This window comes from Bradyrhizobium sp. UFLA05-153, from assembly GCF_054185185.1.
In genome coordinates, this window is record NZ_JBBIAM010000064.1 from 1 (window position 1) to 53595 (window position 53595).

Here is a 53595-nt window from a genome sequence, read left to right on the forward strand (position 1 = left end):
TAGATCGTCGCTTCGGAGATCCCATGCTTGCGAGCCAGGTCAGCCGTCTTCGCCCCAGCCTCATGCTCCTTCAATACCGCGATAATCTGCTCTTCCGTGAACCTTGCTCGCTTCATCTGTCCGTCCTTCTTCTGGCCGGACTCTAACTCCTTCTGGAGGAAATACTCAGTGGCAGGTCATGACCGTCGTAAGGGTTGTCGGGCAGCGACCTGGCGTGCAGCACGAACAGGCCACCGGGAGCTCGGCGGTTGTTGGTGACGATGGAAGCCTTCACGCCGAACTCATAAGGCGCAGCGGCCTTGCCTTTGCCGATGCACTCCACCTCCGGGGCATGGAAGGAATAGAGCTTCCAGCCGCGCTGGCGCTGCTGCTGCGAGCGGATCTGGCTGGCTCGCCCAAGGGGGAGTGCGAATGCCTCTTCCAGTGCTGGCTGGCCCTCGATCTTGCGACGGATGTCGCGAATGATCCGACCTAGCCGGCTGCGCAGGATACGCAACTGCCGCTGATGCCGCCCGATTTGTTTGGCATGAGCGTAACGACCCGCCATCATCGCGGCTGCCTCGGCCACGCGACAATAGGATTGCCGCAGCCTGACGCCGTGCTGTCTCGCCAGGCGGTTGAGACTCCTGATGGCCGCATGCAAGAGCTTGGCATCAGTCGGAAAGGTGATGGCCTTCGGTTGCACCGTGGTGTCGACCGTGACGCGCTTGAGGTCCTGGCTGCGCAACGCGCCGGCCTCGTGCGCCACCCGCAGGCTCTCGGCCAGCAGCAGCTCCAGCTTGTCGCCGAGCCGCTTGCGCCAATGGCTCAGGTCCGAGCGCTCGCGCGGAAACGCATGCTGGAAGAACTCTTCGCCAGTGAAGAACTGGAAGTACGGATCGTGGACCCAGCGCTCGCACACCCCCTCATCAGACAGCCCATAAATGTGCTTGAGCAGCAGCAGCCCGATCATGAAGCGGGTCTCGATCCCCGGCCGGCCGTTCTCGCTGTAGAGCGGAGCAATCTCGCCGTCGATCCAGTCCCAATCGACCTTGCCGGCAAGCAGCACCAGCTCGTGCTTCATGTTGATCATCTGTTCCAGTCGCGCCCGGAACAGGTCATTCGATCCCGTCGTCTTGTGCTTCTTCGGCCGCATCGTCCCCTCCGATGCACCACACAAGCACAGTTCATAGCGATGGGGCATCCAGAAACGAATTTGCAAGGTTTGGCGTGCTCAAGCTTCAAATCCCTGCAATCTCCAACGCCACAAAATCCCAAAAACGGACTCTAGCTCAATCGCTTAGAGGCTCGTTCACGGGCAACTAGTGAGCTAGCCTCAGTCGCGGGAGCGTTCTGGTGGTTGAGGATTGTTGGCAGGATTGCTGTCGAACTTAGATATTTGATTGATGATCCCGCTACGGGCGACCGGCTGCAATTCCGCTTCTAGCGCGTCAGCAATCTCCCTTTCATAGACCTCTTGATCATCCACATAGAGCGTAAAGGATTTCAAATATTTTTCCTTCTTGGTCGGATCTTCGATCGTTGCCTTCGTCCACCGATAAAGCGGATAACTTTTGACGCCGTTTTCCTCTGCCGCGGCGACATACTCCGCAAAGGCGTCGAACTGACATTTCGGCGCCGCGCCATGCGCCGTGAGTACATCGAATAGAGGCCTCAGTGCCGGATCGCGAAAATTTCGACGTAGTGATTCCGCTACCGCAGTATCGCGGACATCAAACCTAACTTGATATTGCCACTGAGAGGTCACGAGGCCCTACCGGTTCGCCATGCACTGGCTCATTCTACGCCAATTCGCCCTGGTTACAAAACGAGACATTGCCGACTTCTGCCACAAAGCCCACCAGACTTTATGTGGCGAACTTTAGATTCACGTGACTAGTATGTTCATGAACAACTACTTATTGGCGGCGGGCAACATGGTAAGTTCATCCTGTCCTACAGCCACGATCTTATCGACCGAAAATCCGTTGAATCGCGTCATTTTCGTGTAGGCGCCCACATTCTGGAATTCAATCCAATCGCCTTCGCTCAAATCGCGTGGCAGTGAATACGAGAATCCAAGCCTGTCCGTGCCGTCGCAAGTTGGGCCAAAGATGATGAAGTCCTGCCACTCCTCAGTCTGGATTGGCTGTCCCCCACGCCAAGCGCGGGCGGGGAGCAGAAAATATTGTCGGGCAGGTGAGAGCCCGCTGTAGATGCCCGCGCCGCAGTAGAGCGCCCCGCCTTTTCTTAAGATCACGCGGCAAAACAAAGAAATGCTATCATGAACCAGTGCTCGTCCGGGCTCGCACAAGAGTTCAACACGCTTTAGTGCATCCGTTCCGCGCACAAGTTTCGTGATGTCGGAGAGCATGCTCAAGGGAGAGTGATAGGGGACGTTCAGATAATGGCCGGGAAAGCCGCCACCAATATCGAGCGCTGTGGGAGCCGGAGAAACAGCTTCTATAATGTCGACGGCCGCCCGAATGCCATGCAGATAGGGATCGACAACGATCGTTTGGGAACCTGGGTGAAAGGACAAGCCCGTGGTCCAGCGCGATTGCGCGTTGACGAGACCCAGCAGACGGCCCGCTTCGGCGGGCGAGACACCAAACTTGTCGTTTAAGTCTAAGATGGCGCACGTCCCGCTACACTTGAACCGGACGTAGATTCGTATTTCCGGATCATGCGACGGCAGGACCTCGAGGAGCTTCCGCAGCTCGGCTTCGCAATCGATGACATAGTCGCGAACCCCCAGATCCCGGAACGTCCGTTCGATATCGCGACGAGATTTCACGGGATTCATGAACCATGAACGGGCCCGGGGAATAGTCGAATTAACAAGGTGGGCTTCGGCCAGCGACGCCACGTCGAATCCGGCCACTCCGGCGCGAGAGACCGCGTGCAGAATTTTGGGCAACGGATTCGCCTTCACCGCATACAGCACGCGTCCTGAGAAATGCTGCGTGAATTCGCGCGTGACGGATGCAAGACGCCCCTCATTGAGCGTATAGAAGGCATCAACTTCCGCCGTTTCCAGTGACCTTACCAAGCTCATATTGCACCATTCCTCTCGCGCCAGACGGGGAGTAGCCAGCGCCTTTGTTGCCTGCTGCGAGAGCAATGACCATGCCAGCGCTCCTCGCGCATTGAACCGCCCGATTACGCTTTGAAACAGTTCGCCATGCGCCACGGCGCGCGATGTCTTGGATCTTACAACTTTTGTACACGGCCTTGAAAAGCCAGACAAAGATCGAGGGGCGGGCGGAAATGGATTTCTTTAGGATTTCCGGTAAGGCCACCCGGGCCAGAAAAGATATTCCCCCGCAGACTTCAATGGGGTGGCTCGAGCTCAGCGTTCGTGGCGCTGATGCTTTTCCGAACTACATCACTTTCTGTGCCGCGTCACGCGGAGCGCGACCAGTTGGGAACCGGACCTTCCGGATGGGGAATGTTCGTCTATCGCTTCGAAACCGATAGTTCCGCGACTCTGCCGAGCCGCACGCTTGGCCATACGCGCGTTCTTTCCGCCTTGCCGGGATTGGGCCGTCCCTAGCGCCGCGCGCCACGCGGGCCGCCCTGGCCTGGGCAAAGCCTGACCGGCCGACCCTATCCCTGGGCACTTCCAGGCAAGGACGCTGCTTCCGTCGGTAGCCGGAAAACGCTGCCATTGCTGCTTCCGCTGCATCTCCGCAATGGCATGGCTGCGGTTCGACTGGATGTCGTGGCGCGGCGGAGCGATGTACGGGGCAACGAAACGGCGCGGCAATCAACGCCAGGCGCGAACCACGAAAGAGAAATCGGATGCTCGACTCGCCTTACGGCATGCACCTGCCGATTTTTCTGGCTTGCGATATCGACAAGCCGACCGAAGACCGGCTGGGGCGCATCATCGAACGTCTGATGGATCGCGCCGACAAGGCGCTGCGTTCCGGCAAGGTCACGCAGGTCCAATACGACGCTTGGATAAAGGCCCTGAACACCTGGGCCAAGAGCGTGAAGCTCGCGCGATAACCGAAGCCGCAGCCTCCTGGCTGCCCACACGCCCGGCACCCGAAAAGGTCTCTGGGCTCGGGGCAGTACGGGGCGAACATTCCGGTCGCCGCAAAACAGGAGAAGTTGAAATGGCTACCAAGGAGAAAACCGCGAAGAAGACTCCCGCTAAGAAGGCGGTCGCCAAGAAGCCCAGCGCCAACTCCAGATCGCTGAAGGCAAGCTCTACCTCTATGTCGCGATCCACCGCACCAGCCGGCCTCGGCCTTCCTCGAAGCTGGCTGTTCCATACAAGATCCCCACGGTTCTGACCGACAACGGAATCCAGTTCACTTTCCCGCCACGCTACGCGGATGGCCCGACGGCAAGATACGTGACACGGATGTTCGATCTGCGCTGCCAAGAGAATGGCACCGAACATCGGCTGGCCAAGATCAAGCATCCCTGCACCAACGGCCAGGTCGAGCGCATGAACCGCACGATCAAGGAAGCGACAGTCCAATGCTACCATTACGATCGACACGATCAGCTCGAAGCTCACCTTGCCGACTTCATCAACGCCTACAACTACGCTCGGCGGCTGAAGACCCTGAAGGGACTCACGCCTTATGAATACATCTGCAAACGACTTCCCAGCCAGAACGAGTCAAACTCAATCCCCTCCCACAAATGCCGAGACTAAACACCTAGATTGCTAGCCAGCAGCCTCGATTTGATTAATTGATCTGTCTCAAACGCCGCCTCCTGGCCTTTGCTATTGTTTTTGATGCTGCAGGCGAGCAGGAGTTTCACGATGGACGACACATCCAAGCCGCAGATTCGGGCGTTACTCGATCACCACCGTACGATGCGAATTGCGACACTGCGTCCGGATGGCTTGCCGCAAGTGACTACGGTGGGCTACGCCAACGACGACTTGGCGATCTATTTCCTGTGCGGGAAAGACGGCCAAAAAGGCATCCAATCTGGCCCATGACAACCGCGTTTCCCTCGTGATTGACGACGACACGCCGCAAGTGATGGAAATTACAGGTCTGTCAATGGCCGCGAGGGCCGAAGTCGTGAACGATCCGGTCGAGGGCGAGAAAGCGCTGCGCCTGCTGTTTCAAAGGTATCCTGAACAGAACTTTGGTCCGCTACCGACGCCCACAGATGTTCGCATCTTCCGGCTAGCACCCATGTGATTTCACTGCTCGACTATTCCAAGGGATTTGGCCATACGGAACTTTTCACGTGCTGACGCCAGTTCGTGGCGCTTGATGCCCCGTGCTTTGGGGCGAGGAACCAAAGCCCAAAAACCCGGTCCAAAAATACGCTGAAGGGTCCCGCGTACCCGAGCAGGCGCGCCCTATCAGTTGAGCCCCGGTGATAGTTTAAATCAACGACGACACCGCGCAGACCTTGAGGACGCGCACAGAAGGCTCCTGTTGAAACCACGCCCGCCGGAGACTGCACGCGTCACAGCGCGCACCGCACGGAAGCATGACATGCTGCGCAAGGCCCGCCCTGCACATTCAGCGCGCGAGCAGGCCACCGTCGGGCGTTGGCCGCGCCGACTGTCGGTATTGAGACCAATGTCAGCAACTTGCCGCTACACACCGCTACGAAGTGCCTGCAGAGCCTACCGAATTCGCTTCGGCACGCGGTTTGCTTTGTTCACGGCATCATCACCAACCGCAGTGCGATGATCTTCGGGACGGACTCGGCGCGCGCCGCCGTTAGCGTCTGGTCCGACCCGACGGTTTGCTGCGGCGATAACTTAAGGGCGCTCGGTTGTGAACCGAGAAAATGCAGGGAAGTGTTGGATGCGATCTGAAGTTCTTCTTTTGGTAGCCGGTACAATTGCGCTCAGTCCAGCGAATGCAGCAGACTTTGCGCCAGAAGTGAAACTGCCTGCTGCTGTGTGGAGTTGGTCGGGAGGCTATATTGGCGGCCACGTCGGCGGCGGCTACGGCCGAACCTCCTTCAGCAATCCGTACGGTCCGTCAATTTATGGGGGCGTCGTCGATACCCCAGTGTTTCTCGCAGGCGGCCAGATCGGCTATAACTGGCAGAACAACGGCTGGTTGTTTGGCGTCGAATTCGATGCAAGCGGGGCTGTCTCCGAGGGCACAAATACTTGCCTCGCGGCGTCCGGCTTTTTGGTCAGCGCAAACTGCCAGGCAGGTCCCAACGTCTTTGCCACCGGGACTGGTCGCATCGGTTATGCGTTTGGCGCGCTGGGCCACACCCTGGCCTACCTCAAGGGAGGCGTGGCTTGGCAAAACACTCGCGGCCACGTCGTCAACAATTTCGAAGGCGGCGAGCCACAGGAGAAAACCCATTTCGACTATGGCCGGGTCGGTGGCATCATCGGGCTGGGCGTCGAGCAAGCGCTTACCCCTGCATGGTCGGTCAAAGTCGAGTATGACTACCTGCATTTCGGTGGGCCAAGTGTCGCGACTCCTCCGACGGCGCAAAATCCGCCATTCGCAATTCTGCCCGCGAACACAACGGGTCTGTCCAGCAACTATCACATCGGAAAAATCGGACTGAACTACCATTTTGGCGCCGACCCGTGGACGCAGTGGTCCGATGCACCGCTGTACGCGAAAGCACCTGCCGGCGCGCCGCCGATTGCTTACGCCGCCGGTTGGTCGTTCGAAGGCGGATCGCGGCTCTGGCTCAGCCGGGGACGATTCCAATGGAACGCTGGCGCCGTGGCCGTAGACCCCAACATTCTTATATCAAGGCTCACCTACCACGGCCTCGACGGGCTTTCCGGGGAAGCATTTGGCCGTGTTGACAGCCCGTCGGGAGTATTCCTGAAGGGCAATATTGGCCTCGGACGCTTCAACAAAGGAAACATAAACAATGAAGATTGGGGCATTCCGGGGAGGACGGGGCCGCTTTCCTATATCAACAATATATCCGGCCAGGCAAACGGGAGGTTCACCTATTACACGGCCGATGCCGGTTACGATTTCCTGCGCGGCGCCGACTATAAGGTCGGCGGATTTGTCGGCTGGACGTACTACGAACAGAGTTCCGACTCGATCGGATGCATGCAGATTGCCAACCCCAACTACACATGCCCGGCGAAGGCAGACACTATCGTTGGCAGCCAGAATACTCAGTGGAATGCACCTCGTGTCGGCCTAAGCGCCGAAACCATGCTCACCGAGCGTTGGCGTTTGAGCACGGACGTCGCATACCTACCCTGGACCGATTTCAAAGGGCGCGACAATCATCTGTTGCGCCGGGCAACTACCTTCATTGAACAACGCGGAAATGGTGGCGGGGGCGTCCAGATTGAAGGCGTGTTGTCCTACTTCATCACCAAAAACTTCAGCGTCGGCGTCGGCGGGCGCTATTGGGCAATGTGGACCAAAACGGACAGCCAAGCGGCATGCACAGGCTGTAGTGTCCCGGGAATCATTAGTCCGACTCAGTTTTCGAAGTTCAGCATGGAGCGCTGGGGTACGTTCTTTCAGGGGTCATATAGGTTCGATTGATCAGCCAAGCTCCAGGCCAGTTCGACGCCATCCTGAAGCTTGGTAGTGACACCGACCTCGGCGCCCGTTTGGCGCCGATTAAATTGGCATGTGGGGAACCTCATCCGAGCCACAAGCTGATTCCACCCATACGACGCAAACTAGATGAAACCACGGCCTTGATCCGAGAGCGCATGGCCTTCGCATGGACCTGTGCTGCACACAGCGCAGGCTCGTGAGTTGTTGCTCGTCGACCTCGCTGCAAAGAGACGGTTTCGTCCTATTTGTACGGCATAGCTACCCAGCAGCCACACCTGCGCTCTAGATTCCTTTCTTGCTAGTCGGCCGTTAACAAGCCGGATTGAGCTGGGCCTGGCAAGCGAGCGTTCGCCATGGCAACAGGAACAGGCGCAACAATTCCCTGAGCCAGGCGAGGATGCGGCGCAAGTTGTGGCCGACGGCTGAGAGAATGACGTTGGCGGCGTCGCCGGCGCGGCCTTTGAGGTAGCAGCGGCCGAGATGACCTTCTGCTTTCATGTGTCCGATGATGGGATCGATGGCGGAACGGCGGCGCAGCTCGCGCTTGATGATACCGAAGACGCCGCGCTTCTGGCCAGAGATGAAGACGCGACGGGGATTTTGCGCGTCGTGACCGCGGTACCCCTTGTCGACATAGGCCCGCTCGATCGGACAGCCAGTGAGTGTCTCGGTGCGGTCGATGACGTTGCGCAAGGTGTGACCGTCGTAAGGGTTGTCGGGCAGCGACCTGGCGTGCAGCACGAACAGGCCACCGGGAGCTCGGCGGTTGTTGGTGACGATGGAAGCCTTCACGCCGAACTCATAAGGCGCAGCGGCCTTGCCTTTGCCGATGCACTCCACCTCCGGGGCATGGAAGGAATAGAGCTTCCAGCCGCGCTGGCGCTGCTGCTGCGAGCGGATCTGGCTGGCTCGCCCAAGGGGGAGTGCGAATGCCTCTTCCAGTGCTGGCTGGCCCTCGATCTTGCGACGGATGTCGCGGATGATCCGGCCCAGCCGGCTGCGCAGGATACGCAACTGCCGCTGATGCCGCCCGAATTGTTTGGCATGAGCGTAGCGACCCGCCATCATCGCCGCAGTCTTGGCCACGCGACAATAGGATTGCCGCAGCCTGACGCCGTGCTGTCTCGCCAGACGGTTCAGCCCCCTGATGGCTGCATGCAAGAGTTTGGCATCGGTCGGAAAGGTGATGGCCTTTGGTTGCACCGTGGTGTCGACCGTGACGCGCTGGAGGTCCTGGCTGCGCAACGCGCCGGCCTCGTGCGCCACCCGCAGGCTCTCGGCCAGCAGCAGCTCCAGCTTGTCGCCGAGCCGCTTGCGCCTATGGCTCAGGTCCGAGCGCTCGTGCGGAAATGCATGCTGGAAGAACTCTTCGCCAGTGAAGAACTGGAAGTACGGATCGTGGACCCAGCGCTCGCACACCCCCTCATCGGACAGCCCATAAATGTGCTTGAGCAGCAGCAGCCCGATCATGAAGCGGGTCTCGATCCCCGGCCGGCCGTTCTCGCTGTAGAGCGGAGCAATCTCGCCGTCGATCCAGTCCCAATCGACCTTGCCGGCAAGCAGCACCAGCTCGTGCTTCATGTTGATCATCTGGTCCAGTCGCGCCCGGAACAGGTCATTCGATCCCGTCGTCTTGTGCTTCTTCGGCCGCATCGTCCCTCCGATGCACCACACAAGCACAGTTCATAGCGATGGGGAATCCAGAAACGAATTTGCAAGGTTTGGCGTGCTCAAGCTTCAAATCCCTGCAATCTCCAACGCCACAAAATCCCAAAAACAGACTCCAGCTCAATCGCTTAGAGGCTCGTTCACGGGCAACTGACTAGGCCGGGAGCGATTGGCGCATTCACGGCCGTGCCGTAAGTCAGTCTTACTCGAACTGTCCCAGCCGTGACTTCCACTTCGTGAGCATTATTGCATTTCCTAGCGTCGGGAACGCCCCAAGTGACCGGAACAAGTTCGAGCAAACAGGCGGACTTTCTTGTCATCGTCCGTCATACTCGGCCCAAGCATCAGATGTTTCATAGACCCGGACGCACGACATCTGCTGGAATTTGCGATGCAATCTTTCCCAGATCCAAACGGCAATGTTTTCTGCCGTAGGATTCTCCAATCCCTCGACTTCATTCAGGCATCGATGATCGAGTGCATTCATGATTTCGACAAAGGATGCCTCCAGGTCAAAAAAGTCCACGACGAACCCGGTAACGGGATTTACTGGTCCATCGAGCTGCAGCTCGACCCGATAGGAATGCCCGTGCAGGCGGCTGCACTTGTGTGTGGCCGGCACGTTGGGCAGACGATGAGCCGCCTCAAAATTGAACGCTTGTGATATTTTCATCGGGCGCGCAGTTGCTTTCAGGCTAGGGGGCTCAGCCGCGGCATAACAAAGACCTTGAGCAAGTTCCGCGGTCAGCTTCGACTTCAATCGACCTTGGCTGCCTTGGCATAGGTTTCCCACGAAACCATAGGAATCGCGCCTCCACGGGTCGGATCCGCGAAGGTGCCCCCCGCCGAAGCGTAGTCCTTGCCAGTGCGACGCTCGAGTACGATGCCCATCGCCTCGATGTTCGGAATATCCGTCTCCCGCAACTCTGGCATCATGGGCTTGCGGGCCAGCGCCGCCTCTACGTAAGGTGCGAGTTCCTCTTCTTTACGTCGGACGCGCTCGTCTTCTCGTTCTTTCAGTGCGGGCATGACCTCCTTGGCAAACAGCTCGAGCGCCTCGCAGATATGTTCGTGCTTGTTCATTCCGCATTGCTGGATGAAGATCATCTGGTCGATACCGACATCTGCATACCCCATGAGGTGGTCACGAACGCTCTGAGGCCGACCGATGGCTCCCGAACCTGGTGTCTCCTTCACGTCGTCCTTGATGGCTTGGAAGCGCCGCCACAGATTCGTACGTCCAGGACGATGTTCGCCATATATCGCGTAATGTGCGATCGAATATCCGAAAAACTTGAAGCCGTCGATTCCGCGGCGCATTGCTTCTTCGGCACTGTCATGAACCATCATGCCGTTGAGCGTTGCAATATTGGCGTTCACCGAATGACCAATGGGCACGCATTCGTCAGACTTAATGATCTCATAGTATTCGTCGCGCCAAATTTTCGCTTGAGATGCTTCGACAAAGCCAAAGACCAGCGCCCCCACCCCATGACGCGCGGCGCGCAAAATGCTGTCGCGCCTCGAACACGCCATCCAGAGCGGTGGATGCGGTTTCTGAACCGGCTTTGGCACGATGTTGCGGGGCGGCATATTGAAGAATCGCCCCTCGTATCCCGGATATGGCCGCATGGCCATCATATTGGCGGTTTGTTCGACCCCTTCCCGCCACATGGCAGTCTTCTGCTCGGGCTCTATCCCAAACCCCTGCATCTCAATTAGAGACGCTGATTCTCCAGTCCCCCACTCGACACGTCCTCCCGATATCAGATCAAGCGTCGCGAGGCGCTCGGCCACCCGCGCCGGGTGATTGTAGCGCGGCGAGGCAAGACAAATGCCGTGGCCAATACGGATATTCTTTGTGCGTTGTGAAACCGCACCCAGAAACACTTCGGGCGCGGACGAGTGAGAGTATTCCTCCAGGAAGTGATGCTCGACCTGCCACATGTAATCAAATCCGAGCTGATCGGCGAGCTCGATCTGCTCCAGCGCGTTGCCGAACAATTCTTGCTCGCCACCATTGTCCCAGGGTTGCGGCAATTGGTGCTCATAGAACACTCCAAACTTCATCTGCTCTCCTCTGTTTCGCGGACACGGTTCGCATCATCGCACCATCGATCCCCGACCAAGGGCGCGCCCTGCAATCCGCACTTTCGCTTCGTCTCGAGTGGCTGGAGGGGCCCTCACTTACTCGCGGTTCGACCGACCTGCTAGAATGCTCGCGGTCCCAACCAACGAGTCTTCACGAGGCGGGCTATACTGGGGCTACTCCAGAAAACCGAAGTTGGGTAAAGAACGGCGCCCCAAGAACGGAGCCGATAGAGATTCTGCTCTACCAGAGCGTCCGCGACATTGATTCGGACCAACTGGCAGGTTTCATCTGAACTCCTCGCGCGACTACAACATGATCATTGTCGTGATGACACTGTTGCTGTCTGCCGAGCAATCGGCATGCCACAAGTTGGCCTGTAGGCCACGATTGAAGGAGGGGAAAAGCAAGGGATTGCGTCCCGCCGGTGGAAGAGTTCGACCCTATTGTCGTGTTTCAGACATGGGCATTTTTACGCAAGCCACAGCCAAACACGACAAGTCCAAGCACCGCATTCCGACAATTTTGAGCGTTCACCCTTGGGCCGACGCAGAAACGGCACGATCATCATTCACGACTGACATTGCACACACCGCCATCTAGATGTGGGACGGCAGGAAACGCGCCTCAAAAAAAACACGTGAGATGCAGCGGCTCAAAAGCTTTAAGCCAGCATCGCGTCAGGTGAGTTTTAAGCACGACACCGCGTAGGGCTAGCGCGACAAAGAGTGGGACCATAATGAGACTTTTTCTGATTTCCTCTTCCGTTCTGGCCATGTGCTTCCAGCTCTCGGAAGCATATGCTGAACAAGTTTTGGTCTCGCAATCCGGAGACATGGCCTATCGTTCAGTTCAGGAAGCCGTGGACGCGTTGCCCGCGCGAGGCGGTGACATTTTGATCGCGCCGGGGATCTATCGCGAGAAGGTCAAGGTTGGCAAATCCGGCGTTCACATCAGAGGCACTGGCAAGAAGCCAGGGGACACGGTGATTGTTTACGGCGACGGCGCGATCAAGGTGGGCGGAACCGTTCATTCCGCCACTGTGGACGCATCCGGCGATGACTTCCGGCTCGACAATCTGACGATTCAAAACGACTATTCCTTGAGTCCGGCCAATCCTGCTTCGCAGGCGGTGGCACTGTCTATCACAGGAGATAAGGACGTTATCACCCGAGTCTGGCTACTCGGCGCACAGGATACGCTATTTGCCAACAAGGGGCCGAACGGCCGAACAACCCGGCAATACTTTTCGGACTGTTACATCGAGGGACATGTCGACTATATATTTGGCAATGCCAAAGCCTATTTCCATCGTTGTCAACTGCACGGCATCGCCAATCAGGCTGTGGTCTATACCGCGCAAAGCAAGGACTCGCCGGACGAGGACAGCGGCTACGTGTTCGACCATTGCATCCTCACCGCTGATCCCGCCGCACGTGGCATCGCCCTCGGACGTCCTTGGCGCTCTTACGCTACGGTGATCTTCTTATCCACGGAGATGAACGCACCGGTTATCGCAGAAGGCTGGAGCGAGTGGGATCGCGGCAAGACCGATAGACTGAAGACAGCCTACTATGCCGAATACCGATCTACCGGTATCGGTGCCAATCCCAAAGGACGAGAATCTTACTCCCATCAGCTCTCAGACAGCGAAGCCAAGCAATGGTCGCTCAAAGCGTTCTTTGGTGATGATAGGACCTGGCTGCCGAACTTATCGTCGAGATAGGAACTATGGGACGCTTTTGCACACAGTCTACCGCCGCGCCGTTCTGCTGACTTATCAATGTCCAATTCTTGATCTGCCGCGCACACCTGTGCTGCAGACCCATCGTCGTTTACGAGCCGCTTTACCACTTCGTCAGCTTCTCGGACAGCCAATCATGTCCCGCTAGGTGGATGGTACCTACATAAGCCGGCCACATTTAGTGTGCCTGCTATTCTGCTTCGGTCAAGCCCGGATTCTTCAACGCAGCAATGAGTACTATCGAGGCGCAAGGCTGTTCCTGGTTTTGCTTGGTGGTTGGCTGAATGCCTTTGCGCAGCCTTCCCATGCAGTAGACGATGGCGGACTCGCCGCACCGCGCAATGGCGGCCACACCCTGGAAACCGCTGCATCTACATTTTCAACCTGCCAGACCGCGCTATCGGCAAATCGCACATCGTCCAGCGCAATCTCAAGAGCATGGCCTCGGTCGAGACCGTGCATCACAAGCGCACCGTCACCGCCGCGCACGTGGCGCAACGCGATCTGGCGGTAGACCGGAATTTCGTTGCCGTGCGCCTGGATATCATAACGTGTATCGAAATAGATAGGCCATCGATTGCCGCGCAGGCACACATTCTCATAGGTCACCCTCTCCACCAGGCCGCCTCGGCTGACATCGCTCTTAATGCGCAAGCCAGACGTCGTGCCATCCAGAGTGAGGCCGTGCACCAGTACGTCGCTGACACCTGAGCTCACTTCACTCCCGATCGACATGCCGTGTCCCCAGCCGAAGTAATTGTCGACAATGGAAATATGGCGGGCGGGACCGTTGTTGCCGGCTTTGATAGCCACGTTGTCGTCCCCAGTGCGGATCTGACAGTGAATGATGGTCACGTCCTGGCTGGCGCCAGGATCGATCCCGTCTGTGTTACGGGCGTCGGCCGGTGTATCGATTGTGACGCCCCAAAAAGTGGCACCATCGACCCGGTTCATCGCCACGTGGAAATTAGCAGAATTGCGCAGCGTGATACCGTGAAAGGTAATGTCCTGAGCATGGTCGATCTGGATCAGGCGCGGGACGTTCTGGTTGCCGCCCTCAGCTTGCGCGCGCCGGGCGAGTTGCCACCAAGTCTCGCTTGTGCCGGCCATGAGCGCGCCGCCCTGCCCGTCGATGATGCCATCGCCATAGATGCCGCCCCCGCGTGTTTTGGAGAAGCTGATGAACGGCCGGCAGCCGTCGCCCTTCCCTTCGATGCGACCGCAATTTCCAAAACCTTTGTCATACGCCTTCGGTTGAGCAATAGCGACAACCGAGGCATCGCGCTCGATCCACAGGGTCACTCCAGATTTCATCTCGAGAGGGCCCGACAGGAAGGTCCCCCCTGCCAAATAAACCGCCGAGCCAGACGGACAGCGAGCAATGGCGTCTTGGAGCATGGCCGTATCGTTGTCACTCGACGGCACTAGGTGAGCGCAGACATGATTAGGTGCAACAGGCTCGGCAACAATGCGGCGATCTTTGGCCTGTGCGGCGGGGCCCATGGTGGCAAGCATGAGCAGCATGGCCCAATAGTGCAAACGGACTAACATGAACGATCTCTCAATTTGCGGCGCAACCTAGGCCGACTGATCTGCTTCAAAAGCCGAACGCCACGCCGGCTCTAGCTGTCAGTCATGAACGGTTTAGGCATTTTCCAGCCGTGTCTGAAGACCAGACGCGATCGATCGGTGCCGTCGTGCTTATTCGACAGTTACCGACTTGGCGAGGTTGCGCGGCTGGTCGACGTCGGTGCCCATCACCACCGCTGTGTGATAGGCCAAGAGCTGCACGGGAACGGCATAGACCATCGGCGTGAAGGCAGCCGCCATGTCGGGCATGACGATGGTGACGAGCGAATCGACCGTCGCCTCCGCAGCGCCCTTGGCATCCGTCATCAGGATGATGTTGCCGCCGCGGGCGGCGACTTCCTGCATGTTGGAGACGGTCTTCTCGAACACGCGATCGTAGGGCGCAATCACCACGACCGGCATGGTCTCGTCGATCAGCGCGATCGGTCCGTGCTTGAGCTCGCCGGCGGCGTAGCCCTCGGCATGGATGTAGGAGATCTCCTTCAGCTTCAGCGCGCCTTCGAGCGCGAGCGGGAAGCTGGTGCCCCGGCCGAGATAGAGCACGTCGCGCGACTTGGCGATCCTGTGTGCAAGCTTCTCGATCTGCACTTCGGTCGTGAGCGCGTCCGCCATCAGGCGCGGGATCTCGACCAGGCCGTGCACGAGCTTGGTCTCGTCATCCTCGGACAATTCGCCGCGCGCCTTGCCGGCCGCGACCGCGAGCGAGGCAAGCACCATGAGCTGGCAGGTGAAGGCTTTCGTGGACGCGACGCCGATCTCTGGACCGGCGAGCGTCTGGAGCACCGTCTCGCTCTCGCGCGCGATCGTCGAGGTCGGCACGTTGACGACGGCGAGCGTGTGCACGCCTTCGGCCTTGGCGTAGCGGAGCGCCGCGAGCGTATCGGCAGTCTCGCCCGACTGCGAAATGAAGATCGCCAGATCGCCCTTGCGCAAGGGAGACTCGCGGTAGCGGAACTCGGAGGCGACGTCGACCTCGACCGGAAGGCGCGCGATGCGCTCGAACCAGTATTTTGCGACATAGCCGGCGTAGCTCGCCGTGCCGCAGGCCGTGATCGTGACGCGCTGGATGTCGCGGAAGTCGAACGGCAGCTTCACCGGCAGCGACACGCGCTCGGATGCCATGTCGACATAGCGGGCCAGCGTGTGGCCGACGACCTCGGGCTGCTCGTGGATTTCCTTCGCCATGAAGTGGCGGTAGTTGGCCTTGTCGACCAGCGAGCTTGAGGCCGCATGCTTGATCTTGTCGCGCTGAACGGCGCGGCCGTCCTTGTCGAAGATGACAACGCTGTTGCGGGTCAGCACGACCCAGTCGCCGTCCTCGAGATAGCTGATCGTGTCGGTGAACGGACCGAGCGCGATCGCGTCCGAGCCAAGGAACATCTCGCCGTCGCCGTAGCCGATCGCGAGCGGCGGACCGTTGCGGGCGCCGATCATCAGGTCGCCCTCGCCCGCGAAGATGAAGCCGAGCGCGAACGCGCCGCGCAGCCGGCTCAAGGCGAGCTTTACCGCCTCGACCGGCTTGTTACCGCGCGTGAGCAGATCATCGACCAGATGCAGAACGATCTCGGTGTCGGTCTCGGTGCGGAACACCGTCCCCTTCGCTTCGAGTTCCTCGCGGAGCTCGCGGAAATTCTCGATGATGCCGTTATGGACCACCGCGAGGCGCTCGGTGGCGTGCGGATGGGCATTGTGCTCGGTCGGCTTGCCGTGGGTGGCCCAGCGGGTGTGACCGATGCCGGTCGTCCCCTTCAGCGGCTTGTCATGCAGCCGTGCCTCGAGGTTCTTCAGCTTGCCTTCGGCGCGACGGCGCTCCAGGTGATCGCCTTCGAGCGTGGCAACACCCGCGGAGTCGTAGCCGCGATATTCAAGCCGCTTGAGCGAATCCACCAATTGCTCCGCAACCGGTTCGCGCCCGAGAATGCCGACAATCCCGCACATGCGGATCAATATCCCCCAACCTCAAAGGTAACTTTCAACGCAGCCTCACTGTTCTGCGGCACGCGATCGCCGAAGTTACTAAAACAACTATTTGCGAAGATTGATGATTTCGGTTCAGCGATGTGCCGCTAGCTTCATGCACGCTTACGCGCGAGGTCGCTTCAGCAGTCCCATTTCCCCAAGCCGCAGCGCGCCTTCGGTGAGAGCGATCGAATACCAGGACGTGAAAACAGCAAAGCAAACGGCCGCTTCGAAGTAATTCGAATAGTCATGAGCGAGCCGACGGATGCCGCATTTGATCGCAAACCATGGGACGCATAGCATCTTCTCCCGGTAACGAAGATAACAATCGTAGTCACAATAGGGCTGTCGCGTGGACATATCTCGCAAGTAGCCTGTCTCCAGGCATCGATGACACTCGGCGCAGATGGACGGGCTGCTCGGCGTCCTGTGATTTACCAAAATGAACTTCATGATCGTTGGCTGCGCTGAGACTCATTCATGGGGACGAACTCGACAACAGAGGTGCCACTTGCTGTTAGAATGAAGCGCATAGCTTGATTTACGAAACTTCCGCCTCCACGCTGTCACCCACGCTCGGCACACAAAAGAGGCCCGGCCACTTTCAGTGGCCGGGCAAAGTCAGTCTAGGGAGGAGCGACTACACATCGCGCCAGCTTCCATCGGCAGCAGGAGGGCTACCACCGATGGTCCATTTGCGGCGAGGGCATTCGCCGCTAACCTTAAGCCACAAAAGGCCAATGTCCGTTCCGAACGAAATTTGGCATTTCTTTCTTCTGTTCGATTTGAACCAGAGTCCAAGGAACTCGGCCTAATGCTCGGCCTGATTGGCGAACAACGGCCAACCCTTTGGGCGGCGTCGGTCGCGTCGAACCCGCGCGGCGCTAGGTGAGACCACCGAAGAACGTGGCCAGACTGCACGAGCGCGTGGCTTGATGCCAGACGAACACCCAAAATGTTTCTCCTCGCCTAGGCAAAGATCGATAATCATTCTGATAAGACCGAGGCTTTTCTCCAAACCGACATTTTTCTTATGCGACATCCAACAAGGTTGGTAAAATTCATTGTATTGATGTACCGCATCTACATTATGGATATTGTGGACGCACTTATTCGAGCTCGAGATCGCCGGCGCATCATCCGTACGAGTTTGGGCAGGTCAGCAATCGAACTGGAATACAATCAGTCCTGGGCTTGGCTCTATATCGTGGCGCTGAACGGAGCCATGCTTTCTGGCAGTTGAGCGGCCAAGCATTTTCTTCTTAGATCGCTGCTCAACTAGCTCGACACAGACGTTTTGACTGCTTGGTTTGGAATTTCCAGGGAGGCGGCAACACTTCGATGCTGCGCGGCGAGCCAGGGTCGGGTGGCCTATCGGTTCTATCTGCCAAGGGAACTGACACGGCCTGATGGCAAACAACTGACCGATTTCGGTCAAGAAGCTTGCGATCGGTTTGCAAGTGGTGTCGTCTGCATTTCCGGTCTGTCTGGCGGCTATCGACCGACATGCTATCGGAGGGCGCGCCTTATACGCGCCGCCGCCAGCCGATTCTCATTGGAATTCGCCTGCCTTGAAGGGGGCAGTACAATTTTGCGGTCATGCGAGAAGGCGCGTGGCGCCGGACGCTGACTCTGGATAGAAGTTCGGCGCTCATTTCCGCGGTTCCGAGTTTGCTTGCTTTGCTCGCGCCCGGAAATAGCGAGGGATAGGAGGCTAGCCCATGCCCCGACACGTGAATTATGTCCCGCACGGCGTGATTCCGGCGGTGCTGCTGCCATTTGATGGCGATCTCATCATCGACGAGGTGAGTTTCCGCAAGCACCTTCGAGACGTCGCCTCCGTGCAAGACCTCTCGGCCATCACCGTCAATGCGCACTCGACCGAGGTTGGCTCCTGCAGTTTCGACGAACAGCGCCGGGTGCTCGACATCGCGCAGGACGAGATCGGAACAAAGCTGCCGCTGATCAACGGCATCTGGGCCGACGGTAGCCTTGAGGCGGCGCGCGTTGCGCGCATGGCAACACAAGGCGGCGCTTCCGCGCTCTTAGTATTCCCGCCGGCGCTGTTCACCCTCGGCCAGTCACCGGAAATGGTGCTCGCACATTTCAAGCGCATCGCCGACGCGACCGACCTGCCGCTGATCGCGTTCCAGTATCCGCTCGCGACCGGTCAAGGCTATCCGAAGGACACGCTGCTGAAGCTGTGCGCGGAGGTACCGACCGTCCGCGCCATCAAGGACTGGATCGGTAACGTGCCGGATCACGAGTGGCACGTGCGCACGCTGCAGAATCTGCCGCGGCCCGTGAATGTGCTCACCACGCATAGTGCCTGGCTGTTATCTTCCCTGGTGCTCGGCTGCAATGGATTGCTGTCGGGCTTCGGTAGCGTGATCCCCGAATTGCAAACGCGCCTATTCCGCGCGGTGCAGGGCAACGACCTCGCCGAGGCAAGGCAGCTCAACAACCGCATCGAACCGCTGATGCGAGTGTTCTATGCTGATCCATTCGTCGACATGCATAACCGCATGAAAGAAGCGCTGGTGCTGTGCGGTAAATTGCCGCGCGCAGTAGTGCGCCCGCCGCTGGTGAAGATCGATCGATCGGAGATCACGCGCATGCGTCAGGGGCTGATCGAGGCCGGTCTGCTCGACAAGAGTACGCACGATCTAGTTTAAAGAACACAGCAGAACAGGATTATCTACCTTCGGTTTTCGGTTGGCGTATCCTGCATCGGACGCGACGCCTACACGCGCGTGCATCGCCGCCCAATGCGGGATGCAAGGGCACCTCGGCGTCACCACGCCTTCCGTTCACCAGAGAGTATTACGCGTCCAGCGCCATGGGCCTCGATGATTGAGCGACAGATGGCCAGTCCCATACCCATATCCTGGCTTTGGTGAAGGCCTCAAACAGGTATTCGAATCCTATTCTGGGACCAAAATCTCGCAACGCTGACCAGTATGTCAATCGAGCGAGAACTAGCCGTGCCAATCAACAGCTCGGGCGCTCTCTCCTTTGCTCCGCTCATCGCCTCGGCTGCGTTGATGATCAAATCGATAATCGCATTTGGAGTTGAACTCGATCCGCCAGAATGAGCGGCAAGGCTTCCGCAAGTTGCGTTTGCACCGCACGTTTTTGAGAAACTGCTGGGGAAGTCCTTGCCTGTGCCCACGAGCTGCAAGCTACGCGCGAACACGTCGATTCCACTGATAGTCATGTGGATGATACCCCGATATGATCATGATCGATAACGTCGGCGTGTTCGGCAAGCCAACAGCTACATCATGGTCGGCGACGCAGCCATGGCCGAACCGATCATGTTGAGGCCAAACAAATGCTGCCGCAGCTGCGGCCGAAAGCGATGTGGCGCCGGCGATCGAGGCCTCTACGCGGCTGCCATGCCATCCGCAACTCATTTTCACCGGGTTGTAGAAGTTTCCCCTTCGGATGGCTTTGCTGCGTAGTGGGCAAGGTGCAACCCAAGCTCCGTGACGCCCTTATCTAGTTCGGATCGGAGCGAATTTTGGAAGTCATCGTCGTAGGTCGCGATGCTGGTGCGGATTGCGGCTTTCCATTGATCGCCGCGATCCCATGCTTCCGCAAACGCGGCGGCGACATCAGCGTGCTGTCGGTTCGTAATCATTGCCTCGATGATCGATCTGGCTTGAAGCCGATCTTTCGAACTCTTTGCGGTCGCATCGCGATCCTCCTTGCGGCGAGATCCGATGATGAGCTTATGGATGGCGTATCTTTCTGGCGACGGAATGAGAACCGGCACGCCCACACCATGCAGCAGGACCGCGCGGATGGGCTGATGGATCAGGTAGTCAAGGAAACGGAGCGGAAGTGCCGCCGCCCCGCCCAAGACCGGCATCGGGACAGGCTTGCCCGCCTGATCATCGGACCATTGGTTCGCCGTCAAGAACTCCACCTTGAAGTTATCCCTCGACACGAACTGGGAGACCCTTCCGTCGGCCTGGCTCGGAACCTCCCGGAAGGTCGTGTCGACCTGTCGAAGCACCTCCAGAATGGGAGGCATGGAGTCCTTGATGGCGACCGAGGTTTCGTGGAACTGTGCAAAGTCGGCGTCGCCGGTCTGCATCGCGGCCGCATCGAGTCGCCTGCCGAGCACGGCGGAGTAGCATTGGTAGGCAACGGTGCCGACAAGCACTCCCCTCATGCGGAAGAAGCCGGCCTTCGCCAGCGCCTCCACCACTTGGCCAGTCATTGGTAAGGCGTGCGGCAGATAGGCCTCTCGCGTCAATGTGGAGACGAGACGGTGACGTCCCTTCAGGTCAGCCTTCAAATCCTTGAACGCCTCAACCCTCTTGGTGATTTCGGAATCGTCCACCGGACCAACATAGCGACGGTCCTGGCCGCCGCCTTCTGGCTTGGGCGTGTCGAAGTACCAATATTTCTTGCCCTTGACCGCGACTGCCACGAACCGACCGTTCGAAGAGAACTCGGAGGTGAAGCTTTCGTCGAGGCTGCGCTGGACCAATTCGGAATAGAGTGTCTGGTATGTAATATCGAGACGTTGGCTTGGCGCCATGGCAGGGCCCCGTTATACTGTTTTCGCGGAAATAGTATAACCAATGGAACCTAAAGTAAGCCGGCTACACTAAAATTGCTAAAATAGCATAATATGCAATATATTCAACGGCTTAGTGAAAATCGAGCTTCCACGGTCTGACAACCCAGCACTTCCTTTTATCATAGACCAAGAGGGAGATTGTCCCCGCCGGGATGGGTCTACGCCTGGAATCTCCAGTTTTAGGTGGCAGCTCATCCAGGCGATAAATGGGATGGGAATGCTTTCCGATGGCACGGCGAGTGGTGCCGTAACATGGCTGGTGGCGTGTCAAACCCAGATGCGGGTTGGCGCTGGTCGTATGCGACAGCCTCAAAGCGTCGTCTGTAGCTGCGTAGGCACGAACGCAAGAGCCAACACCACCTGTTTCGCGCCAAAGCGCAAGGGCATGTTGCTCCTCTTTGCGCGTTGGCGGCGATCGCGCGTGACGAAACCGCGACGGGTTGGCTAAATCCTTGAGACTTGGTCCGCGACAACGTTAGGTGAAAATGTGGAACGCCCGCCAAACCTCGTTGCCGGAACGAAGCACGATTCGCTCGAACTGGCCCCCGTGCAATTTATCCCCGCGGCAAAGGCGAAACGGGCAAGGGGCACGATTGTTTTTGAAAACCGCACGGACGCTATGCGATCTGACTTTGCTGAGACACTTCCTTCGCCCCCGTCGCATCTCATGCGACTGGTATTCCATCGGTATGTAGAGCGGGATCAGTATCGCCTGGCTCTACAGGCAGAGTGAACTGAAAGACGGCGCCTCGATCCTCTTTCGCGCTCGCCCACATCCGGCCTCCGTGGGCCTCGATGATTGAACGGCAGATGGCCAGTCCCATGCCCATACCCTGCGCTTTGGTGGTGTAGAAGGCCTCAAACAGCTGCTCCACATTGTTCGAACCCAATCCTGGACCAGAATCTCGCACGCTGACCAGTACGCCAGTTGAGCCAGATCTAGCCGTGCCAATCAACAGCTCCCGCGCTCCTTCCATTGCTCCGCTCATCGCCTCGGCTGCGTTGATGATCAAATTGATAATCACTTGTTGGAGTTGAACTCGATCCGCCAGAATGAGCGGCAAGACTTCCGCGAGTTGCGTTTGCACTGAGACACTATTCTTCATCACTTCTGCGCGCGTCATGGCTATGACTTCAAGTACCACATCATTGATCGCCAAAGGGGCCTTCTGTGGGGGCGACTTCCTGATGAGCGCGCGAATCCGATCGATGATTTCTCCAGCTCGCGTGCCATCTCTGATAATCAAACCGAATGTCTGCCGGACCCGCTCTAAGTTAGGCGGCTGAGCATTGAGCCAGTTTAGCCCGGCCCCCGCGTTGCTGACGACGCCGGCGATCGGCTGGTTGACTTCATGCGCAATCGAGGCGGTCAGTTGTCCCATCGTGGTGACGCGATTGGCGTGTGCGAGCTCGATTAGGGTCTCGCGATACCGCCGCTCGCTTTCGCGGGCTTCGGCTTCCGCCCGCTTGCGTTCAGTCAGGTCAACGACAAAAGCGACACCTTGTTGCTCGTTGAACGCGGCCGCCCCGATCAGCACCGGGACGCGGGTACCGTCCTTGCGAACGTACTCCTTTTCGAAAGCTTGGACAGCTCCGGTAAAATGGATCTCTGTCTGAGCGCGCGCAGTGCGCTCTTTCCAGTCTGGCGGAGTTAGATCGCTCCAGCGTATCCGGCCCGCGACGAGATCCTCTCGGTCGTAACCAACTATCTCGAGAAAGGCATGATTAGCCTCGAGGATGCCCCCCTCATGGCTGAAGAAAACGATTCCGATAATGTTGGCGTCGACCAGGCGCCGGATTTTCGTTTCACGTTCCTGAACATCACGGTACAAACGGCTGTTTTCGAGCGCTATTGCCGCTTGCGAGGCAAGCAGCTTTAGCACCGAACTCCGGGCCCGCGCGAAGATGCCAGCCGCCAAGTTATTTTCGAGATAGAGCATCCCGATGAGCTTAGCTTGAGTGATTAGGGGCAGGCACAGAACGGAGCGCGACCCGCGTTCGCGGATATAGGGGTCGTTAGCAAATGAAGATTGGACGGCGGCATTGTCGAGAATGACATTTTCACCGGTCCGCATGACATAATGGAGCACCGACTCCGGGAGAGCTGCCGCGGTCACTGCTTGGTCATGCATGTGCACAATAAGCAATTGACTGGCCGTTGTCGCCTCAGCTTCGATCCGCGGTTCATTGCCACGGAGCAAAATCAAAAGACCTCGCTCGGCACCGGCCTGCTCAATTGCGGTGCGCATGAGCCTATCAATGAGCCTTTGCAGGACAATCTCACCCGAAACCGCCTGCGAGACTTTGATCACCGTAGCAAGGTCTAGATGTTCAACCGGCGCTCCTATGCTCGTGCCGGACAGGGCTCGAGTTTCGTCCTCCTCATTCAGATATGGAAATAAAGCGCCGAGCTGTCGCACTTTCCCATCGGCTCCCCAACGCAAATAGTTGTACCGTGCATCTCTCAAATAAGTCTTTGCGATCCTCTCATACCCACGTGCAGCGTAAAATCGCCCCGCAAGTTCGCAGGCGATCGCCTCATGGTGAACAAAACCATTAGCCGCTGCGGATCGTATGGAGTGCTCGTAGAGGCGCATTGCTTCTGCATCACGATTGTCAAGCCTTGCGATTTCGGCTGCAACCAAAGCAGCTCGGTGTTCAAAATTTTCAGGGCAATTCATCGCCCACGCCTGAAGCCGTTTGTGATGGGCGCTTATGATACCTCGATGCAGTTGTTCTTCACTCGCGGCTGAACCGTCGCAATGGCAAGAGTGAGACAGCGCACCGTAGAAGTGGAATTCCGCTGTTGAGCCTTCTGTCGGTATGGTCCACATTTGAGGTTCTGCCTTTGACCTCGCATGGATCGCAGCGACATAGTCACCGGCTAGGAAACGCGCCTGGAGCTTACGGATCCAATAAATGGCACCAAGGGGTACCTCGGGTCCTTGCTCGAGCGAGCGCTCGATGGCCAATTCGTCAATTTCTTCGTCATCAAAGCAGCCGAATGTGCGCGTGAGGCCACGCATGGTGCGAACGAGTCCAAGCTGCAGACGTATAATGTCGGCTGCGAAGCGGAACTTCATCTTACGCGCGGTGGTGAGGTTTCTCTCTATTTCGCGCTGAATGTCTTCCAGAGGATCGCCCGCGCCTATCATGCTTGAAGTCAAATGGGCGAGACTGTAGGCCTCATAAATGAGATCGCCGACTTCGCTAGCCGCCTTCAACGCTCGCGATATCAAATCGCGACCGCCCCGGTGTTTGGTCCAAGGGATCACAGTTGAGCCGACGGCTAGATAGACCGGAGCCTGAAAGCGGGTCAACCCGCGACGATCGACGAGATCGCAGGCGAGCAGACCAAAACGATAAGCCGCCTGATAATCGCCGAAGCGGCCACCTAAGACCCGGTTAAGCCAAGCGTAGTGTGCGCACGAAGCATCAGAGTTCCCGTGGTCGAGGCTAAGATTCACCGCTCGGCATATGACCAACGTGGACAGGTTGGCGTCAGTAAAAACGGCCGGAGGAAGGATCCGCGTCAAAACCGTTAAAATAGCAAGGCACGTCTCGTCTTTCATTAGAGGCAGATCTGCTATCTTTTCAATCTGGCCATCAGTGATCTTGGACCACATCAGCTGATATTCGGATAGAGCCTCCTCCTGCGTTGGAGTTGGCGACCATTCAAACCCGACGCCGCGCAGATACTCGAGACCTACCGCCACCGCGCGCTCGAGGTCGCCGCGTGTTAGATACAGATCGACTCGCAAGCAGGCTACACTGGCTTGTTCGACCGCATCCATACCACGCCTGGAAAGCGCGGATAGGCGCTCCTCCGCGGCATCCAGCTCGCCGGTCAGGAATTCGCATTCGGCCCGGTTCTGTTCCAACGCGAAGGTGAGCTCGTGCTGATTTTGCCACGAGTCTTCCGCGAGCAGCGCGCTACCGGCGATCAGGTATGTGAGCGCTGATGCGTAAGCTGCGGACGCTTTGGCACGCTGGCCGGCGATCAGGTTGAATTCTGCGAGCTGCTCTCGCTCCTTACTGGAGGTTATTAGGGACAGACCTCGATCGAGCTGATTAACAATATTAAAGATAGCCGCTCGACGGCTCTCCGGAGGTGTATATCCCGCGAGCATCCGGCCAATCCGCAGATGAGCTGGAGCACGCGCCTCCTCTGGGACCAACGAGTAGGCCGCCTCCTGAATTCGATCGTGAATGAAACTGTACGTGTCTGCGTGCCGCTCGACTAGATCCTGATGGATCGCCGGCCATAGCAGTGCGTGCACCCGCGCCTGCGAAGTCCCGAAAACAATTGAAAGTTCCGATGTTTCGGCGATGTTACCGAAACAGGCGAGCTGTTGTAGCGCATTCTGTGTTGCGGCTGGTAGGCGGGTGAGTTTCCCGACCATCAGGTCCACTACGTTATCGGTGTACCCCTTTTCGTGGATGCGTTCGAGATTCCAAGACCAGCGCGCCGCGCTGTGATCGAAGGTCAACAGCTCCTCTTCGGCGAGTGCAGAAATAAACTGAATGACAAAGAACGGATTGCCCACAGTCTTCTGGTGAACCAACTGCGCGAGTGGTGCTGCGCGCTTTGGCTCGCAGCGAAATGCATCCGCGACCAGCTGCTCGACATGCCGGGGGGTGAGTGGCAGAAGCGTGATCTCTTCCACGTTCCTGCCGGTGCTGCTAATGCTATCGAGCTTGCGTTTCAGCGGATGGTTGGAATCAACCTCGTTACTCCGATACGCTCCGATGAGCAGCAGTTGCAAATCGGTCTCTGTCAGGAGATGCTCGAGCATGTCGAGTGTTGCCGCGTCGAACCACTGCAAATCGTCCAGGAAGATCACCAACGGATGGTGTTGGCGGGCGAAGACGCCGACAAACCGGCGAAATACCAGCTGGAAACGAGTTTGCGCTTGCTGGGGCGGAAGCTCCGGAACGGCAGGCTGTTCGCCGATGATCAGCCGTAGGTCGGGAATCAGGTCTGTCATCAGCCGTCCGTTCGGACCAAGCGCATCCAGGAGTGCGCTGCGCCAACTCGAGAGCTCAGCGTCACTTTTGCCGAGAAGAGGCCTGACAACTCCCTGAAATGCCTGAACTAGCGTCGCGTAGGGAATGTCGCGCTTGAATTGATCAAATTTGCCGGACGCGAAGACCCCGCGCGAGGGCACCAGAGCTTTATGCAGCTCATGGACAACGGACGACTTGCCGATGCCGGAGTAGCCGGCGACAAGTACCAACCTTGGCGCTCCACTCTTGACGACCCGATCGAAAGCGGCGAGCAGCGCCTCGATCTCGGAGCCTCTCCCGTAGAGCTTCTCGGGGATCAGCAGGCGATCTGGTGTATCTTCTTCGCCTAGCACAAATGGTTCGATACGTCGGGAGCTCGACCATTCGACGAGACAGCGCCGAAGATCGTGCTCGAGGCCGGCGGCCGTCTGATAACGATCCTCCGCGGCCTTGGCGAGCAACCTCATCACTATCTGGGAGAGCTGCTCCGGGATGCTTTCGGATTTGTCTGTCGGCGCTATTGGTTTTCTCGCGATATGACAGTGGATCCACTCCATTGGATCTAACGCGGCGAACGGCAAGGCACCTGTGAGCATCTCGTAGAACGTGATGCCGAGTGAGTAGAGGTCACTGCGGGAATCGATCGAACGGTTCATCCGTCCCGTCTGTTCGGGCGCCATGTAGGGCAGTGTGCCCGCGATGAACTCGGGCGGTTCGCTCGCCTGCCGCTCGCGCGGGTAACGCGAAGCAAGACCAAAGCCTGTGAACCGGGCCTGTCCGTCTGGACAATTCACCAGAATATGCGCTGGCTTCACATCTCTATGGACCAAGCCGCTCCGGTGAATACTACCGAGAGTTGCCGTAATGCTAACCGCCAGTCCCAGAAAGCAGTCCAACTCCAAAGGTGCGCCCAGCAAGTGAACCAGGGGTTCACCGGCCGGATCCTCCAGAACCAGAGTGGTTCGGCCAGCTTCGCGGAGTAGCTCCAGAGGCCGCACCGCCCATTTCCCCTCAAGCCCTTCCCCTAATTCATACTCATGAGCGAGGCGGTCAAGCGCAGCACGCGGAGGGTGCAACGCAGCCGGTCGCACAATTAGAACTCGTTGTCGGTCACCATCGGCGGTCCGACGCCATGCGCGGCAGAAGACGCAATCACCGTCTTCCCAGAGGACCGCCGAATCGTCATGTCTTTCCATGTCGAACTGAGGCGGTTTTTCCTGCGACATTCGACCGTCCGGTCGATGAGATGAAGCTCAGTAGAACCTGCCATATATTCCGCAACATGACAATTTCTGCCCGCTGGGGGAGCCCTTCGGATCTCCGTTTATCTGGAGCGATCCGAGCCGGGACGCTGGTCCTGCACGGGAGGAGGCCGCGAAACGCAGGCACGGTGCGGCAGCCCCCAGTTCTCGCATCGTTTTCACTACAACCATGAGGCGATTTCGGGCTCGCAAGAATTTATGATCGCTCGCATTAACAGCGCCAGTACCGCGCTCGCAAGGGACATGACTCGATGCACAATCTAAACGTGATCCGCTCGACAAGTGCCCCATGCCACTTTCAAGCCGCCGCGAGTGCTGAGCACGGGCAACACGCGAATTCGGTCTTGATGCGGCGACACTACGAATGTTTTCCTGCAAGGTGTCTGGAGCAGATACAAAGTGCGCGACGAAGCCAATTAGCCAATGTGGTAGATGCGTTGCAAGTCCCCGATTGACAAAGGCCTCAGTGCTATCACGGCCGATCCGGCCGTATCCAGCGAGCTTTGAATTTACCCAAAAAAGGATCCCGCTTCCTACATCCTCGCCGCCCTCAAGCGTTGAGGTCATCTTCCATTGAGAATGGAAATAGGGCAGAACCAAAAGCGGACAACCTGCCAACGGCGTGCGCACGGAACAATGGTTAGAGAGCTTGATACTGACAAGACACCAACAGCGTCGACAGACCGCAACTCGCGCTCAGCCGACAGAAATCTGGGTTTTGATTTCGCCAAAGGCATCCTCATCATTCTGGTGATCGTCGGACACCTATTACAATATGTCGTCTACAGAGATAATCAGTATTGGTATTCACCATACTTCAAGTCGATCTACATGTTTCACATGCCCCTCTTCATGGCGATCAGCGGATATCTTTCCTCGGGCGCACTTTTGCGAAAATCGTTCACTCGCAGCATCAAGGACCGCGCGGTGCAGTTACTGCTGCCTATGCTGTTCTGGTGCACGCTCATGGAAACAGTTAAGTTGGCCGCAATTTCGCCCACGCCAAGCGTAGTAAGCGGTGCGCTGGAATTCCCAAGGGAGTTTGCTGGCACATACTGGTTTATATGGGCAACGTTTGCTTCGTTTCTTCTCGTTGGGCTTCTCATCGCTGCTAATCTGCGATCGACATGGATGGTATCCATATCTGCGGTTCTGATCGCGCTCGCGCCGGTCACATTTTCGATAGCCCCGTTGATCAGGTACACTTATCCGTTCTTTTGCCTCGGGTTCGTGCTCTCCAGGTCTTCTGACTGGCGGATGAGCGCCCTCTTACGCTACAAGTCTCCTTTGCTCCTCTTACTCTTTGGTCTTGCTTGCGTGTGCTTCCTTGCTTGGGACAAGGAGACTTATGCCTATAACAATCTCGTTCTGATTCACGATGCACAGTCGGCCAAACAAGTATCACTGATGTTCGTTGGCTCTGCAGCCGCCTCTGCTGTCGCCGCGGAAGTGATGCTGCGATGCTGGACGTTTTGTGGTTCAAGTCGGATAGCTCGCTTTATCGCGGTGGACCTGGGTCAGAGCACGCTGCTCCTTTATCTCCTTCAAGGAAGCGTCTTTCGTCTCATGGACCTGGTCCAGTTTGGAGAGCTCTGGGATTTATCGACCAGGATCGCAGTCGCAATTGCGCTTGGTGTGACCATTATTGTTATCGCGACAGGCATTCGCTGGATCGTGCAAGACTTTGGATTAATGTCGCGAATTGTTCTCGGAGCGCCGCCACGCTCAGGTCTGCTGAAAACTCAATCTGCTTCTGCCTAGCCCTGCAAAATCAGAGGCGCTGATCGAGACTTGCGACAGAAACACTTGTCAAAAGCCATAATCTCCAACCTACGCCGCCGATACAAATGCGCAAGGCGTAGCACCGTCGCGTCAACGAGGGGCATCAGAAATCTGAGCATCGAACGATGCAATGTCTCCTGGTCCCTGACTAAGCTATGATCGTTGGTGTTGGTTAGAAATTATCTTCTCATCCAGTGATTGCGGCGCCTGCTGTTGCAATTCGGTCTCAATCCGCCACTCAACTCCTCTCGATCGGAAGTCCGGCTTCTTCACGACGATCATGTCCCCTCTGCTTCACCTCGGCTCTGCGTCGTCGCCCGAGAACGCTCGGGCCTGAGCAGACCGTTCGGCAGCTCCCAGCGCAAAGCTGGACCAAACGCGGTCGAATCGTGTGTCGCAGCGCGCAATAACGAGCCCCGGCCGCTTGACTGCCGTGCGTGATTCGGGATGAAGTCCTTGTCGCACCGTTCTATCCATGAGGTGAATGCGCTCCATCATAACAATCTATTTTACCAAACCTAAGGAACGCTGCTAGTCAACGCGGCGGTTGAGCTCGGGGATGGCGCAAGTCGTGAGGATTAATCGTCGGCTGTTGAGGGCAGTTCGTCCAGGTGGCCTCGTTCGCCACCTGCTCAACAGCAAGGCATCAGAAGGGCCTTTCGAACGGTTATCGGCAGGTCTCGTCAAGCGGCATCCCCACGCGGGCTGGAGGCCCGCGCGGCGCAACAGAAGATTCGTGTGCCAGAACGATACATGAGGCAGCCATGACCATGACAACGTACGTACCTAGAAAATCGAGGCCAGTTGAGCGCCTGAACCAAGCTTATCGGGAGATAGTGGTTTGTTTCTTTTCGCAACTTCTTCGATATTTTGTTCTTCCTCTGCGCGCTTTTGCCAACTCATCGCCCATTCGACTGAAAGCTGATACTGATCCACATATCCCCACAGCACCGCCGCCTCGAGAACGTGCTGGCCACCTTCATCCCTGCAGTTCGCATATTCAATACCTTAAGCAGAGGATCGAGCTACAAATTGAAGAGGTTGCAAGACTGATCTGCGAGGACCAGAGCGCGCTCGAAGCGACCCGGCTCCTCAATGCACTTACAAACGAGCTCGTAGCGGCGAAGCTCGGCCTGTGCCCGGAAATCGACGAGCAAGCCGACAGTGCGGTCATAGAAGGGGGCGCGAGCCGTCTCGAGCAGGAGTACGGCAAGCTGTACGAGCCAGAACAGCTTTTGACGCTGGGACGGCTTTTCGATGAAGCAGTCTTGGCATTACCCCCAAGCATGCGAACTACTTCCAACCGAACAGAGATTGCCAAACTTATTTTAGGACGTGCATCTTTTACTCAAGTCGAACTTGGACTTCTTGTTAAGTTGATTATCGCTCTCGTAGCTGCCGTATGATATAGCTGATGGCCTTGCCATCGCCACGAGATAAAGCACAGAACTCTGCAAAAGAGACGTCGAGCTGCTTTCGCCTCAGCGTGGGGTAGCTCGACAAGACGACCTTTAGCACATCGCCGGTACCTGATCTCGCCACTCAATCGCCCATTTCACGCCAAAGCGGACTTCCTTCCCGGCATCGCTGGTACACTCAAATAAGCCACAGCATCATCCATGCCGGCTGTCCGCCCCGATGGACAATGAACGACACATCGCTTGGCGAACTCTTGGCTTGGCGCACTGTTGGCGCAACCGAACGCCGCCCACAGTTGCAGATTCGCAGATGCTTCCGCGGCTTCTCGGCAATCTGTCGATCCGAACTAATCATTGCTTTGCTCGCAGCGACTCAATTGCCAACGCTCAAGCCGCCACTCGAATAACGGCGAGGACAATGGCTACCCACGTCGCTACACAGAACAATAAGACAGCGCGCCATGCCCACGCTCTGAATCGACGGCGCCAGTTGACTAGCTCCGAGGCGCAACCGGTGAAGCAGCGGCCCCGCACGACACCGACCATCTGGCTGTAGTCGTGAAATTCAAATTGCGAACGATTCTTGCGAATGTACTTGATCCGATCCTGAGGTGAGAAGCAGTACGCCCATATATTTTCAGCCTCCTGCTGCTCGTCCTTAGACAAGCCGCATTTGGCAGCTACGGGATAGTCGCCTGCTATGATGCCGTGCTCTATTCCGAGCGCGTAAGTAGAGAGCGAATGCAATTGCGATTGAAGCATGGTGGCTACCTTTCATGTTTCGCGCTCCACGCCTACAATGTGACGTTACGTGCGTTTCAAGCTTTTCCTCAGGCGACCACCAAATCTAGTTGGCTCCCATTGCTAAGCCTGCGGACATGGCCTGCCAATCGGCAACGCAGCAATCGCGGACGTCGCAGGTGCGCTGACAGCAATTGTTCGGATCGCCACCCAAGCACTGCCGCCTCTCACGCCACCGGTCTCTGCTTACTTCGTCACTCTCGTTAACAACGGGCGGACGGACGCAGAACGAACCGTTTTTCCGCTTGACACGCGATGGTGCCGTCTGGCGACAGAACGGCCAACTCCTTCATGTTTCGCAATGTCTCAGGGTCGGCCACGATGCACTGTGATCTCGCGGGATGAACCGCGAAGTCGTCCCTCATCTTTCTTGTCGCCGAGCCTCTAGACATTGCTGCAAGTGATGCGCCTGCCGCTGCCATACGAATTCACACAATTTCATCAAGTAAGCCGCTCGGAAGGCTTGAATCGTACGTAGCGTCAAATTGTAAGGTCTCGAACAAGTGGCGGTGGTCTCCGGCGAGGCCGACGCTCGAAGTAGTTTGGGGATCGCCAATGTCTCGCCTGTCCACGTCTACGCCGCACGACACCATCAGGATCCAGACACTCTCACCCGAAGGCGCGATCGCAGACCTTCTCGATACATTGAATTGCTCTCCTCTTTTGGCCCATCGCAAGAGAAAGAGAGCGAGTACTGCGAAACCGATATCGGGTATGCGCAAGCAACCGAATTTGGTTCACTTTGGATATACAATGTCGCATCGTACTCATCGTCACAAACCGCATATGTGTCCGATACAGCACCAATCCTACGCGCAACGCGGGTGTCCGATACAGAACATTGTGATGGCAATGATCGACATGGAGTAAGCTGGCGTCCCACGCCGAGTTTAGCGCGTGTCTCTCATCTGCCATTTTCAGGTGCGTTCGAGCTCACGTTGCAGTGACCGGATCGATCCCCCAGAACCATCGATCCGCCTCCTACCTTCAAATGGGCTCTTGCCTGAAGCGTCGCTAATCTGAGCCTTTAGCCTCCCTTCCTTTAAAGGAACCGTTGAGTGTCGTGCACGACACTCAACACGGCACAACTCACCATCAAAGAGGATATCGTGAACCGAATGCAGCGTCCCCTACCTGATCGGGCCTATCGAGCAGGTTGCCATCGCGTGGCTTTCATTGTTTTTGCGACTTTGAACTCTCTAACGCTTGAATGCGCAATCGCCGGAGATCGATCAGCGACGGCGGATGAGCAGAGGGCTTGCACCCCGGACGTGTTTCGGCTGTGCAGCAGTGCCATCCCGGATGTCGGGGCTATCACTGCTTGTCTTCGAACCAAGTTCACCAGCTTGAGTGACCAGTGTCGCTACGTGATGTCAGTGCATGAAAGTGCAAAAGCAAAAACAGGCTCGAAGTGACTTCAGCACATACCTTTGATGGTCCCGGTCGGCCTTTCCAGCCTCCAAAGGACAGTCGCCGGGTGACTGGTGCGGACAGCTGCTCGTAGACCCAACAGCTCTCGAACGTCGTGATTCCGACCCTCTTTGGACGAATACGCGGATGCAGATACTGCCCTTCAATACAGTTCTCATCGCCAATAGGGGCGAGATAGCTGTGCGCATCATCAAGACGTTGCGCAAGTTGGGGTTGCGATCAGCTATCGTCTACCACGACGTCGATGCGGGCACGCCGGCCGTTTCTATGGCGGACGCAGCCATTGTCATCGAGGGTCGCTCACCGAGCGCGGCCTATCTCGATGCCGAGCAAATCATCGCTTGCGCCGTCAGAGCAAGTGCCGGCGCCTTGCATCCTGGCTACGGCTTTCTATCGGAGAGCGCTGATTTCGCGAGAGCCGTTGCAAGGGCAGGCATTGCGTTCGTCGGGCCAACTTGCGAAAGCATCGATCTGATGGGTGATAAAATTCGCGCTCGCAGATTTGTTCAGCGAAGTGGATTTCCCGTTGCGCCTTCAGCCGTCGAAGAAGACGATCCAGAGACCTTCCCTTCTAGAGCGCGAGCCCTTGGCTTCCCTTTGCTAATCAAACCTTCGGCGGGCGGGGGCGGCAAGGGCATGCGGATTGTGCGCAATCTCGAAACCCTTGATGACGCGATTGCTCAAGCACGCCGTGAGGGGCGGCGGTACTTCGGGGATGGCCGGCTTTACGTCGAACGCTATGCTGAACGCCCACGCCACATCGAAGTGCAGGTGCTGGGCGATTCCTTCGGAAACGTGGTCCACCTCTTCGAAAGAGAGTGCTCAGTGCAACGCCGTTTCCAGAAGATCATTGAGGAGACGCCCTCGCCGGCCTTGTCGCCGGAGTTGCGGAAGCGGGCCTGCGAAATGGCGGTCGGCATCGCTCGTAGCGCCAACTATCGAAATGCCGGAACTGTCGAGTTCATCTTCGATGGACGTGAGTTCTACTTTCTTGAGATGAACACGCGGCTTCAGGTTGAGCATCCCGTAACCGAGATGGTCACCGGCATCGACATTGTTGCCGAACAGCTCCATATCGCTGCAGGTCACGAACTTCGCTTTTCACAGTCCGATATCGTCTCTAACGGCCACGCGATTGAGGCCAGAATATATGCTGAATCTCCTGAACGGGACTACGCTCCGACGACCGGCAAGATACTCAAGCTGGAGTACCCAGAGAGCGCGGGCGTACGAATTGACAGCGGAATCGTCCAAGGTCAGCAAATCACGACAGCATTCGATCCCTTGCTCGCAAAGGTCGTCGTACATTCGCACACGCGCCGTGAAGCTGCATCGACGTCCGAACGCGTAATGCGCGAGTTGGTCCTTCTTGGCTGTGAGACAAACGTCGATTTCCTTGCGCGCCTGCTTGTTGACGAGGCGTTTTTGAGTGGACAGATCCATACCGGGTATCTTGATGACAATCCGCACGTGGCAGTTGGCCAATGTGCGAGCGACCTACCCGCCGTCCTAGCAGCCGCTGCGCTCCTGACCAGACCCGTTCGTGATTCAGCAGATGCCGTCCCCACGCTCCACGCAGAGCTCGGCAAGTGGAGAAACTGACGTGAAGCACTCTTTTTCGCTTGATGTCGAGAACTATGAATTGTGGCTCTCACCCGGCCAACACGGCTATCGTCTTCACTTGGATGACGAGGTCATTGCGCCGGTGACGTTTTCGCATCAACTTGACGGCCGCGGTCTTCTTGTCATTCCGACCGACACCATCCCGGTCAAATTCGCAATCGGCGGTGATACGCTTTACCTGCATATCCGCGGTAGGACGCACATCTTACAATATCGCGATCAATTGCGAGCGCTCGCTTTCTCAGACGCGCAGGCGGATGATCTTGTGGCGCGCGCGCCGATGCCGGGCGTCGTGGTTGCGACCGAGGTTTCACCTGGTGATGTCGTTTCCGCAGGCGCTACGCTGATGTTGGCTGAGAGTATGAAGCTAGAATTTGTCGTACGCTCCCCGCGGGACGGTACGGTCGAGTGCATTCACTTTAAAGTCGGCGAAAGCTTCGAGCGAGACTCCGCGTTGGTTACGTTTTCCGAGAAAGGACGCTGATATGCAGCGGATCGTTTCTCGCGCGGACACCCGATCACAAGAATTCCGCCTCAACGAGCTTCATAACCGACGGCTTGCGACCGAATTGAAGGAACGCCAACGTTCCGCTCGCTTCGACCGATCTGCACGAGAGCGTGCGCGTCTGCGGCAGCAAAACAAACTATTCGTTCGAGATCGGATTGAGGCGTTGCTCGATCCGGAAACTCCGTTTCTCGAGCTTTCGACGCTCGCTGGCAACAAGGCCTATGATGGCGAGGTGCCGTGTGCGGCGCAGGTCGTCGGCGTCGGCATAGTAGCGGGTCGCGAGGTCATTGTTCATGCAGATGATTCCAGTGTAAAGGGCGGCGCTTGGTATCCACTATCCGTGAAGAAGATCGTACGGGCATTGGATATCGCAATTGAGAACCGCCTCATGGTGGTCCATCTTTGCGACTGCGCCGGCGGGTTCTTGCCTTTGCAAGCGGAATTCTTCGCTGATCGCTATCATGCGGGTCGAATCCTGCGCAACCAATCAATCCTCTCTAAGATGGGAGTGCCGCAAGTTGCTGTCGTCATGGGCCACTGTAGCGCGGGAGGGGCCTACGTTCCGGCGCTCAGCGATTACAACATCATCGTGCAGGGGACTGGAGCCATCTTCCTCGGCGGGCCTCCAGTCGTAAAGGCCGCCACTGGAGAGGTGGTATCTGCCGAAGAGCTTGGTGGCGCTCACATGCATACGAGCGTCTCAGGAACTGGTGACTACTCCGCGACCTCCGAGACGCATGCGATTGCTCTTGCCCGGGACATTGTTGCTCGACTGAAGCGTCCGACGAAAGAAGCGATTGATCGATCCGCTCCGGAGCCTCCGGTCTACGATGCGTCCGAGCTATACGGCATTATTCCAAAAGATCCTCGCGTTCAGTTCGACATTCGGGAGATCATCGCGCGCCTGGTGGATGGCAGCCGATTCCATGAGTACCAGCCGAACTATGGCCAATCCTTGATATGCGGCTTCGCGCGTCTCCACGGCTATCAGATCGGCGTTATCGCGAACAATGGCGTTCTGCAGAATCACAGCGTGCTGAAGGGCGCTCACTTTATCCAACTCTGCGACAAGAACCGGACGCCCCTGCTCTTTCTGCAGAATACCACCGGCTTTATGGTTGGACGAGAGTACGAACATGGCGGCATCACCAAGGATGGCGCCAACCTCATCATGGCTGTTTCTGGTGCGTCGGTGCCCAAGCTTACAGTGATCTGCAACGGATCCCACGGAGCGGGAACATACGCCATGGCTGGTCGCGCATTCGATCCACGCTTTATGTTTACCTGGCCACAATCGCAGATTTCGGCCATGGGGGCCGAGCAGGCAGTGGGCGTACTCACCCACGTCAAGGCAAGGCAATTGGCTCGTGAAGGCGGGCGTTTGTCCGACCAGGAACTGGCGGCCATTCGAGAACCGATCATGAAGGAGTATCGCGAGCGATCGAGCGCCTATTACGCAACTTCCGAGCTTTGGGATGACGGCATTCTTGATCCCGTAGATACCCGGAACGCACTTTCAATCGCCTTGAGCGCTTCGCTTAATGCTCCAATCGAAGCACCGCACTATGGCGTTTTCAGAATGTAGCGGAGCGGTCGCGTCGGCTCGAAGAGCGATTGCGGCGAACGATTGAGTGCATCCTCGCTTGCATAGATGAGCACAGAGCAAGATTAAACATGCCACGAGCCCCCCATGCAGTGCCCGAAATGTAAAGCCAATGATCAATCCGCATCCCACGACCCCTGGAGCGGCCGACCGGTGATCGCCTGCAATGCCTGCGGTGACTATGTTGAGGACGATTTCACCCATCGCCAGAGAGCGTACGCGATTATCGCGGATATCGTGGCGTCAAGCTTGATCGGTGAGCACCAGGGTGGTCCGCAAGGCGTTGCAGGCGAGATTCTGGCTGGGCTCGAGAATGCTGGCCTGAGGATCGCTCGCGCCTGAACTATAATAGGAGCCCGCCCATGAACGATACGAGTTTCTACCCGCGCACAGGAGATCGTCCGCACTACGAGCCGTGGTCATTCGACCGCGGAGCGTGCCGACGCTTCTTCGCGGTCGTCGGCACCATCGCGCTAAGGAACGCTTGAATGCCAACACTTTGGATTCGGAGGTGGATAGGCTGCGCGCTACTCGTCCTTGCCATCATCGCCTGCCTTTTCGGGCTCAATAGGCTGGACATGACCGGCAATTTCGAAGGCGGGAGTTCGCTCCCCCTCTCGGTTCAGTCAGACGCTCCAGATTTGGATTCGTCTCCGCCTGGAGCCGGGATTCCACGGTGCGCGCACCGGAACGCACTTTGCATGGACAATCCATAGCCCATAACCTCTGCCTCCAACTTATTCGAGACCCATGAAACGAGCTAATCAATCTGCCTCTTCACATATCTTAGGAACGAACATGCAAGTTGTCCCTGTCATGCTGTCCATCACGATGGCGGATCGCCATTCCAGCTTCGCAAGCTATGAATCCGCTGTTTTCGAGAGGTCTGCGTGATGATGCCAAGTTCCAATCAGCCCTCGATGACTATCGGTTTGCTGAGTATCGACGGCCTGTCGAGGACGCGCTGCTTGTCATCGCGCACTGCAAACCGCGAGTACGAACCACGACGGCGCGTCGACGGCTTATCGTCCACTCCCGTTTCATCGTTGCATTGCCGCCATCATCCTCGTGCTGCCCTGGCGCTAGGAGACTCCCCTACACTCGTGTCGTTGACGTCTTAGGACATCGCGCGATCTCTTGTTTCGGCCGTGTTCGACGCCAGAGCATCGCAAGACACATGCAGCCGCACTTTGCGGTTCTCCCCGGTTAAACAAGTATCTTGAGGTAAAGACCTTCCATGGCAAAGCCAGTTGTGATTGTGGTCGGCGCGGACAAGGGCGGCGTCGGCAAAACGACCGTATCCCGGACTCTTCTCGACTATTTCAGCGCGAATAATGTGCAAACCCGCGCATTTGACACCGAGTCGCCCCGCGGAACCCTAAAGCGCTTTCACCCTGCGATCACCGAAATCGTGGATATGACGAGGACCGCCGACCAGATGAAGATATTCGACACGCTGAACTCGGGCCTCTCCGTCAGCGTGATCGACGTGCGCGCAGGACTGATGTCCCCGGCACTAGCGTCGCTGCGCGACATAGGCTTTTTGGACGCCGCGCGATCGGGCCAAATCACCTTTGCCGTGTTCCATGTATTGGGATCGTCTATCGCCTCGCTGGACGAGATTGCCGAGACGAGCAATTTCATGGCCGGCGCAAAATACTACCTGGTCAAGAACTTCATCAACGACACCCAGTTCTTTCAGTGGGACCAGTCGACCTACAATTCCTATTTCCACCGCATCAAAGACGCCACCGACCTGACAATCCCGAAACTCAACGAGATGGCCTATGAACAGGTCGAGGTCGCTTCCGTCCCGTTCGTCAATTTCGTCGCGAACAAGGGGCCGCACGACGACGCCGCGAACTATTCCTTCGTGCTGCGCGGCTACGTCCGGCATTGGCTCGCCAATGTCTGGAGCGAGTATGACCGCATCAACCTGACAGACCTCGCCGGCGCCAAATCAGTGACCCGCGCGGGAGAAAGATAGTCGTTCGAGGACTTATGCAGCGCTGGATGCGCAGTTTTGGTAACTCCGGTCTATATCATCTGCTCTGCGAGCCCGCAGGTCGGCAAGACGCTGATCGCGCGGCTCTTGAGCGAGTTCCTGCTGCTGAAGAACGGTACGGTGCTCTCCTTCGATCTCAACCTGAAGGAGCCGTCGTTGCTTGACTACCTTCCTTCCATCACTGAGACAGCAGATGTCATGGACACCTATGGCAAGATGCAGCTAATTGATCGACTAATCATCAACGATAGCGTGGCCAAGGTGATAGACCTTGGCTTCCACGCCTTCGACGAATTCTTCAAAGTGTGCAGCGAGATCGACTTCTTACGCGAGGCGATACTGCACAACGTCGTGCCAATCGTCCTGTTCGTACCTGACATCGACCGTGTCTCATCGCGCGCCTATGAGATGCTACGCTGGCAAGTTCCGCGGCATCTTCTGATCACCGTGCATAACGAATTCGTTGTTCGCGGCGAGTTGTTCGAGGCCATGAAGCGCGGACGCACGCTCCGGCTCGCGCCGCTGCCGGTGTTTTTGAATGCCTTTATCTGCCGATTAGGTTTGTCTTTCACCGGCTATCTGCGCCACGAGAAGGATTCCTCGACTGAACTGCATCAGTGGATTCGACGAAACTATACCATCTTCCGTGATCTCGAGTTGAGTCTGGTGCCACAGTTCTCGTTTTGAGCCGTGATCCACGACGGACACAGAAGATGCGAGTCGCATCGGCTGTCATGACTATGTAACTGCCACTTAGTGCTGAACACGATCTGGTTCCGAGCCCATCGCCCTGCCACAGCCTGGGTTGTACGAGATCCGGGCAGATTCTTCACTGTGCAGCCGGTGTCGCATGACACTCTTTCCCGTTCAGCTAAACCGGGCCCAGGGACGTGACACACAAGTGCAACCTTCAAATGGACGCTGACAAGCGCAGGTTCAGCAAACGCCGGCATGAGCCTTGTAAGAACCCAACGACCGAGGATGAAGGATGGTGGATCTCTGCACACTGATTGAGCGCAACGCAGCGTTCGCTCCTGACAAGCCCGCAATCCATTTCGAGGGCGATACCTTAAGTTACGCCGGCCTTAATCGACGCATTGATCGGGCAGCGCGGGCCCTGAAAAGTGCGCTCGGCGTCAACAGAGGCGATCGCGTTGCCGTCCTCAGCCTCAACCGCCCTGATTACCTCATTCTCCTCTACGCTTGCGCGCGGCTCGGGGCGATATTAGTGCCCTTGAATTGGCGGCTCGCGGCTACCGAGCAGCTTTTCATCTTGTCCGACGTTGGTGCTAAGGTTCTGGTCATTGAGCGGGCTTTTGAAGCACTTCTGTCGATTCTAGCAGAGGCACTGCCCGAGGTCGCGACTGTGGGCTTCGACTTTGCGCCTTCCGGCGCTCACGCGTGGGAGGGCCTGTTGGATCAGACACGGCGGGACAGCTATTACCCTTGCGCGGACCTGGCCGACCCGCTTCTGATCGTCTACACCTCAGGGACCACAGGCCGGCCGAAGGGAGCGGTGCTGCGCCAGGAAGCTTTGTTGTGGAATGGCGTGATGAGTCAGCATATGCACGCACTCACATCGGACGATCATGTACTGACCGTATTACCGCTATTCCACGTCGGCGGGCTCAACATTCAGACGACGCCCGCACTACAGCTTGGCGCGACCGTCACCATCCATTCGCGGTTTACGACTGACGCCACCTTTGCTGCACTCAAGCATGATCGACCGACTTTGACCGTCATGGTGCCTGCGATCATCCAGGCCTTGACCGGCGACATAAGGTGGTCGACGGCCGATCTGTCGTCGCTGAAAGCGGTCTCGGTGGGCTCAACGACCGTGCCGCAGCACCTGGTTGATCGCTTCGTCGCGTGCCGGGTGCCCGTTCTCCAGGTTTACGGTTCCACGGAAACGAGCCCCATCGCGATTTATACGAGGCTCGACGGTGACCATTCACGGGACGGGTCGACCGGCCTACCCGGACTGTGCTGCGAAGCTATCGTCATGGATGATGCCGGTAACGAATTGCCCGCGGGGACGCCGGGTGAGATCGCGGTGCGTGGCCCCAATCTTTTTCGCGAGTATTGGGGCAATCAACCAGCCACGCGCGAGGCGATGCATGACGGCTGGTATCGTACTGGCGACATCGCCCGTCGCGACGCCGACGGTTATTTTTGGGTTCATGACCGCAAGAAGAACCTGATCATTTCCGGCGGGGAAAACATCTATCCGGCGGAGGTCGAACGTGTACTTTTAGAGCACGCTGATGTTGCGGAGTGCGCGGTCATCGGCCGGCCGGATCCAAAATGGGACGAGGTACCGGTCGCCTATGTGATCAGGCGACCCGGATCCCGGATGAACGCGGAGGCGCTCGTAACTCATGTGCAATCGCATCTCGCGCGTTTCAAAGTGCCACACGAAATCATTTTCACGGAAGAATTGCCGCGAACGGTATTAGGCAAGATTCAGCATAGTGTGCTCAGAAAAATCGATTCTCAATCAGGCGAGTAAGACTTCAGCAATTAACGATCGGACTCTCGGTCGCTTGCAACGGTTCCTATGCCTATGCGCTACGCTCGCGCGTGCAGCAAGAGCTCATCGAACTCTCACGCGATAGAGTCGCTTAATAGGAAATACCGGCCTAATGCTCAACAGGACCTCGGACGGCGGATTGTTTTGCATCGTATTCATCCGGCGTAGCTCGTGTCCCAACCGTCGAGGCAGTTTCGACGAGTACCGGGCCAGCGAATTGAAGCGAACAATCGGTGGAGGACGGACTCCTCCTTAGGTGTGCACCGCCGCCTTTTCAACGCAATCATCGTTGCTAAACGACTATCCTCGTTTGGAGCAAAAATGCAAACATCCCGCCGGTTTCTTCCGTCCACCGCAAGGCTTGCAGCTTTTGACGCCGCGGCCAGAACAGGCAGCGTGACCCTAGCAGCTCGCGAGCTCAGCCTCACCCAGAGCGCGGTCAGCCGGCACATCAAGAGCTTGGAGGAGCAGCTCGAGATCGCACTTTTTGCGCGTGTGGGCCACACGATCCGCCTGACCGCTGCCGGCGAGGCCTATGCGCGCGATGTTCGCGAAGCGCTGCGGAAGATCAGCACTGCATCCTTCAACGTTTGCCCCAAGGGCGATACGCTCGATCGCGACGACGATCTTGGTAAGCTTCAGCACGCGCAGGCCGGCGCCGCGACGTCCTAAATTCCCGGCGCAGAAATCCAGACGCGACGATCACTTTTGCGACGCGCTTTACGCACGAGCGTCCGGTTTCGGATGGAGGAGATCGATGAGAGAGGCTTTCGGATCAATCTCGCCGAGACACACCGTCATGAATGGCGTCGCCATGACAGGGAGACCGTTCGGCGCCAGCGAACCGCCCGGCCTTTCTTTCGAGCGAAGAATATCATCGCCTCTGGCGGGCTCGATCTCAAGGCCGTACTTTTCAACACGTGACCAATCTGGCGCGGCCAACCCGAGCAGGCGAGCCGCCCTTGTCCAGAGCTTAGAATTGGCTACGATCTCGTCTCTTCAGTCAAACTTGTAGGAGGCCTGCAAGAACGTGCCGCGGCGATCTATGCTGTATTTTCCGAGCTCAGGCCCACTGACTATGCCAGGGCCGCCGCACCCGCTGCATATGAAATCGCTACCCCTCTTAGTCCACATCGCCCAACGGCGGCCACCGACGCCGACGCTGAAACTTGCTGGTGAAAAAGTAGGATAGCATTCCTTCGACCTGGAGGCCGCCACCACCGTTTCCGCGTTGATCGAAGAAGGTCGGCGTGGGGCGCATTCCAATGCGGTATCCTGATTGGCGACGATCCTGTTGTCGCCTGGGGTCAGGCATGCAAGGTCGGGGTTGCCGATCTGCACGCATCCTGTCGTGTCCGACTTCTGGCCGTAATAGGTCCAGCCGACAAATCCACCGACCTTGTAAGTACTGCCGCGCGTAACCGCATCGGCCGTGTAGTATGCAAACCTGCCGTTAGCTTGGCCTGATATTGTGTTGGAATAGGACGCGCGGCGCGGGATGCCCCAATCTTCGTCGATCCACCACCGGCACCGCCGTGTGTCACGCCGAGTAGGTTGTACGTCCCGCTCGTCTTTTCGCGAGTACATAAGCCACAAGTTCGCGCCGGGGACTGTCGAGGAAGCCGCTTCATTTTCTAGGGGCGTCACAAAGTCCAAGAATTTTGCCTCAATAGACAGCAATCGCGCTACGCGCGGGGCATCGAGCACAGACTCAAGGGAGCTTGTTTTCGCTCGGAGCCATTTCGAAACTGCCAGCGAAACATCATTGAGCTCGCGGATCAGGTCGACCGCCGGTGTCAGCAACGCCGTTCTCACCGAATCTTCCGGACAAAGTTGACGCACTTGCGACAGATGTCAGGTATTGCCGATTTGTCGCTTTAACACCCGCGCGAAGGTGCCACACTTGCCCTCTATGTGGGCGGCCGAATCTGCTCGCCGATTTCGAGAGCAGAATCCACATCAGACAGCGGGAGCATCGATGCCTGGTCAGAACGTCATTTGTTTCGATACGGCTCGCAAGATACGGCGCTCGAAGAAACTGCAGCTCGAGCGACTTTCAGGTGAGCACCGGCGATCGATCGTCCTTGTGACCAGGATGGATCAATTTGGACTGTCCGACTTTTCCAAAGACGAATTCCGGTCATTTCGTTCGGCTTCCGCAATCCTAAGCGGACCCGTAAGCTGAAATTGAGACACGCACTCGGCCGCAGCGTCCTCGAATGCAGCGGATCATGGGCTGTATATATCGAACTGAAAGATCCACGTGAGTAAGACTATTCCGCCGAACTGGAGGACCACGATCCGGCACTGCCTGTCGGCCCCTCAGCTGTCTTCCGATTCCGCCCTAGTATTCTGCGCAAGGGAGTTGCGGACATTGTGTGGCCGTTACTCGCGACTCATAGACCGCATCTCTCTCGGCCGACGGCAGCGCTGGCTGCTTCTCGAGCCCGTTTCCGAAACCCTGACCCTGGTTTTTGGCGGACTGATCCTGTTGTTGGCGTTTGCGGTTCCCACCATTCGCGCTCCCCTGCAAGAGGATTGGCTGAAGGCTTGCAACGTCGCGGCGTGTCTTTTTGATCAGTTCGGCGATCCGATTCGTGGCAGGCCGGTTGACCGTGGCGTTTCGGCCCCGCTTGAGGATTTTCCCGACGCGCTGATCAAGGTCACTCTCGCAACCGAGGACCGCCACTTCTACGACCATTTCGGCATCGATTTTCCAGGTGCTCTCCACGCTCTCCTGACAAGAACAGAGAACGACGGCGTTCACCAGGATGGCTCCTCGATCACCCAGCAACTCGCCCGGACTCTGCTTTCGAACACCGAGCGCGGCATCGGACACCAGATCAAAGAAGTATTCCTTGCGGTCTGGCTCGAATGGCATCTGACGAAAGATGAACTCCTGAGACTTTACCTGAACAGTGTCAATATGGGCGGCGACACCCTCGGCGTCGATGGCGCCGCGCGCTTCTACTTCAATAAGCCGGCCCGCGATGTGACCCTCGCGGAAGCTGCTATGCTGGTCGGCCTGATCAAGGCGCCGACAGGTTATGCCCCTCACATCGACTTGACCACAGCGCGTGCTCGCGCCAACGTGGTCCTGGACAACCTGGTCGAAGCCGGGTTTATGACTGAAGACGAAGTGCTGAGAGCACGGTCCGATGCAGCCAGAGTAGTCGTGCGAGGTATGAAGACTTCGCCGAATTAACGCAGCTTTCCCACCGTTGCTCAGGACCGGTATTTGACACCATGCGTCGCCACTGGCCGTCATCTGGCGTTCCATCGCAAAACTCCGGCCGAGCTTGCGTGCTCGGCGAGCGATTTCGTCTGAGCTTATTCTGGAGTGAGCGTCGATTGATATTCGGTCTCTCCATTTTTGCGCTGCCGGCTAGTCCCGACTTCTACACGGCGCTTAAAACACTGTCATGCAGCGACCCACTCCTCTTATGTTAAAACATGCCGAAACTTTTACTTCTGTGAACTGTCGCCGAAAACATGCCGATAATTTAAAGCGCTTCAGAATTTGTCGGCACACCTTCCGATAAGCGAATCACGGCCGGACTGGAATGCGTTATTCCACAATCGGCCATTTCAACGGGAACACGCGCGATGTCGAACTCAACTGTCCCACACGGACAAAAATCACGCGTCGGTGCGATTCTGCGTGCCACAAGCGGAAATTTTCTCGAGCAGTTCGACTTCTTCCTGTTCGGTTTCTATGCTAGCGCCATTGCGAAGGCATTCTTCCCATCGGACGATGAAACCGCTTCGCTGCTTAACACCTTTGGTGTGTTCTGGCTGGGCGCCTTAATGCGCCCGATCGGCGCTATCGTGCTGGGCGCTTGTATCGATCGGATCGGCCGTCGCCAGGGTCTCATCGTCACGCTGTCCATCATGGCGATCGGCACGGTGGTCATCGCATTCTGTCCGACCTATGCGACCATCGGTATTGCCGCTCCCATAATCGTCCTGCTTGGACGCCTCCTACAGGGCTTTTCCGCTGGCGTAGAAGTCGGTGGCGTTTCGGTCTATCTATCGGAGATTTCAACGCCCAATAACCGCGGTTTCTACACCTCGCTCCAGTCCTCAAGCCAGCAGGTCGCGATCTTCGTCGCAGCGATCCTCGGCTACGCCCTTAGCGAGATGATGCCGCCTGATACTGTTCTCGTCTGGGGTTGGCGCATTCCGTTCTTTGTCGGCTGCTTCATCATTCCGCTGATCTTCTTCCTGCGCCGAACTCTCGAAGAAACGCCGGACTTTCTGGCCATGAAGAGGCGCCCCACTGCTCGCGAGCTCTTTGCCTCCGCCGTCGCGAACGTGCGCATCGTAGTCCTCGGCATGATGATTGCGATCCTCACGACCACAACTTTTTACTTCGTTACTGTTTACACACCAACATTCGGCAAGAACGTGCTGAAGCTCTCTTCACAGGAAGCGTTGTCGGTCACCATCCTCGTCGCGGTGACCAACTTCATTTGGAATCCGGTTGGCGGCGCTGTGTCCGACCGGATCGGCCGAAAGCCGGTTCTCCTGACCATAGCCATCCTGGCACTACTAACCACTTATCCAGCACTACATTGGCTGGTGAACGAGCCGAACTTCGGCAAGATGCTTGCGGTGGAAATGATGTTCTCATTCTACTTCGGCATCTATAGCGGTACCATGCTGGGGTGCCTGGTGGAGATCGTGCCGGCGCATGTGCGCACCACCTGCTTCTCGTTGGCCTTTTCACTGGCGGCCGCGCTGTTTGGTACCTTTACGCCGTTCGCCTCGACTTGGCTGATAGATCAGACAAATGATCGGGCTTCCCCCGGCTTCTGGCTAATGTTTGCAGCCGCACTCGGCATCATCGCGACACTCACCGTCTACCCAGGCCGCCCTCAAGCCGCAGAGAGTGGCGAGGCCGTCGCAGCCTGAGCGCGCCAATCCTGAACTCGATCTCGAATTGGTCTAACAATGTCGCCGCTCGGGGCTGCGCTGGGCGTGTTCCACCATCATCACCAGCCAGCTCCCGGTAGACCGTAAGCGCTGTTCAGCGGCCACCTAGCGGAAAAGGGTCGATCTGCGAGTCTGCGGTTTGCTCGCAATACGCACCGGTGAGCTTGATTTCCACGTAACAGCGACCGTTTTTGACGGATTTCCCCACAGTACCCGTGCGAATCTGCGTCATATAGTCGAGCGTTGTCGGAACGCATCGGGCCATGAACCGGTCATCGCCCCCGATGGTGTGAGCGCGTGACATCGGACCAAGTGCGCTGAACAACATTGGCCCTTTCTTGAATCCTTCGACAGCAAGTCTGAACCTGGAGATCTTGACATTGGATGGCGCCGAATTTGCCTAAGCCAGAAACACCATCCGGAAACGGCTCTACTGAGAGTCAAGAAATGGTTTGGCGATTCGCGTATGAGATCAGATCTATTAATGTATGTCTGGAAGATATTCGCCATTTCTGGGGCAGTGCACTTGGAATTACCGGGCCACAATTGATGATTTTGATGGCGCTGAGTGACCTGGACAGGGACAAGGGCGTTCCGGGCAGCGCGATTGCGAAATTGCTGAAGGTTGACCCGTCGTTCATAACGATACAATCGAAACTGCTGGAAAAGAAAGGATTCCTGCGGCGCAAGTCGAGCGCTAACGATGCTCGTGTCATGCAGTTGTCGTTAGCGGTTAAGGCCCGCAAGCATCTCGCGAACATCGCTGCACAACAGGAAGAACTCGATCAGTTTCTGTTCGGTGATCTGGTTCTCCAGGAACTGACCAGATCGGCTGGCGGGCTTACTGCACTCAGACATCGACTGGAGAGAGCTCGCTTGAGACTAGAGTTGGAGTTCTTAGGACTAAGACGTGCAGATCCTCGGAAATGGCGTGGAGATCTGCGCATCTTGACGCGGTAGGGACATGACTCGATGGTAAGCGCTCGTTCTCAGGCCACAGCCTTGAGGGCTTGAGTGCACTAGCTCCTGGGCACTAGCTGGTCGATCGAACAATTTGGATGTCCGTTGATAATCTCGTCAGGACGGTGAGATCTCCCTCGTGCCCATAGAAGGTGGGCGCAAAACGACGCTACACTATCGACGCCATGCCCTTTAAAGAGCCCGCCCCGATATCCCAATGGCCGTCTAAGCCTTGCGCTACGCACGTGTCCGCTGAGCACCGCGCTGGGAGATCATAAGACCGTATGTCCGTCTCTGCCGGTGAGGTGGCTTGCCCTACACTGCGCGTCCGAGTTGCTCGGGCGGTCCGAGCCGATCCTCATCACAGGAGGACGAGCCGTGGCGGATTAAATGCGATACCCCGGCCCGTAGTCGATCCGCAGCTCGCTGACGCCCTCGCCAACCGGTTTCACATCGCCCAGATTGAGTTCGAGACGGCGAATGCGGGCGGCGATCCGAGCAACGGCATTCGCATCTTTGAGCGCCCGGAGCCAATTCGCAAAAGTGTCTGTCTGGCGGACTTCGAGCATGTGCATCTTAATAGACAGCGCGGCGTGACTGTCAACTAAAATACACAGCTGACTGAGGGGCCCTCACGTCCTTCCGCATCCCGAAGCCCGCGACAGGAGAGGCGACAGCGCCGTCGAGAGACTCCGTGCTCTATAAGCGCCTGCCGCGACTGTTTGGATTCGCCCCATTGATGGACGATGCCGACGGCCGTCCCGTGTGGGGAGAATTTGGACCATCACGCGAGGTATCAATCGTGTCCTAAAATCTACTAAAATACCGAATTCCGCAAAGTATTGAAGGAGCTTTGCACAGCGGCAGTCATCATCGCTTCAACAAGCACCTGTATAGACTCGATAGCAGATCGACGTGCGTTCCACGAGCTGAATGACTGCAGGGCGGGCCTCGCTTGAGCGCCAGCTTTCAACCTACCATTTCTGACCAGCGGCGAGCCGTTGCTGAAGAGAATATTCTGTTGGAGTCCCTATCCATGGATCACGCTTCACCCAAGCAGGAGCAAACGTTGGAAACTCTGGTAAGCGTGGCATTTGAGAAGTCATGGCGTTTCGTAGAGAAAGATCCATTCCTGACCCATAATGCGGAGGCTTTGCTGCGCGCTCGGCTGCGAGTCCACCTGGAACGCTCATTGAGAACGGGTGAGAAGAATGTACTTCATCTGGCCAACAACGCTATTGGGAATCTACGTACTGAACTCGGACGGCGGCCCGGACTGTAGTCTCGCCCTCAGTGGAGGCCCCACCGCGGTTCCATGGGCGCCGATCAGGCGCCTTGCATTGACTGCGCCCCACACTCCGGATTGTCTCATCCCCCGCGACAGGATCAACGACGCGCAGCATTCCGGTACAATTCAACGGTCTCAACTGGCCGATTTAGTCCTCCGAGAGGAGGCTCTTCATCAAGCCCCCGGTCCATGACGGCACGGAAGATTCATGTCGCATCAGACCGACCAAATAGCAAAACGTTCCCCCGCCGCGACCAAAACCTTTGTAGCCGTTCTGAAATGACGCTCACTCGCATGTGGGGCTCATCCAAACTCCTTTGCCGTTGCCCTAATCATCTCAAGAAGCCAGATCAAGCCCGTGTCGTTCGATCTGTACCTGTGCCACTGCACGGATAGTTGCATGGGCGGGAGCTGGAACGGAAGTTCGACAATCCTGATCGGTAGCCGGCCAACTACCTCCTTTGCGAGGCGCCGGTGCGTCGTCGCGATGCGATTGGTACCAGCGACCAGCCCGGGCATCGCACTGAAGCTATAGGTGGTCACGTCTATCCGCCGTTCTACGCCGCGCCCCGTCGCAAGGGGTGTTTCGAGTGACTGGCCGTCTTCGGCGCCTCGCATCACAACATGGGGCGCCGCCAAGAATTGTTTCTTGGAAAGCTTGCCGGTCGCGTAGCGTCCCTTGCTCCACGCGACAGCGCAGAAATCGTCTTGTAGAACTATCTCCGAGGGGTGACGCTTCGAGCAGAACTCGTTCGGAATGATAAGTAGATCGGCCGTTCCCTGTTCGAGCAGCCGCTCCGGCGCACCGACCTGGCTCACAAGATTGAACTTCACCTCTGGTGCGATTCGTTCGCAACGCCGAAGTAGCGCCGGTGCGATCGTAGTGAGCGTGTACTCGGAAGCCAGGATGGTGAAGCAGCGTTCCGACCGTGAAGGGTCAAAGCGCGAGCTTGTGGCGACTGTTCCTTCGATCCGAACGAGCAGATCTCTCACTGATTCCTTGAGCGATTCGGCTCGTGGTGTGAGTTCCATCTTTCGGCCAACTTTGGCTAGAAGTTCGTCTTCAAAATAATCACGTAGACGCTGAAGCGCGCTGCTCATGGCGGATTGCGTCATGTTCATTCGTGCCGCGGCCGCGCTCACATTGCGTAAGTGAAGTAGGTGATCGAGCGCGATGAGAAGATTAAGGTCAAGCCTGTTGTTGAAACGCATCCATTCCTTCCTGCAGAGCCAGTTAGCTCTATCAACGTGAGAAATTTCCACAATGGATTTCTAAAATGGCTGGAGACGCTAGACAGTGCTGGAGGACAACGCGGTGACTTCCGAATGGTCAAATAATTTCCGCACAGCGGCCGGAAACGCGCGTTAAAGATCCTAGCGGGGCACGAAAGCAGCGCTCGAGCCCCCATCAGACACCAAGGCATTGCATCCGCAAAGTGAGTCGCCGAGACCGTTGGCGGTCTCGTTGCGTGAAACGGATACGGACTGGAGACAAGAACAATGAAAATCGTCGGAGTGGACAGCCTCATCTTCGGCGTCGACGACGTAGCGGGCTCTGCCCGGCTTCTCACGGACTACGGACTGACGCCGATGCAGAGCTCAGAGAGTGGTGGTCGCTTCGAGGCCATTGACAGCACATCGGTGGTGATCGCTCACGAGAGCGATGCGTCGCTACCTGCGCCGCCGAGCCTGGGTTGCCGACTCCGGAAGACGATGATGGGCGTGGCCAATACGGCAACACTAGAGGCAATTGCCGCAGAATTCTGCCGCGACCGCGATGTTCACTATCTCGATGACGGATCCATCGAGTCGATCGACGACGCAAATTTTGCGATCGGCTTTCAGGTTTCGGTCAGACGGGAATTCGTACTTCAGGGCGAATTCTCAAACGCTCCGGAACGTACATGTTCCGGCCGATCAATAGCCTTGGTGTTTTGCCACCAGCCTCCGTTATCCGCCCGCGAACGCTGTCGCACGTCGCATACTTCGTACCTGACGTCCTGAAAGCGGAAGCATTTTACGTCAATCGGCTTGGTTTCCGCTGCACTGACCGCTTTACCGGGACCGGTCCGTTCCTGCAGCCGGATGGCAGCCTCGACCATCACACTCATTTCCTCCTCGCCGCGCCCCCGCACATGCAGGGGCTGAAACACTTCGCTTTTCACTTCGGCGGCCCAACCGAGGTGATCACCAATGGTTACCGTTTTGTTGAGAAGGGATACCAGGCTTTCTGGGGTCCCGGCCGCCACATTCTTGGGTCGAACTGGTTCTGGTATTTTAACAGCCCATTCGCATGTCATATTGGGATGGACGCAGACATGGATCGACACGACGCGAATTGGAGGCCGCGCGAGATGGCGATATCTGCCGATCCCTCGCAGGCCTTCCTCTTAAAGATTTCGAAGAACTGGTCTCCGAGCCCCGTGCATGGCGACGACGCCTGATTGGCAAAGGTCGATAAAATCGGCCAGGCCGGGATCTAGCCTAAGGAGCGACGCGCCGGCTTCTATCGGTTCCAAGGTGCAAGGAACGTGCAGGGCAGGTCTTCATGAATTGGCCGCAAGCCCGCGGTCCTGGCAGGATAGACCAAGTCCAGCAACAGCTCACAGACGTTTAATTTCGATGCCATATTTCCTCAGCGCGTAGCCGATTTGGCGCGGCGTTAGTCCGAGGAGGCGGGCTGCCTTTGCCTGTACCCAACCAGTTTTTTCCATCGCGGCAATGAGTCGCTCGCGATCCGTCAGCTTCGCACCACTCACGAGCGCACCATCTGCCGGCGCGGCCTCGACAGGTGGAGTGAGAACGGCAACCGACGCGGCTACGTCAGGGGTTGGCATAGCTGGCCTCGTCGATAGCTCACCAATCGATGCGGCCCGCCGCTTGGTCTCATCCAATCCGCTTTTCCACAGTAGCGCGGAGAGGCACTGACCGTGACAGCAAGCAAAATCGCTCCTGACAATGAATGGCCCCGGCGCCAGAGTTGCAGTCCGCTGCACGCAGTTTTCGAGTTCACGCACATTGCCCGGAAAGCCGCAATTCATCAGCACGTCCATGGCACTCGGATCGAAAGTTAACGTTCGACTGTTCTCGCTGTTAAAGCTTTTGAGAAACTCAGTGGCAAGCAGCGGAATGTCGCTGCGCCTTTCGCGCAACGGCGGCAGCAGCAAGGGAACTACGCTAATGCGATAATAGAGATCGGCGCGAAACTCGTTTTTTGTCACCGCCCCTTCCAGGTCCTTGTTGGTTGCAGCAATCACGCGAACATCAACTTTCATGGTGTGGCCGCTACCGACCCGCTCGAACTCCTGCTCCTGCAGAACCCTCAACAGCTTTGCCTGAAACGAGCCCGATATTTCGCCAATCTCGTCCAGAAACAGCGTGCCCTTGTCAGCAAGCTCAAAGCGCCCTTTGCGTGAATTAAGAGCGCCGGTAAAGGCTCCCTTTTCATGACCGAACAATTCGGACTCTAGCACTGTCTCCGGCAGCGCTGCGCAGTTCATTTTGATGAACGGTCGCTTGGCACGCGGGGATAGCTCATGAATAGCTTTGGCCACCAGCTCCTTGCCAGTGCCCGATTCACCTCGCAACAGAACCGTGGCATTCGACTTGGCTACCACCGCGATCTTGTCGAGCAGTCCGCGCAGCGCCGGACTGGTACCTATAATACCATCGATGTGAACTCTCTTACGCTCTCGCGCCGGCTGCTTAAATTCGAGAAGCTCCTTCTGCCATCGAGAGCTCTCCGCCATGAGGCGCTTGCGGTCGCGCGCCACCAAACGATGGAGCTTCACCGCCTGTCCAACGAGGTTGGCGATCATGGTCAGCAACCGGACATCGGAATCCAGCGAGAACATCGAATCGATGTCTGGCGCGCGCTCGATGGATAGTGTTCCGACGACTTTTCCGTCGACGCTGATGGGAACTCCGATGAACGATAACCGTACGTGGTCGGACGCGCCGAGCACGTCCATATCAGCTGCGCTAAACGCTGGATGCGTGGCAACGTCGTCAGCGACAAACGGGATGCCCGCCGCCACAATCTCCTCAATCGCCTTTTGCGGCAGGCGCATCCGGTAGCGCTCATCGCTTCCTTCGCTCCAGCCGGCGCCGACCGCAATCTCCGGCACGTCATCGTCTGCCAGGAGAGAGACGACGCCATGCCGCATCTGCAGAGAGGACTGCAGCAAATCGATCACGCTTGCCAGCGCGACTTCGAGCCGCGAAGGACTGGCGAGCATGTTCGATATTTCGAACAGTCCTCTGAGTGCGATTTCGTTCAATGGCAGGACCACCGAATGATTCGAACCGTCGCCCGGGTCATGCCATTCGGATTCGCTAGCAATATGCACCGCGACAACGCTGACGTCGCCCTTCCTCGCCGTGTTTTCACTTACTTCGCACTTCGAAACATTGTCTTGCATCGCACACTCGATCTCGCGCGCATTCCGATTGCGCCAGGAGATAACACTTTTTCATGGCACGATGATAAATGATACACCCTCATTGATTCACACTCCTTCACAAAATCGCGCGAGAACTCCATTGGAACAAGACCGCCGTAGATATGCCGACAATCAGCAGCGATCTTTCGTATGTATGCAGATCCCGTCACATATGTTCTACGTCATCGCGCGAGGTCGAGCGTGACGTTCGAGCACAACATGCGCTTTTCGTTCTCCCACCATTGCGTCCCGGCCATTGGAGGAGGTATGCCAACCCAGTGCGATAAAGCGAGCCACATTGCCGCCGGCGAGCGATTGCGTGCGCGCAGATACATCGCACTGCATAGAAGCGCGACAGTTTGTGAGTCAGAGAATTGAACGCCCATCAGGCCAACAGGCTCCGCCGCTGACAGTCGTTGATCGGTCCTTCCACGCTACGACTGACGTTGTCGATGATGTCAGTGGCGTGCTATCCGGCACCTGGGGCGAGACGGCGCGCTTTTTGGCAATGCAGCAAGCGCATGTGGCAACACTCATCAAGTTCGATTATGCGGCGCGGCGGCCCCCTGCGACAGCCAACTCGACTTCGCCATCAACGTCGGGCTCCGTTTCCTACTGATATAGATCGCCATCGACGGCTTGCCACGCGCAAGGTGGTGTGCCAACCCGAAAACGCCTTCTAGCGGTCTGGCCGATGCTGCGGCTCCCTGTCAGCGCCAGCATGTTCTATCTTCCCTCCTGCGTAGGTTACTGCGGCGTAAAACGGACCTCGACGTCCATTTCCGATATACAATACCGGAGCGCATCGTCGGCTGCCATGTCGAGAACTAAACCCATCGTTCATTCCGTTGTCCTTGCCACAGTCATAT

At 57.3% G+C, this 53595-nt stretch carries 35 protein-coding genes and 4 pseudogenes; 23 read left to right on the plus strand and 16 right to left on the minus strand.

Annotated features, from left to right (window positions below):
• The 4 genes and pseudogenes from Q2941_RS30570 to Q2941_RS30585 form a co-directional block, all read right to left on the minus strand.
• The coding region (locus tag Q2941_RS30570; protein WP_458194751.1) for a transposase at positions 1-116 on the minus strand (116 nt) is incomplete at its 3' end.
• Positions 117-172: 56 nt separating this feature from the next.
• A pseudogene (locus Q2941_RS30575) lies at positions 173-1135 on the minus strand (IS5 family transposase); the annotation flags it as partial.
• A gap of 180 nt (positions 1136-1315) precedes the next feature.
• Positions 1316-1747 (minus strand): hypothetical protein, encoded by a 432-nt coding sequence (locus Q2941_RS30580; RefSeq protein WP_458194720.1) that lies wholly within the window; start codon positions 1745-1747, stop codon positions 1316-1318.
• Between the two features lie 147 nt (positions 1748-1894).
• Positions 1895-3172: a type III PLP-dependent enzyme domain-containing protein gene (locus Q2941_RS30585; protein ID WP_458194721.1), complete on the minus strand. Its 1278-nt coding sequence runs from the start codon at positions 3170-3172 to the stop codon at positions 1895-1897.
• A 611-nt stretch (positions 3173-3783) separates the two neighbouring features.
• On the opposite strand from Q2941_RS30585, the gene Q2941_RS30590 reads away from it, so the two are divergent.
• From Q2941_RS30590 to Q2941_RS30610, 5 genes and pseudogenes are all read left to right on the plus strand, one after another.
• On the plus strand, positions 3784-3993 hold the full coding sequence (locus Q2941_RS30590) for a hypothetical protein (RefSeq protein WP_458194722.1): 210 nt from the start codon (positions 3784-3786) through the stop codon (positions 3991-3993).
• A 391-nt stretch (positions 3994-4384) separates the two neighbouring features.
• Positions 4385-4662, plus strand: a pseudogene (locus Q2941_RS30595) (integrase core domain-containing protein); the annotation flags it as partial.
• 103 nt (positions 4663-4765) lie between these two features.
• The gene (locus Q2941_RS30600) at positions 4766-4948 is read left to right on the plus strand and encodes a pyridoxamine 5'-phosphate oxidase family protein (RefSeq protein ID WP_449384010.1); all 183 of its coding nucleotides are present in this window, start codon (positions 4766-4768) and stop codon (positions 4946-4948) included.
• A 16-nt stretch (positions 4949-4964) separates the two neighbouring features.
• Positions 4965-5156, plus strand: coding sequence for a hypothetical protein (locus tag Q2941_RS30605; RefSeq protein ID WP_449384011.1), 192 nt, complete (start codon positions 4965-4967; stop codon positions 5154-5156).
• A 621-nt stretch (positions 5157-5777) separates the two neighbouring features.
• Positions 5778-7466 (plus strand): outer membrane beta-barrel protein, encoded by a 1689-nt coding sequence (locus Q2941_RS30610; RefSeq protein WP_458194723.1) that lies wholly within the window; start codon positions 5778-5780, stop codon positions 7464-7466.
• Between the two features lie 327 nt (positions 7467-7793).
• On the opposite strand, the gene Q2941_RS30615 is transcribed toward Q2941_RS30610, so the two are convergent.
• From Q2941_RS30615 to Q2941_RS30625, 3 genes are all read right to left on the minus strand, one after another.
• The gene (locus Q2941_RS30615; RefSeq protein WP_458194724.1) at positions 7794-9137 is read right to left on the minus strand and encodes an IS5 family transposase; all 1344 of its coding nucleotides are present in this window, start codon (positions 9135-9137) and stop codon (positions 7794-7796) included.
• Between the two features lie 331 nt (positions 9138-9468).
• Complete coding sequence (queD, locus tag Q2941_RS30620) at positions 9469-9825, minus strand: 6-carboxytetrahydropterin synthase QueD (RefSeq protein WP_458194752.1); 357 nt, start codon at positions 9823-9825, stop codon at positions 9469-9471.
• An 83-nt stretch (positions 9826-9908) separates the two neighbouring features.
• Positions 9909-11222, minus strand: coding sequence for an LLM class flavin-dependent oxidoreductase (locus tag Q2941_RS30625; protein WP_458194725.1), 1314 nt, complete (start codon positions 11220-11222; stop codon positions 9909-9911).
• Positions 11223-11980: 758 nt separating this feature from the next.
• On the opposite strand from Q2941_RS30625, the gene Q2941_RS30630 reads away from it, so the two are divergent.
• A complete protein-coding gene (locus tag Q2941_RS30630) occupies positions 11981-12967 on the plus strand; it encodes a pectinesterase family protein (protein WP_458194726.1) in 987 nt (328 codons plus the stop codon).
• A 255-nt stretch (positions 12968-13222) separates the two neighbouring features.
• Here Q2941_RS30630 and Q2941_RS30635 read toward each other — a convergent pair whose 3' ends face one another.
• Positions 13223-14536, minus strand: coding sequence for a glycoside hydrolase family 28 protein (locus Q2941_RS30635; protein WP_458194727.1), 1314 nt, complete (start codon positions 14534-14536; stop codon positions 13223-13225).
• A 150-nt stretch (positions 14537-14686) separates the two neighbouring features.
• Positions 14687-16513, minus strand: a complete 1827-nt coding sequence (glmS, locus tag Q2941_RS30640; RefSeq protein ID WP_458194728.1) for a glutamine--fructose-6-phosphate transaminase (isomerizing) — start codon at positions 16511-16513, stop codon at positions 14687-14689.
• A gap of 1742 nt (positions 16514-18255) precedes the next feature.
• On the opposite strand from glmS, the gene Q2941_RS30645 reads away from it, so the two are divergent.
• Positions 18256-19209, plus strand: a complete 954-nt coding sequence (locus Q2941_RS30645; RefSeq protein ID WP_458194729.1) for a dihydrodipicolinate synthase family protein — start codon at positions 18256-18258, stop codon at positions 19207-19209.
• A 743-nt stretch (positions 19210-19952) separates the two neighbouring features.
• Here Q2941_RS30645 and Q2941_RS30650 read toward each other — a convergent pair.
• Both Q2941_RS30650 and Q2941_RS30655 read right to left on the minus strand, forming a co-directional pair.
• Positions 19953-21086 carry a nucleotidyltransferase family protein gene (locus Q2941_RS30650; RefSeq protein ID WP_458194730.1) on the minus strand — a complete coding sequence of 378 codons (1134 nt, stop codon included), beginning with the start codon at positions 21084-21086 and terminating at the stop codon, positions 19953-19955.
• A 707-nt stretch (positions 21087-21793) separates the two neighbouring features.
• Positions 21794-27361: a trifunctional serine/threonine-protein kinase/ATP-binding protein/sensor histidine kinase gene (locus Q2941_RS30655; protein ID WP_458194731.1), complete on the minus strand. Its 5568-nt coding sequence runs from the start codon at positions 27359-27361 to the stop codon at positions 21794-21796.
• A gap of 672 nt (positions 27362-28033) precedes the next feature.
• Here Q2941_RS30655 and nolL point away from each other — a divergent pair.
• Both nolL and Q2941_RS30665 read left to right on the plus strand, forming a co-directional pair.
• Positions 28034-29158, plus strand: coding sequence for a nodulation factor fucose acetyltransferase NolL (nolL, locus tag Q2941_RS30660; protein WP_458194732.1), 1125 nt, complete (start codon positions 28034-28036; stop codon positions 29156-29158).
• 785 nt (positions 29159-29943) lie between these two features.
• Positions 29944-30585 carry a hypothetical protein gene (locus tag Q2941_RS30665; RefSeq protein ID WP_458194733.1) on the plus strand — a complete coding sequence of 214 codons (642 nt, stop codon included), beginning with the start codon at positions 29944-29946 and terminating at the stop codon, positions 30583-30585.
• 399 nt (positions 30586-30984) lie between these two features.
• On the opposite strand, the gene Q2941_RS30670 is transcribed toward Q2941_RS30665, so the two are convergent.
• On the minus strand, positions 30985-31359 hold the full coding sequence (locus Q2941_RS30670) for a hypothetical protein (protein ID WP_458194734.1): 375 nt from the start codon (positions 31357-31359) through the stop codon (positions 30985-30987).
• Between the two features lie 1596 nt (positions 31360-32955).
• On the opposite strand from Q2941_RS30670, the gene Q2941_RS30675 reads away from it, so the two are divergent.
• From Q2941_RS30675 to Q2941_RS30715, 9 genes and pseudogenes are all read left to right on the plus strand, one after another.
• On the plus strand, positions 32956-34431 hold the full coding sequence (locus Q2941_RS30675) for an acetyl-CoA carboxylase biotin carboxylase subunit (RefSeq protein WP_458194735.1): 1476 nt from the start codon (positions 32956-32958) through the stop codon (positions 34429-34431).
• A gap of 1 nt (position 34432) precedes the next feature.
• Positions 34433-34936 (plus strand): acyl-CoA carboxylase biotin carboxyl carrier protein subunit, encoded by a 504-nt coding sequence (locus tag Q2941_RS30680; protein ID WP_458194736.1) that lies wholly within the window; start codon positions 34433-34435, stop codon positions 34934-34936.
• Position 34937: 1 nt separating this feature from the next.
• Positions 34938-36545 carry an acyl-CoA carboxylase subunit beta gene (locus Q2941_RS30685; RefSeq protein WP_458194737.1) on the plus strand — a complete coding sequence of 536 codons (1608 nt, stop codon included), beginning with the start codon at positions 34938-34940 and terminating at the stop codon, positions 36543-36545.
• A gap of 105 nt (positions 36546-36650) precedes the next feature.
• Positions 36651-36905, plus strand: a complete 255-nt coding sequence (locus tag Q2941_RS30690) for a hypothetical protein (protein WP_458194738.1) — start codon at positions 36651-36653, stop codon at positions 36903-36905.
• Between the two features lie 20 nt (positions 36906-36925).
• Positions 36926-37051, plus strand: a complete 126-nt coding sequence (locus Q2941_RS30695) for a hypothetical protein (RefSeq protein ID WP_458194739.1) — start codon at positions 36926-36928, stop codon at positions 37049-37051.
• 749 nt (positions 37052-37800) lie between these two features.
• Complete coding sequence (locus Q2941_RS30700; RefSeq protein WP_458194740.1) at positions 37801-38550, plus strand: P-loop NTPase family protein; 750 nt, start codon at positions 37801-37803, stop codon at positions 38548-38550.
• Between the two features lie 36 nt (positions 38551-38586).
• Positions 38587-39255, plus strand: a complete 669-nt coding sequence (locus Q2941_RS30705) for a hypothetical protein (protein ID WP_458194741.1) — start codon at positions 38587-38589, stop codon at positions 39253-39255.
• A 304-nt stretch (positions 39256-39559) separates the two neighbouring features.
• Entirely contained in the window at positions 39560-41080 is a 1521-nt protein-coding gene (locus tag Q2941_RS30710; RefSeq protein ID WP_458194753.1) for a class I adenylate-forming enzyme family protein, read from the plus strand.
• A 342-nt stretch (positions 41081-41422) separates the two neighbouring features.
• A pseudogene (locus Q2941_RS30715) lies at positions 41423-41826 on the plus strand (LysR family transcriptional regulator); the annotation flags it as partial.
• A gap of 274 nt (positions 41827-42100) precedes the next feature.
• Here Q2941_RS30715 and Q2941_RS30720 read toward each other — a convergent pair.
• On the minus strand, positions 42101-42916 hold the full coding sequence (locus tag Q2941_RS30720; RefSeq protein ID WP_458194742.1) for a hypothetical protein: 816 nt from the start codon (positions 42914-42916) through the stop codon (positions 42101-42103).
• Between the two features lie 559 nt (positions 42917-43475).
• Here Q2941_RS30720 and Q2941_RS30725 point away from each other — a divergent pair.
• From Q2941_RS30725 to Q2941_RS30735, 3 genes are all read left to right on the plus strand, one after another.
• Positions 43476-44306 carry a transglycosylase domain-containing protein gene (locus tag Q2941_RS30725; protein ID WP_458194743.1) on the plus strand — a complete coding sequence of 277 codons (831 nt, stop codon included), beginning with the start codon at positions 43476-43478 and terminating at the stop codon, positions 44304-44306.
• A gap of 401 nt (positions 44307-44707) precedes the next feature.
• Positions 44708-46015, plus strand: a complete 1308-nt coding sequence (gene tcuC / locus Q2941_RS30730; protein ID WP_458194744.1) for an MFS transporter — start codon at positions 44708-44710, stop codon at positions 46013-46015.
• Between the two features lie 405 nt (positions 46016-46420).
• Complete coding sequence (locus Q2941_RS30735; RefSeq protein WP_458194745.1) at positions 46421-46996, plus strand: MarR family winged helix-turn-helix transcriptional regulator; 576 nt, start codon at positions 46421-46423, stop codon at positions 46994-46996.
• 389 nt (positions 46997-47385) lie between these two features.
• Here Q2941_RS30735 and Q2941_RS30740 read toward each other — a convergent pair.
• A pseudogene (locus tag Q2941_RS30740) lies at positions 47386-47565 on the minus strand (type II toxin-antitoxin system RelE/ParE family toxin); the annotation flags it as partial.
• A 1022-nt stretch (positions 47566-48587) separates the two neighbouring features.
• On the minus strand, positions 48588-49496 hold the full coding sequence (locus Q2941_RS30745) for a LysR family transcriptional regulator (RefSeq protein ID WP_458194747.1): 909 nt from the start codon (positions 49494-49496) through the stop codon (positions 48588-48590).
• Between the two features lie 288 nt (positions 49497-49784).
• On the opposite strand from Q2941_RS30745, the gene Q2941_RS30750 reads away from it, so the two are divergent.
• The gene (locus Q2941_RS30750; RefSeq protein WP_458194748.1) at positions 49785-50288 is read left to right on the plus strand and encodes a hypothetical protein; all 504 of its coding nucleotides are present in this window, start codon (positions 49785-49787) and stop codon (positions 50286-50288) included.
• Positions 50189-50728, plus strand: a complete 540-nt coding sequence (locus tag Q2941_RS30755) for a VOC family protein (protein WP_458194749.1) — start codon at positions 50189-50191, stop codon at positions 50726-50728. Before Q2941_RS30750 ends, Q2941_RS30755 begins: the two co-directional genes overlap by 100 nt.
• Before the next feature lie 159 nt (positions 50729-50887).
• On the opposite strand, the gene nifA is transcribed toward Q2941_RS30755, so the two are convergent.
• Complete coding sequence (nifA, locus tag Q2941_RS30760; RefSeq protein ID WP_458194750.1) at positions 50888-52705, minus strand: nif-specific transcriptional activator NifA; 1818 nt, start codon at positions 52703-52705, stop codon at positions 50888-50890.
• Positions 52706-53595 lie beyond the last annotated feature (890 nt).

Coding starts and splice junctions, on each gene's coding strand:
- Q2941_RS30630 (WP_458194726.1), top strand. CDS start 11,981: ATGAGACTTTTTCTGATTTCCTCTTCCGTTCTGGCCATGTGCTTCCAG.
- Q2941_RS30685 (WP_458194737.1), top strand. CDS start 34,938: ATGCAGCGGATCGTTTCTCGCGCGGACACCCGATCACAAGAATTCCGC.
- nolL (WP_458194732.1), top strand. CDS start 28,034: ATGGTTAGAGAGCTTGATACTGACAAGACACCAACAGCGTCGACAGAC.
- Q2941_RS30665 (WP_458194733.1), top strand. CDS start 29,944: ATGACCATGACAACGTACGTACCTAGAAAATCGAGGCCAGTTGAGCGC.
- Q2941_RS30645 (WP_458194729.1), top strand. CDS start 18,256: ATGCCCCGACACGTGAATTATGTCCCGCACGGCGTGATTCCGGCGGTG.
- Q2941_RS30690 (WP_458194738.1), top strand. CDS start 36,651: ATGCAGTGCCCGAAATGTAAAGCCAATGATCAATCCGCATCCCACGAC.
- Q2941_RS30625 (WP_458194725.1), bottom strand. CDS start 11,222: ATGAAGTTTGGAGTGTTCTATGAGCACCAATTGCCGCAACCCTGGGAC.
- Q2941_RS30635 (WP_458194727.1), bottom strand. CDS start 14,536: ATGTTAGTCCGTTTGCACTATTGGGCCATGCTGCTCATGCTTGCCACC.
- Q2941_RS30655 (WP_458194731.1), bottom strand. CDS start 27,361: ATGTCGCAGGAAAAACCGCCTCAGTTCGACATGGAAAGACATGACGAT.
- Q2941_RS30755 (WP_458194749.1), top strand. CDS start 50,189: ATGTTCCGGCCGATCAATAGCCTTGGTGTTTTGCCACCAGCCTCCGTT.
- nifA (WP_458194750.1), bottom strand. CDS start 52,705: ATGCAAGACAATGTTTCGAAGTGCGAAGTAAGTGAAAACACGGCGAGG.
- Q2941_RS30695 (WP_458194739.1), top strand. CDS start 36,926: ATGAACGATACGAGTTTCTACCCGCGCACAGGAGATCGTCCGCACTAC.
- Q2941_RS30615 (WP_458194724.1), bottom strand. CDS start 9,137: ATGCGGCCGAAGAAGCACAAGACGACGGGATCGAATGACCTGTTCCGG.
- Q2941_RS30745 (WP_458194747.1), bottom strand. CDS start 49,496: ATGCGTTTCAACAACAGGCTTGACCTTAATCTTCTCATCGCGCTCGAT.
- Q2941_RS30650 (WP_458194730.1), bottom strand. CDS start 21,086: ATGGCGCCAAGCCAACGTCTCGATATTACATACCAGACACTCTATTCC.
- Q2941_RS30610 (WP_458194723.1), top strand. CDS start 5,778: ATGCGATCTGAAGTTCTTCTTTTGGTAGCCGGTACAATTGCGCTCAGT.
- Q2941_RS30590 (WP_458194722.1), top strand. CDS start 3,784: ATGCTCGACTCGCCTTACGGCATGCACCTGCCGATTTTTCTGGCTTGC.
- Q2941_RS30600 (WP_449384010.1), top strand. CDS start 4,766: ATGGACGACACATCCAAGCCGCAGATTCGGGCGTTACTCGATCACCAC.
- queD (WP_458194752.1), bottom strand. CDS start 9,825: ATGAAAATATCACAAGCGTTCAATTTTGAGGCGGCTCATCGTCTGCCC.
- Q2941_RS30670 (WP_458194734.1), bottom strand. CDS start 31,359: ATGCTTCAATCGCAATTGCATTCGCTCTCTACTTACGCGCTCGGAATA.
- Q2941_RS30675 (WP_458194735.1), top strand. CDS start 32,956: ATGCAGATACTGCCCTTCAATACAGTTCTCATCGCCAATAGGGGCGAG.
- glmS (WP_458194728.1), bottom strand. CDS start 16,513: ATGTGCGGGATTGTCGGCATTCTCGGGCGCGAACCGGTTGCGGAGCAA.
- tcuC (WP_458194744.1), top strand. CDS start 44,708: ATGTCGAACTCAACTGTCCCACACGGACAAAAATCACGCGTCGGTGCG.
- Q2941_RS30750 (WP_458194748.1), top strand. CDS start 49,785: ATGAAAATCGTCGGAGTGGACAGCCTCATCTTCGGCGTCGACGACGTA.
- Q2941_RS30735 (WP_458194745.1), top strand. CDS start 46,421: ATGGCGCCGAATTTGCCTAAGCCAGAAACACCATCCGGAAACGGCTCT.
- Q2941_RS30700 (WP_458194740.1), top strand. CDS start 37,801: ATGGCAAAGCCAGTTGTGATTGTGGTCGGCGCGGACAAGGGCGGCGTC.